44 protein-coding genes (2 of these 44 cut by a window edge) are annotated in these 57,671 nt (G+C 45.3%); 17 read left to right on the top strand and 27 right to left on the bottom strand.

Features of this window, described 5'->3' with window-relative positions:
* The 4 genes from I5M27_RS16490 to I5M27_RS16505 form a co-directional block, all read left to right on the top strand.
* Positions 1–528 carry the end of an IscS subfamily cysteine desulfurase gene (locus tag I5M27_RS16490; protein ID WP_317193612.1) on the top strand. Its footprint begins 687 nt before the window's first position, so 528 of the gene's 1,215 nt are visible here — the last part of the coding sequence; the start codon falls outside the window, past its left edge; its stop codon occupies positions 526–528.
* 122 nt (positions 529–650) lie between these two features.
* Positions 651–1,064: a Fe-S cluster assembly scaffold IscU gene (iscU, locus tag I5M27_RS16495; RefSeq protein ID WP_200507435.1), complete on the top strand. Its 414-nt coding sequence runs from the start codon at positions 651–653 to the stop codon at positions 1,062–1,064.
* Positions 1,065–1,218: 154 nt separating this feature from the next.
* Positions 1,219–1,626, top strand: coding sequence for a hypothetical protein (locus I5M27_RS16500; RefSeq protein ID WP_200507436.1), 408 nt, complete (start codon positions 1,219–1,221; stop codon positions 1,624–1,626).
* A 160-nt stretch (positions 1,627–1,786) separates the two neighbouring features.
* Positions 1,787–2,113: a HesB/IscA family protein gene (locus I5M27_RS16505; protein ID WP_200507437.1), complete on the top strand. Its 327-nt coding sequence runs from the start codon at positions 1,787–1,789 to the stop codon at positions 2,111–2,113.
* Between the two features lie 571 nt (positions 2,114–2,684).
* Here I5M27_RS16505 and I5M27_RS16510 read toward each other — a convergent pair.
* From I5M27_RS16510 to murI, 13 genes are all read right to left on the bottom strand, one after another.
* Positions 2,685–5,585, bottom strand: coding sequence for a T9SS type A sorting domain-containing protein (locus I5M27_RS16510; protein WP_200507438.1), 2,901 nt, complete (start codon positions 5,583–5,585; stop codon positions 2,685–2,687).
* Positions 5,586–5,742: 157 nt separating this feature from the next.
* Entirely contained in the window at positions 5,743–10,104 is a 4,362-nt protein-coding gene (locus I5M27_RS18840; protein WP_200507439.1) for a T9SS type A sorting domain-containing protein, read from the bottom strand.
* 966 nt (positions 10,105–11,070) lie between these two features.
* A complete protein-coding gene (locus I5M27_RS16520; protein ID WP_200507440.1) occupies positions 11,071–13,500 on the bottom strand; it encodes a T9SS type A sorting domain-containing protein in 2,430 nt (809 codons plus the stop codon).
* A gap of 408 nt (positions 13,501–13,908) precedes the next feature.
* The gene (locus tag I5M27_RS16525; RefSeq protein ID WP_200507441.1) at positions 13,909–15,804 is read right to left on the bottom strand and encodes an amidophosphoribosyltransferase; all 1,896 of its coding nucleotides are present in this window, start codon (positions 15,802–15,804) and stop codon (positions 13,909–13,911) included.
* 239 nt (positions 15,805–16,043) lie between these two features.
* Positions 16,044–17,558, bottom strand: coding sequence for an NADH-quinone oxidoreductase subunit N (locus I5M27_RS16530; RefSeq protein WP_200507442.1), 1,515 nt, complete (start codon positions 17,556–17,558; stop codon positions 16,044–16,046).
* Entirely contained in the window at positions 17,559–19,265 is a 1,707-nt protein-coding gene (locus I5M27_RS16535) for a complex I subunit 4 family protein (RefSeq protein ID WP_200507443.1), read from the bottom strand.
* 33 nt (positions 19,266–19,298) lie between these two features.
* Positions 19,299–21,344, bottom strand: a complete 2,046-nt coding sequence (gene nuoL / locus I5M27_RS16540; RefSeq protein ID WP_317193613.1) for an NADH-quinone oxidoreductase subunit L — start codon at positions 21,342–21,344, stop codon at positions 19,299–19,301.
* A gap of 284 nt (positions 21,345–21,628) precedes the next feature.
* Entirely contained in the window at positions 21,629–21,940 is a 312-nt protein-coding gene (nuoK, locus tag I5M27_RS16545; protein ID WP_234462567.1) for an NADH-quinone oxidoreductase subunit NuoK, read from the bottom strand.
* Positions 21,937–22,461: an NADH-quinone oxidoreductase subunit J family protein gene (locus I5M27_RS16550; protein WP_200507444.1), complete on the bottom strand. Its 525-nt coding sequence runs from the start codon at positions 22,459–22,461 to the stop codon at positions 21,937–21,939. The genes nuoK and I5M27_RS16550 overlap by 4 nt, the downstream gene beginning before the upstream one ends.
* A complete protein-coding gene (locus I5M27_RS16555; RefSeq protein ID WP_234462568.1) occupies positions 22,458–23,066 on the bottom strand; it encodes a NuoI/complex I 23 kDa subunit family protein in 609 nt (202 codons plus the stop codon). Before I5M27_RS16555 ends, I5M27_RS16550 begins: the two co-directional genes overlap by 4 nt.
* 254 nt (positions 23,067–23,320) lie before the next feature.
* Positions 23,321–24,415: a complex I subunit 1/NuoH family protein gene (locus I5M27_RS16560; protein ID WP_200507445.1), complete on the bottom strand. Its 1,095-nt coding sequence runs from the start codon at positions 24,413–24,415 to the stop codon at positions 23,321–23,323.
* A 154-nt stretch (positions 24,416–24,569) separates the two neighbouring features.
* Entirely contained in the window at positions 24,570–26,681 is a 2,112-nt protein-coding gene (locus I5M27_RS16565) for a zinc-dependent metalloprotease (protein WP_200507446.1), read from the bottom strand.
* A gap of 425 nt (positions 26,682–27,106) precedes the next feature.
* On the bottom strand, positions 27,107–27,925 hold the full coding sequence (gene murI, locus I5M27_RS16570; protein ID WP_200507447.1) for a glutamate racemase: 819 nt from the start codon (positions 27,923–27,925) through the stop codon (positions 27,107–27,109).
* A 509-nt stretch (positions 27,926–28,434) separates the two neighbouring features.
* Between murI and I5M27_RS16575 the strand changes: the two genes are divergently transcribed.
* The 4 genes from I5M27_RS16575 to I5M27_RS16590 all read left to right on the top strand — a co-directional run bounded on the left by I5M27_RS16575 (position 28,435) and on the right by I5M27_RS16590 (position 32,785).
* On the top strand, positions 28,435–28,950 hold the full coding sequence (locus I5M27_RS16575) for an RDD family protein (protein WP_200507448.1): 516 nt from the start codon (positions 28,435–28,437) through the stop codon (positions 28,948–28,950).
* Between the two features lie 125 nt (positions 28,951–29,075).
* Positions 29,076–30,959: an ABC-F family ATP-binding cassette domain-containing protein gene (locus I5M27_RS16580; protein WP_200507449.1), complete on the top strand. Its 1,884-nt coding sequence runs from the start codon at positions 29,076–29,078 to the stop codon at positions 30,957–30,959.
* A 17-nt stretch (positions 30,960–30,976) separates the two neighbouring features.
* The gene (locus I5M27_RS16585) at positions 30,977–31,804 is read left to right on the top strand and encodes an energy transducer TonB (protein WP_200507450.1); all 828 of its coding nucleotides are present in this window, start codon (positions 30,977–30,979) and stop codon (positions 31,802–31,804) included.
* 129 nt (positions 31,805–31,933) lie between these two features.
* Positions 31,934–32,785, top strand: coding sequence for an energy transducer TonB (locus I5M27_RS16590; protein ID WP_200507451.1), 852 nt, complete (start codon positions 31,934–31,936; stop codon positions 32,783–32,785).
* 32 nt (positions 32,786–32,817) lie between these two features.
* On the opposite strand, the gene I5M27_RS16595 is transcribed toward I5M27_RS16590, so the two are convergent.
* Positions 32,818–35,067 carry a heavy metal translocating P-type ATPase gene (locus tag I5M27_RS16595; RefSeq protein WP_200507452.1) on the bottom strand — a complete coding sequence of 750 codons (2,250 nt, stop codon included), beginning with the start codon at positions 35,065–35,067 and terminating at the stop codon, positions 32,818–32,820.
* Between the two features lie 224 nt (positions 35,068–35,291).
* Between I5M27_RS16595 and I5M27_RS16600 the strand changes: the two genes are divergently transcribed.
* On the top strand, positions 35,292–35,657 hold the full coding sequence (locus I5M27_RS16600) for a four helix bundle protein (RefSeq protein ID WP_200507453.1): 366 nt from the start codon (positions 35,292–35,294) through the stop codon (positions 35,655–35,657).
* 49 nt (positions 35,658–35,706) lie between these two features.
* On the opposite strand, the gene I5M27_RS16605 is transcribed toward I5M27_RS16600, so the two are convergent.
* From I5M27_RS16605 to I5M27_RS16630, 6 genes are all read right to left on the bottom strand, one after another.
* Positions 35,707–36,279, bottom strand: a complete 573-nt coding sequence (locus I5M27_RS16605; protein ID WP_200507454.1) for an AraC family transcriptional regulator — start codon at positions 36,277–36,279, stop codon at positions 35,707–35,709.
* Between the two features lie 29 nt (positions 36,280–36,308).
* On the bottom strand, positions 36,309–36,989 hold the full coding sequence (locus I5M27_RS16610) for a hypothetical protein (protein WP_200507455.1): 681 nt from the start codon (positions 36,987–36,989) through the stop codon (positions 36,309–36,311).
* Positions 36,990–37,089: 100 nt separating this feature from the next.
* The gene (locus I5M27_RS16615; protein WP_200507456.1) at positions 37,090–38,292 is read right to left on the bottom strand and encodes a CaiB/BaiF CoA transferase family protein; all 1,203 of its coding nucleotides are present in this window, start codon (positions 38,290–38,292) and stop codon (positions 37,090–37,092) included.
* Between the two features lie 94 nt (positions 38,293–38,386).
* Entirely contained in the window at positions 38,387–39,478 is a 1,092-nt protein-coding gene (locus I5M27_RS16620) for a M48 family metallopeptidase (protein WP_200507457.1), read from the bottom strand.
* Positions 39,479–39,487: 9 nt separating this feature from the next.
* On the bottom strand, positions 39,488–40,465 hold the full coding sequence (locus I5M27_RS16625) for a YjgN family protein (RefSeq protein WP_200507458.1): 978 nt from the start codon (positions 40,463–40,465) through the stop codon (positions 39,488–39,490).
* 286 nt (positions 40,466–40,751) lie between these two features.
* Positions 40,752–42,323, bottom strand: coding sequence for a T9SS type A sorting domain-containing protein (locus I5M27_RS16630; RefSeq protein WP_200507459.1), 1,572 nt, complete (start codon positions 42,321–42,323; stop codon positions 40,752–40,754).
* A gap of 464 nt (positions 42,324–42,787) precedes the next feature.
* Here I5M27_RS16630 and I5M27_RS16635 point away from each other — a divergent pair, with 464 nt between their 5' ends.
* The gene (locus I5M27_RS16635; protein ID WP_317193614.1) at positions 42,788–44,290 is read left to right on the top strand and encodes a DEAD/DEAH box helicase; all 1,503 of its coding nucleotides are present in this window, start codon (positions 42,788–42,790) and stop codon (positions 44,288–44,290) included.
* A gap of 153 nt (positions 44,291–44,443) precedes the next feature.
* On the opposite strand, the gene I5M27_RS16640 is transcribed toward I5M27_RS16635, so the two are convergent.
* From I5M27_RS16640 to I5M27_RS16665, 6 genes are all read right to left on the bottom strand, one after another.
* On the bottom strand, positions 44,444–45,382 hold the full coding sequence (locus tag I5M27_RS16640) for a 1,4-dihydroxy-2-naphthoate polyprenyltransferase (protein ID WP_200507460.1): 939 nt from the start codon (positions 45,380–45,382) through the stop codon (positions 44,444–44,446).
* 34 nt (positions 45,383–45,416) lie between these two features.
* Positions 45,417–46,016, bottom strand: coding sequence for a glutathione peroxidase (locus I5M27_RS16645; RefSeq protein ID WP_200507461.1), 600 nt, complete (start codon positions 46,014–46,016; stop codon positions 45,417–45,419).
* A gap of 65 nt (positions 46,017–46,081) precedes the next feature.
* Positions 46,082–46,594, bottom strand: a complete 513-nt coding sequence (locus I5M27_RS16650) for a hypothetical protein (protein ID WP_200507463.1) — start codon at positions 46,592–46,594, stop codon at positions 46,082–46,084.
* Between the two features lie 119 nt (positions 46,595–46,713).
* Positions 46,714–48,504: an arginine--tRNA ligase gene (gene argS, locus I5M27_RS16655; protein ID WP_200507465.1), complete on the bottom strand. Its 1,791-nt coding sequence runs from the start codon at positions 48,502–48,504 to the stop codon at positions 46,714–46,716.
* A gap of 326 nt (positions 48,505–48,830) precedes the next feature.
* Positions 48,831–49,793, bottom strand: coding sequence for an arginase (locus tag I5M27_RS16660; protein WP_200507466.1), 963 nt, complete (start codon positions 49,791–49,793; stop codon positions 48,831–48,833).
* A 225-nt stretch (positions 49,794–50,018) separates the two neighbouring features.
* The gene (locus I5M27_RS16665) at positions 50,019–50,471 is read right to left on the bottom strand and encodes a YsnF/AvaK domain-containing protein (protein ID WP_200507468.1); all 453 of its coding nucleotides are present in this window, start codon (positions 50,469–50,471) and stop codon (positions 50,019–50,021) included.
* A 172-nt stretch (positions 50,472–50,643) separates the two neighbouring features.
* Here I5M27_RS16665 and I5M27_RS16670 point away from each other — a divergent pair, with 172 nt between their 5' ends.
* The 6 genes from I5M27_RS16670 to I5M27_RS16695 all read left to right on the top strand — a co-directional run bounded on the left by I5M27_RS16670 (position 50,644) and on the right by I5M27_RS16695 (position 56,573).
* On the top strand, positions 50,644–50,868 hold the full coding sequence (locus I5M27_RS16670) for a BatA domain-containing protein (RefSeq protein WP_200507469.1): 225 nt from the start codon (positions 50,644–50,646) through the stop codon (positions 50,866–50,868).
* A gap of 138 nt (positions 50,869–51,006) precedes the next feature.
* Positions 51,007–51,957 (top strand): DUF2382 domain-containing protein, encoded by a 951-nt coding sequence (locus tag I5M27_RS16675; protein WP_234462569.1) that lies wholly within the window; start codon positions 51,007–51,009, stop codon positions 51,955–51,957.
* Between the two features lie 370 nt (positions 51,958–52,327).
* Positions 52,328–53,722 carry a type III PLP-dependent enzyme domain-containing protein gene (locus tag I5M27_RS16680; RefSeq protein WP_200507470.1) on the top strand — a complete coding sequence of 465 codons (1,395 nt, stop codon included), beginning with the start codon at positions 52,328–52,330 and terminating at the stop codon, positions 53,720–53,722.
* A gap of 320 nt (positions 53,723–54,042) precedes the next feature.
* Positions 54,043–54,753 (top strand): aquaporin Z, encoded by a 711-nt coding sequence (gene aqpZ / locus I5M27_RS16685; RefSeq protein ID WP_200507472.1) that lies wholly within the window; start codon positions 54,043–54,045, stop codon positions 54,751–54,753.
* A gap of 171 nt (positions 54,754–54,924) precedes the next feature.
* On the top strand, positions 54,925–55,692 hold the full coding sequence (locus tag I5M27_RS16690) for a hypothetical protein (protein WP_200507474.1): 768 nt from the start codon (positions 54,925–54,927) through the stop codon (positions 55,690–55,692).
* A 440-nt stretch (positions 55,693–56,132) separates the two neighbouring features.
* On the top strand, positions 56,133–56,573 hold the full coding sequence (locus I5M27_RS16695; RefSeq protein ID WP_200507475.1) for an SRPBCC domain-containing protein: 441 nt from the start codon (positions 56,133–56,135) through the stop codon (positions 56,571–56,573).
* Positions 56,574–56,655: 82 nt separating this feature from the next.
* On the opposite strand, the gene I5M27_RS16700 is transcribed toward I5M27_RS16695, so the two are convergent.
* On the bottom strand, positions 56,656–57,030 hold the full coding sequence (locus I5M27_RS16700) for a Fur family transcriptional regulator (protein WP_200507476.1): 375 nt from the start codon (positions 57,028–57,030) through the stop codon (positions 56,656–56,658).
* Positions 57,031–57,191: 161 nt separating this feature from the next.
* On the opposite strand from I5M27_RS16700, the gene I5M27_RS16705 reads away from it, so the two are divergent.
* Positions 57,192–57,671, top strand: the 5' portion of a protein-coding gene (locus I5M27_RS16705; RefSeq protein ID WP_200507478.1) for an NAD(P)/FAD-dependent oxidoreductase. The gene runs 429 nt beyond the window's last position; 480 of the gene's 909 nt are visible here — the first part of the coding sequence; its start codon is at positions 57,192–57,194; its stop codon lies off the right edge, out of view.

Here is a 57,671-nt window from a genome sequence, read left to right on the forward strand (position 1 = left end):
ATGGACGGCGGTGGCCACGAGCGCGGCATGCGTTCCGGTACCCTGAACGTTCCTGGCATTGTAGGTTTAGGCAAAGCTTGCGAGCTGTGCAAAAACGAAATGGAATCCGATACAGCCCGCATCTTAAAGCTGCGCGAGAAACTGGAAACCGAACTCCTGAAAATGGAAGAATCGTACCTGAATGGTTCGAAAGAAAGCCGTTTGCCGCACGTAAGCAATATTTCCTTTAAATACGTTGAAGGCGAAGGCCTGATGATGGGTATTAAAGACTTAGCCGTTTCTTCCGGATCTGCCTGTACTTCAGCTTCTTTGGAACCAAGCTACGTATTAAAAGCAATGGGTATGAGCGACGATTTGGCGCATTCTTCCCTGCGTTTCGGCCTGAGCCGTTTCACGACCGAAGAAGAAGTTGATTTCGCAATTGCGCACGTTAAAGAAGCAGTAACCAAGCTCCGCGAAATGTCGCCGCTTTGGGAGATGTTCAAAGAAGGCATTGACCTGGAAAGCATCGAGTGGGCAGAACACTAAGAGATTAATTAAAAATTAAGAATTAATAATTAGAAATGTCCTTAAAACGCATTCGTTATTGATTCGGAATTATTGAAAGATTATTAATTGTTAATTATTCATTATTAATTAAAAAAAGCAAAATGGCTTATTCAGATAAAGTTATTGACCATTACAGCAACCCGCGTAACGTAGGTACGCTGGATAAAAGCAAAAAAAGTGTTGGTACCGGTTTAGTTGGGGCTCCTGAGTGCGGCGACGTAATGCGCCTGCAGATCGAAGTGGACGAAAACCAGATCATTACCGACGCGAAATTCAAAACCTTTGGTTGCGGTTCGGCAATCGCTTCTTCTTCTTTGGCTACCGAGTGGCTGAAAGGCAAAAGCGTTGACGAAGCGTTAACTATTGACAACATGGAAATTGTGGAAGAACTGGCTTTGCCGCCGGTTAAAATTCACTGCTCTGTATTGGCTGAAGATGCAATTAAGTCTGCGATCAACGATTACCGCGTGAAGAACGGCCTGGAGCCGATCGAGATGCCGAAATCGCACCACTAATAACTATTTGTCATCCTGAGCCGTGGCGAAGGACCTTGTTTGATTTAGTAGTAAACTTTCTACTGGACACTGATAAGCTCCTTCACTATCGTTCAGGATGACGTTTTTTTTGAATTCTTTTCTGAATTTAATTATCACCTAAAACTTACCTGAAATGGAAGTTACTTCTGACGTTCGGGCGGAAATCGTTCGCCTGCAAGACCAGATCATGAATTACCTGGGCATGAACAGCTCAACCTTGCTGTTCGAGTACCGGGAACTTGAAGGTCGCACGCGGCTGGACCTGATCACTGTAAACCCGCGACACAGCCAGTCGTTCCTGTTTCATTCTGAAATCGGTTTGAATAAACTGGAAGCGTTGCGCAAAATGTGGGATTACGTGCAGAACTACCGCGACAAGGAAAGCAGTTTTACGATCCAGTGGATTGCGCGCGGCGAAAAAGAACTGAACACTTCGTATTTCCGGGCGGCTAACGTTTACAGCGCTTTAGATAAATTATATTACGGCCGGGATATAGCCACCATTACTGTTTTTAGTGTGGTGCTGAACCCGACCTCTTAGCTTTAAGTTTTATTTTTAATGTTTCAGTCAGATTCATTCAGACTTCGCGTGGTAGTGCTGGCATCGGTTTTTAGTACCATACTGCCAAACGTAAGGAATTAATAAAGGGCGCTTTTTGTTTATTTATCGAACAACGAGCAATGAATAACGAACAACGACTATGATAACCGTTTCCGATAAAGCCAAAGAAAAAGTAGAAAAGCTGAAGAAAGACACCAATCTGGACGACACCTTTCGTCTTCGGGCTTCCGTAGCTGGTGGTGGCTGTTCCGGCCTCTCCTACCAGCTCGATTTCGACGATGAAGTCCGGCCGATGGATCAGGAGTTTGAAGATAAAGGCGTAAAGGTAGTGGTAGACATGAAAAGCTTCCTGTACCTGGCCGGCACCGAACTCGATTTCTCCGATGGCCTGAATGGCAAAGGCTTCTACTTCAATAACCCGAACGCCTCCCGTACCTGCGGTTGCGGCGACAGTTTTTCTGTGTAAAAGCATACCGCTTTAAAGTAAAAAGCCCTTTCCTGCGTTCAGGAAAGGGCTTTTTACTTTAACTGTTATCTGTATTTATTCAGCCGAGTGTGGTTTTGTTTCTCTAAACAGTTTTGTTTTTTGATTTAAGAAATTAATATACGGTTATTCAGTAGCAAACAAGATACTTTTCCCGGTAAAAACCATACCATTTTAAAAGCAATAACGCTTGTAATCAGTTGACTACAAGCGTTATTGCTTTATTATTGAGCGGCTAATGCAAATTAGCCATACTTAAGATTTAGACATCCCGTTCGTGTGTAGGCATTTCACATACAAACATCAGGGCGGCGGTAAGGGCGAAAATACAAGTAGCGACTATCATAGCTCAGTTAGGTTAATGGATTGTGGTTCAATAAGTTTGTTTAGGTCTTATTACGGGCATCGCTAAATTCGGCTAAACCTGAATGCCGGTTTTTGATAGGATATAAGAATTGTAATATAAAGAACTTATTTTGTTAACAAATACGCTGCCCCTCAAACTTAACCGGTCAATCAACTTAACATAAACTTCAAACCATACACCAAGCTATTAATTTATCTTGATGAAACGAATAGCAGGGATATTCAGATCAGTTTTCAGGAAGTATGTACCCGCTGGCAAATCAGCAATATCAACCTGCATTTCAGCTTCCCGATCATTTATGCGTAAAGTTTTTACAGTTTGTCCGAGGGGATTTAATATTTGTAGCTGACCGGCATTTACAAGACAACCAACTGAAACCCGAATGATATGTTGGGCAGGGTTCGGATAAATACCAAGATGATTTTCTGCCTTACGCATTACCGTTACAATTTTGGAGTAGGTAAAACTGCCATCAAAATCGATCTGTTTTAGCCGGTAATAGAGCAGTTGGGTGTAGGGGTTTTTATCGGTGAAAGCATAGCGTTTGGCGGCGCTGCTGGTACCCTGCCCGCTTACTTCCCCAATTTTTTCAAATTCCTTCCCGTTTAGGCTGCGCTCGATCTCAAAACGGTCGTTATTAACTTCAGAAGCGGTTTGCCAGGTTAAATTCACGGTTTCGGATGCTGCCTGCCCCACAAAACTCACCAACGATACTGGTAACGGGCTATTCCCGGAAATTGTGCCGAAAGTAAACGGGCTGAAGGAGGTCTGATTTGTTCGGGTAGAATATAAGGAGTAACCTGGAGTGGTGCCTGCAACGGCTAGCCCTTCATTTACCCAAACGCTGTTGTTTTTAAAATGCGCGATGCGCAGATCCTGGGGATTGGGCACGTAAGTGCTGCGGGCGGCATCGTAGCTCAGCGTTACTTTTACTTCAGAATTACCCCAAACGCGTTCCAGATCCCAATATTCCGAATCTGAAACCTGTACCAGCGAATCGCCAATAGATGTGCCAAACTGCTCTTTCGGATTTGTTAAAAAATATTCGGCTGCGTACTGATCGGTGCTATTTAAAGACGCCGAAATGGCAAGGGGAGCATAAAAGCCACTTTTGCCGACCGGAAAAGTGAAGGCATCGTTGCCGGTCTTATAGACCTTTCCATTTACATAGCTCAGATTCGAAGCGCCGGAAGTTGTGGCATTATCGGCAAATATCATCGTAGCGGCCGGGTTTAAGTTGATGTTGCCTTGCGTAAAATGCAGATTACCATTTATAGTGAGCGGCGTCGTTAATTCTAAGCCAGCCGGGTTATTTATCTCAAGATTCGCAAAAGTGCCCAGGTTTATATTTCCTGAAATTTGCTGCTTCCTGTTTCCGTTAAAGGTAAGCAAAGAAGCATTGGCCGTTGCCGCTGGGGTATAGTTAAAGGCAGCGCCTGAAGCGACGACTATGTTTCCCCTGATCTGCATTGGTAAAGCTGTGTTTCCGCTGGCCAAGGTAATGTTCATGTTGCCGCTGCTGATCGTGAAATTATCGATACGGGTAGTAGTGGCGGCGCTGGTACCAAAATTTATTGCCACGTTTCCCACTACGTTCAGCTCAAAATCAGCATAGATCCGGCCATCTAATTTGGGGATCGTGCCGGTTTGTTCATGCTTGTATAAACTACCGGTTTCAAAAACAACTTTGGAATTTGGGGATGCCAGACCGAAGGGACTCGCGCCATCTTTCGAAATATAAGTGGAAGTTGCCTTAAAGATTACACCATTAGAGGTACCGCTATTTCCGAATGGTTCGCCAGTCAGGTTTTTAGCGAGGAACAGGCTACCGTTTTCAAAAATGATAGCATTTGCATCAGCCGCCAGCAAGCGGTGAGCCCGGCCCAGGTTGGCAGCGGTATTCTGGAATATCACGGCCCCGGAAATAGAGGCAGTTGCACCGGTTCTTAAACAAAGCTCTAACGGATCGTTGCTATCAATAATGAGGCTGCTGCCGGTTCCAACCACCAGATCAGTAGAATTTCCGCCCGCTAAAGTTAATGTTTGCGTTGCTCCGGTTGCGGCCTTCAGGGTTAAATTGGTATTATTAGAAACCTGTATCTGTCCAACTTCCTGCGTAGTTACATTACTGAGCAATACATTCCCTCCTGCGTTAAAATTCAATATATCAATTGCCCGAACACAATTGCGGATCGGGTTCCAGTTGGCCGGATCTAAAAAATCGGTAGAAACGGAACCATTCCAGTTGTAAATGATAACTGACAGCGCAGGCGCAGCAGGAACGTAAAAATTATCGAAATAAGCCGTTACGTTGGCTGTTCCATGGTTATAAGCGGCGCCTGTAAAATTCAGGTTTAAGCTGGTATAGGTTTGATCCGTAACGGTAAGCGCAGGCGTTGAAATGGAAATCGGATCAGCAAAAACCCCGTTATCGTTTCGCACTTGCAGGCTCCATGTTTTAGAGCAGGGCTCGAAGCTAACTTTCACGCTGTAATATGCTGTTTCCAGGATCTCAGCAGAAGCTAAAATAGTGGTGATATTGGAATTAGCCGCGAGGCCGTTTTTGAACCGTACCAGTTTTACCGGGTCAGGCGAATTGGCATTTCCGATGATGATCGCATAGCCACTGGCATCGGGATCATTAAAATTTGCTTTGGTTGCGCCTAAAATATATGCTATGCCGTAGGTAGTTGCCCCGAATCCGGATGTTCCGCTGCGGCTCTGCCGGAAGTTAAATGCCCAGGTCAGTTCCGAAGAGGCCTGGTTAAAAACAGTCGCGTACCTGTTGGAGGCGTCGAAAGAAACCTGCTCCAGGCCCGAAGAACCAACAGCGGCATTGTTGAAGCTGCCCAGAACAAGCATGTTGTTTTCGATCCGGGCGCGGTAATCGTTTGCGCCGGCGGTTTCAGTTTCCTGCCAAGGGGTAGTGCCGCCGCTGGAGGGAGTTGCTAAAACAAGCGAATTTACCCGGTTAAAATCATCTAACTTTGTGGTAATATTCTGCGCTGATACACTGAAATTCAGCACAAATGCAAGGAAAACTAATGCCGGATGCTTTACTATGAATTTTACCTGGAACTTCTTCATACCTTAGATGTTAAATTTAAATTCAAAGCATCAAATGAAGACAAGCCTAAATAAGTTCCTTCTATGTTATTATAATGTGAATAATTAATCCCAAACAAAAAGCCCGGTACTATAACGTACCGGGCTTTCGACTTTTTTAAGCAATTATCCTACCGTTTTATCTGGCAGTTTTTATCACCTTCTTCAGGAATTGCGTTTTATCTGTTACGATCATAACCTGGTAAGTACCCGCTGGTAAATGCGTAAGGTCCAGTTCAACTGTTTTGGTATTGACGATCTTTTTTAATCCAACAACCTGCCCCAATACGTTCATTACTTTAACTTCAGTTTCGCCAGTTTCGGGCAAACTGATCGTCAGGTTACCAGCCGTCGGGTTCGGATATAGGTGGATATCGAGGGCTTTGGTATTTCGGTTCACCTGTTCGATCTTCGAATAAACAATGGTTCCATCCAGGTCAACTTGTTTCAGGCGGTAATAAGCTACTCCTGACATCGGGTTTTGATCGGTGAAAGCATAGCGTTTTAAGGTCTGGCTGTTGCCTATAGCTTTTTCAGTACCAATGGTTTCGAAGTTACGGGCATCGTGGCTGCGCTCAATTTCGAAGTGGCTGCTGTTCTTCTCCGAAGCAGTTTCCCAGGTTAAAGCAGTAGCGTTTTCTTTCGCTTTAGCCGTGAAGCTTAGTAATTCTACGGGTAGCGGGTTAACACCACGTTTTAAACTACCAAGCATGAAATCGGAGAAAGTAGAGAACGTATCTGAAACGATCGTTCCACCGTTAGCTGTAGGGTTTGCAATGGCATTCAGGTTTATGGGGTTAGCGCCGTTGCTGTATTTCACAATGGTAAGTTTAGCGGGATCGGTTACTACATCGTCCGTAGCGTAAGTAAGCTGTACTTTTGCCGTCACTCTTGCTGTACCGGTTTTTGTAATATTGAAATAGCGGATCTTTGAGATATTTTTCACTCCGGTAGCCATGGTGGTATCATTCGGTACAAAGGCTTGCTCGATCTGTTCGGCAGTGTAAATATTTTCACCCGTTCCCTGCGATTGGATGTTGAGTTCAATTGGTCGGCCATTAGCACCCTTTCCAATCGGGAAGTTCAGAAGCTTTGGTGCGGTAACTTTATAAGCCAATGGACCATGCACGAAACTGGTAGCAGACTCAGGCGATAAAACAGAACCAGTAGCTGGAATGGTAAGCAAATTAGTAGTAGTAATTAATTTACCCTGGTTTAAGGTTAGCGTAGAAACTTCAACGTTTTTATTCAAGGTTACGCCATTCGGGTTATTTATCGTTAAGCTGGCGAAAGCATTTGGTAATCCGTTACCGGAATTCTGAGCCGTTGTGCCGTTGTAAATATAATTTGCGTTGGTGTTATAGTTCCGGGCTGTAGTAACCAAAATGTTTCCACTTGGAGTTCCCAGAGGAGTAATACCATTGGCCGAGCCAATTCCCAAGGTTGCTCCATTAGCTAAAGTAAAAGTTCCGGCGCCAGCTACTGTAAAATTATCGGTATTTAAGTGTCCGTTAACTATTAAGCTACGACCTGTTGCTACTAAAAAGTCGGAAGCTAAGTTTAGCTGCGCATTTGATGCAATAGTCCAGTTAATCAAACTATTCGTATTTACTGAACTGATATTGATCGATTTATTTGTCCCTGTAAAAGTAAAAGCTACAGGATTTCCACCATTGTCTTGTTTAAATGTACCCAGCACTTGCAAATTACCACCCAAACTTACAACATATGACCCTGACCCACCATTACTTGCATTTAAAGTTGTGTTGCTGGAGACGGTTAAATCTCCATCGATGGTCAAGGAATAACTTGCATTGCCTGACAATCTCAGTTCTCTACCATTTGTGTTTTGAACTTCAAAATTCCCTTTAATTCTGGTAGGTAAAAAGCCCGTTAAATTCATGGTGGTTCCCTGAGTAGAACAGTTCCAGATAAAATTACCAAAGCTTTGGGTTAATCCTAAACCTGCCGAACCAGAACCAATATTATTTATCGTTAGAATTTCTACCGTTGAACCGGCATTCCAGTTTGCAGTTGGGATAACTCCAAAACCAGATGAAGGCTCATGTTTATAATAAGAACCTGCATTAAAAAAGATCGGATTAGAGGTTGAATTTAGTGTTCCGGATTTGCGCATAGTACCGTTTACAATCACTTCTGAGGCCGCTGTTAAAGTTAATGAACCAGTAACTTTAACTGTTCCGCTAATCAGCAAATCGGTACCATTACCATCTGCAAGCGTTAAATCTACCCCGGAATTAATGGTTAATATACCGCCTGACTGCACCGTAAGCTCATCTGCCGCTACATTAGCAGTTACAATAACTTCATGCGGATTCATTACGGTAATGGCACCTGCTGCATCTGAAGGTAAATCTGAGGCATTGGTTACAGGAAGCCAGCTAATACCATCTAAAGATCTTTCCCAGGTTTCGCTGCCAGTAGCAATGTTGTTCCAGTTACCTGAGTTTCTGGAACGGTATACAAATTGATCTGGCCCAAGAGTTACATCAAATGGGTTACTAGTTGCGCTCAGGCTCGGGTTTGAGATCAAGGCAGATAGCGTTACACCGGTGCCTGTGGTACTGAATTTTATAGTACCGAAAGAAAATAAACCAGAAGCATTGGCGGTTGCAGTTAAAGGACTTCCAGTAAGCGTGGCGCCGGTAGCCGTTATGGAAACGGTGCCATCCAGATCGCGGTTATTATTACCATCAACTATTTCTAGCGTAACCGCCGGCGATATATTGGTATTGGAAGCCACAGACAAAGGTGGCTGTTGTACAAATCTTAACGTGGTGCCTGCAACAATAATTTTATTTTCGCCGCCTGCCACAGGAGAAGAGAGGCTGAAGGTTTTGAAAGCGGAAGAAGTATTTCCCGAAACAGTTGTAGCATTCCCATTGGTAATGGTAAACTGTAACTGAGCGTTATCAGTAACAGAATTTTTGAACGTTAAAACCAAGGTTACATCTTCAGTACTGCCATCTGCTGCCGAAATGGCGTTGGCTCCGGTGGTTGGCAAACCGGTAAATACAATGGTATTTCCGCTTGCCGCACCTGCGTTACTTACTAAGATATTTCCTTTAAATAGAGCTGCAGCCTGAATATTGGTCGTTCCTGAAACGGAGCTAAAAGTAAGTGCCGAAACTGTAGTAGCAACATCATCAGCGTCCGTCGCACCGCCACCATCGCGAACGGTAAAACCATAAACGGCTAAGCCATCGGATAAGGAATTGATCGATGCCGCCTGGTAAAGCCGGTAATCGATATTGGTTGGATAAGTAAAACCGGTAGTTGCCACGATATCAGAGGCTGAATTCGGCGTTCCGGTTCCCGTTAAGTTAATCACATAAGGGCTTTGCGAAGGATCGCTGCTGGTTATAGTTAGGGAACCGGTACGTACTCCTGCTGCAGTTGGCTTAAAACGAACGCTAACAGTGGTAGTAGTACTTCCAACTGGAACTGAACTTGCCGGACTTGCTGTAATTTCAAAATCGCCGGTTATGGAAGCAGCTATAGTTGTTAGATTGGCATTCCCGGTATTGCCAATGGTAAAACTAATTGGAGTTCCAGTGGTTGAACCAACCACCAAGGCAGTTCCGAATGTATAGCCCCCCCCGTTAGTAATGGTATTACTTCCCTGCTTAAAAGTCATTACCGGTGCCGGCGTAGTTACATCAAAAGGACTGCTATTTATTGTCCAATCGTTACTTATGCTGCGGCTTGCGGCAAGCGTAACTCCAGTTCCTGCCGTGGTAAAAGTAAGGCCAGAAAAAGTGGCAAGCCCACTGGCCGGTGTTGCTGAAACCAGCGAACCCGTTAAAGCCGCGCCTGAAGCGGCAACTTCCACCGCAGTAACGAAATCCAGATCGCGGTTCCCGTTGGCATCGGTTGCCTCTATGGTTACGGCCGGCGTAATTGTGGTATTGGTTGAGACCGTAGCCGGTGGTTGCTGCACAAATTTAAGCTGGGAAGCGGTAACTTCTATTCGATTGTTATCACCTGTTATTGAACTGGTGGCTGCTCCGGCATTTGCAGCGACAAAATTAGATCCTGCTGCATTGGTAGTAGTTCCGGATATGGTAAAAGAGAATTGGGTATTATCAATTACAGTAGTTTTATAAGTAGCTCTTAAACTTAAAGATTTAGCGCTCTCATCTGCTGCAGCAATATTTAAGTTTGAAAAAGTAATGGTTGCGCCGGCGGGAACCTCCGCAAGTTCAGAAGTGCCATCATAAAGGGCTATTCTTTCAAAAACGCTGGCATTTGAAACTGCAAAAGTCAGGGAATTTACGATTGTTCCCACCTGATCCGGATCCATTAAATCATTACCCCCATCCTGAATATCAAATTTAAAAATCTCCGGATGCGAAGCTAAAACATCATTGCCTGTATTTGAGGCATAATTGATGTCGGTTGGGTAGGTGAAGGTGGAATTTGCAATAATATTCGACTCTGAGGAATTTGCGTTTATAGGCGCTAAAGTTGGAGTTAACACCAAATTATCTAAGCCTAAAGCCTGACCATTTGAACTACCGCCATTTCCTACGTGAGACCACCTTAAATAATAAAATGCATCATTAACAATGTTTACACTAGTTAAAGTAACATTTTTTGAAACTGAAACTGGAGGATTATATACAGTGGTAATGTTGGCATCTGCTGGAAAATTTTGGTCCCCACCAGATTGAGCTATCCAATTTATACCATCTGTACTAACGTAGAAATTCCAGTCAAAAGCTCGGGTACCGGAACGGTATTTTTCAATATCAAAGTTTATGTTTAAGTCTTGGATAGTAGATCCGGTTGTATTTTTTACCTGAACTAAAATATGCCGTGGAGATGAAACTGATCCACTTGTAAGAAAACCTATTGCTCGATCTGTAGATGAAGAATTAACACCATTAGCAAAATTATAATCCCCAGAGGCAGTATTAATTATACCAGTCCCGCTAGTACCAGCAGAGACTGTTGTATTTGATGTAGTTGTACCGGTGAAAGAGGTATTTGAAGTATTAGAAAATTTAAAGCCTGCTGGTAAAGCAGCAGTAGCAGTATTTCCAAGCCCATTAAAATTCTGGTTAACTGGAGAAGAACTACTTATAAGCAACTGCGTCCATCCCACTTGCGGCATTAAGCAAAAAACCAACCCCATTATCCAAACGCTATGTTTTAAACGGGCAAAACTCTTGTGTAAAAGGTACTCCATATAATTCAAATTAATTTTTGCATGCAAACAAATAGTAACATTAAATAAGATACAGAAAATTATGCTTATTTTACCATTTTACAAATTTAATTGTAAAAATATTTACAATTGTTATGACTGTGTTAAATTATAGGAAATATTGGTGAAAATAACAATTATGCATGTGAACAGGCTATGGCGAGCCTGTCACTGCTTTCAGCGCAAAAAAAAAAGCGCCCTAAATAGAGCGCTTTTAAGAATGTTATTTAAAGGCTATTAAAACCCTGCTTTCAAAAATTTAAGATTGATGGTCTTGTTATTTGAATCGATGATTACCTGATAAACACCATTTGGCAAGTGCGCGATATCAAAACCTGTACGAATATTTTCTTTAGCACTGTAAACCTCCTGGCCCAATACGTTCAGCATTCGAACATTAGAGATTTCAGCTGAAGTCTGAAGATAAAGTCTGCCAGCCGTTGGGTTCGGATATAGTTGGATATCCTGGGCTTTGGCATTTCGGTTCACCTGTTCAATCTTCGAATAAGCAATAGTACCGTCCAGGTCAACTTGTTTCAGGCGGTAATAAGCTACTCCTGACATCGGGTTTTGATCGGCAAAAGCATAGCGTTTAAAGGTCTGGCTGTTGCCCATAGCTTTTTCAGTACCAATGGTTTCAAAGGTGCGGGCATCGTGACTGCGCTCAATTTCGAAGTGGCTGCTGTTTTTCTCCGAAGCAGTTTCCCAGGTTAAAGCAGTAGCGTTTTCTTTGGCAGCAACTTTAAAGCTCAACAGTTCTACCGGAAGCGGGTTAGTACCACCTTTTTTGTTGGCCAATACGAAATCAGAGAAATTATCGAAAAAGTCGGAAGTAATGGTTCCGTCTGAAGAAGCAGTAGCCAGAATATCAGCCCATTTATTTACACTGTTGTATTTGGCAATCGTGAGCTTCTGATAGTCGGTAACCATATCGTCGGAAGCATACATGAGCTTAATCTGCGCGGTAACGTCTGCATTGGTACTCTTATCGATCTTGAAATAACGAATCTTAGAGATATTGGCGATCGAAGATGGCAAGGAATCATTAGCAGGATAAGTATAAGCCTGCTCAAACTGCTCGGCTGTGTAGGTGGTTGAAATCGGGTCGAGTTGAAAAACGGATAATTCGATCGGGCGGTATTTGCCGTTTTTGCCAATCGGGAAATTCAGCACGATCAGATCATCAAAATTATTGATATCTACCGTGTGGGCCATCGGACCACTCACGTAACTTACCTTATCTAACGACGGCATTACTACCGTTGCATTGCTGGCCATGGTAAGTTTATTAGCAGTAGTGGCTGTAATAATTCCCTCGGCCATTTCAAGAGTACCCGTTACTAAAACCGGTGCTGACAATCTTAAGCCTGCTACATTATTTACTTTTAGTTTGCTGATAGAAGCCGGTAAAGCATTGCCGGTAAACTGGGCAACTGTTCCGTTATAAATATAGTTGGCTGATGGTGAAAAAGTGCGCGTACCACCAACTTTCACGGTGCCCGTAGAACCCGTGGTAATGCCCGAAGCATGCCCAATAGATAGCGTGGCACTGCTATTTAATGAAAAATCGCCGTTACCCAGGAACGAATAAGCATTCGCGTTCAGAGCACCATTCACATCGAACGTAGAAGTAACTCCACCCGATTGCGCTTCAGGCACAGTAATGTCGGAGCCCAGGGAAATATTAGCATTTGCACCAATTATGTATTTGGCACTATACAAATGGTTAGTAGAGGTATTTTGCAGCAGGCCGGTTCCGGTAAAGTGCAGATTTAATGGCGTGGCAATTTTATTATTCCGGAATGCACCTCCGTTTTTAACCTGCATGCCTTCTCCGATTGTCAGGTTAAACACACCACCGCTGGGCGTACCGGATGAAGCAAAAACCAGATCGGCATTTCCACCGGAAACGATCAGATTCTTGCCAATACTTAAGTTATAAGTGGCGTTTGAGCTTAAAATAAGCGCAGAACCCGAAGAGCCGGCCGTACCGGTACCCGTTGAAAGTACTTCAAAGTTACCCTGCACATTGGTAATTACACCTCTCAGATCAACATTACTGGTGTTGCCGGTGGTATTCCATTTTACATTACCGAAATTCTGGGCAAATCCCCGGGTTTGATAATCGGCTAATGTCAGGCCTGAAAATACGCCGGTCATTTTGAACTCAATCTCAGAATTTGCATCCCAGGTAGCCAGTGGTACTGTTCCTAGCGTTGCATTATAAACGTGTTCGTATTTTCCGTAGGCGTTTACTTCAAAGTTTGAAGAAACCGTAACATTGCTAGGATTTTTATAGGTGATCGTGCCACCATAATTCCTGAAAATCCCTTGTTTGCCATCAACGCCCTGTACCACTATTCTGTCGGTGGAAGGAGCAACATAGACATTCATGTTTTGTCCGGAAGGTAACTCCAATACGCCACCTGGCTTAATAATGATCTGGTCCACATTGTTAGTATAGTCATACGTTACCGTGTGCCCATCGCTGATTTCAATGTTCTCAGCATTTCTATTCGGAATAGTTCCGCCCGGTGCAAGAGCCGTAAATACAGTAGGCGTATTTTTGTGTGCTCTTGCCCAAGTATTGGTATTGTTCCAAGCGCCCGAATTTATAGACCTATAAATGTAATCGGTTTGTGCTTCCGCCATGTTCATGGTAAGCATAGGAATTATTCCGGCAAGACTTAATTTAAAGAGTTTCTTTAAATTTTTAAAAGGTAGCTTTTGCATCATAGTAGATTGAACGTTAATTGCACTTTGGGTTAATAAATCAGATTGCTAAGTAATTGAATTAAAGAGTAAAAGATTCAATTTTACAACAAACAATTAATTGCATTATTTGCACATAAAATTTTATGTAAATTTTGCAAATTATTTAACAAAGCAAAGCTACTTAATAAAAAACATCATTCAGCAACATATTAGAACAATATAATACTTTCCTGATATATTGCTTTTTACATTTTATATTATATCATTTTATATTTTATTGATATTTTACGAATAGGCTGAAACAAAAAAAAGCAGGACTTTTTAAAGTCCTGCTTTAGATTAGATTTTTACTATATACAATTAATAAGCTCTGCCTTGGTTGTTTTCCATAAAGTTAATGAAGGCCCTGTTTACCACGCGGTTACCGCCCGGAGTGGGATAGTTTCCGGTAAAGTACCAGTCGCCGCTATGGTTCGGGCAAGCCTGGTGCAGGTTTTCGATGGTCTGGTAAATTACCTCCACTTCCGCTTTCACTTCCGGCGCTTTAACAATTTTAGCGATCTGAGTTGAAATTTCTTCGGCCGTGAAAGGTTCAAAAAGCGCCTGCACAAAATTCTGCCGGGTAATGGCTTCAGTACCATCGGCGGCTTTGCACTTTTCATACACTTCCTGCAAAAGAGCTTTCCGGCCGGTTTTTTCCAGCAAATCCAGCATGGCCCGGAACGCCACGAATTCCTTTAAACGCGACATGTCGATGCCGTAGCAATCGGGATAACGGATCTGCGGCGCACAGGAAACGATGATTATTTTTTTCGGTTCGAGGCGGTCCAGCATCCGGATGATACTTTTCTCGAGCGTGGTGCCGCGCACAATTGAATCGTCTATTACCACCACCGTATCGATGCCTTTTTTCACCACCTCGTAGGTCGTGTCATAAACGTGAGCAACCAGGTCGTCGCGGCTGCTGTCGTCGGTAATAAAGGTGCGCAGTTTTACGTCTTTAATTACCAGTTTTTCAACGCGCGGCCGGAAAGTGAGAATTTCATCGAGCTGATCCGAAGTGATGGCTTTGTCGTGACTGGAAGCAATGCGGTGTTCGCGCAGGTATTGCTCCATGCCTTTGATCATGCCCAGGAAAGAAGTTTCGGCCGTGTTCGGGATATAAGAAAAAACGGTGTTCGGAAGATCGAAATTAATGGCTTCCAGGATCTGCTTACACAACAAACGGCCCATATTCTTACGTTCGGTATAGATTTCCGGGTCGTTGCCGCGCGAGAAATATATACGCTCGAAACTGCAGCTTCTTTTTTCGCGGGGCGGCGTAATTTCCAGTTCCTGTGCTTCGCCCTGCTTGTTTACAATTAAAGCGCAGCCCGGGGTAATTTCTTTTATCTGGTTGTATTCAATGCCGAAAGCCGTTTTAATAGCCGGTTTTTCCGAGGCTATTACCACGATTTCATCGTCCATGTAATAATACGCCGGACGGATGCCGGAAGGATCGCGCACTACAAATGAAGCGCCGTAACCCGTTAAACCAGCCATCGCATAACCCCCGTCGAAATCTTTGCAGGCTCTTTTTAAAACGCGCTGCAGGTCCAGGTTTTCTTCGATCAGTCCGGTAATTTCGGTATTGCTATCGGTTTGTTTTTTGTAATGGTCGAACAGCGTTTGGTTTTCTTCATCCAGAAAGTGGCCGATCTTTTCGAGCACCGTAATGGTATCTACTTTATGGGTTGGGTGCTGCCCGATCTCAACGAGTTTCTGGAAAAGTTCTTCCACGTTGGTCATGTTGAAATTACCGGCTACGGCCAGCGAGCGGCTGCGCCAGTTATTTTCCCTTACCATTGGGTGGCAGTTATCGATCTTGTTTTCGCCGTGGGTGCCATAACGCAAATGGCCCAGGTAAACATCGCCTAAAAAAGGCATGTTTTGCCGGAGCCATTCCAAATCGTTTATTTTATCGGGGTTTTTCTTTTTCAGCTTGCTGTACTTTTCCCCGATCTTGCCAAAAATATCGTTAATGGCCTGGGTTTTAACCGAACGGTCGCGGCTGATGTATTCGGTGCCCGGAGCAGCATCTATTTTTATGCTGGCAATTCCGGCCCCGTCTTGTCCGCGGTTATGCTGTTTTTCCATAAGAAGATACAGCTTATTGATCGCGTAAAGGGGCGTTCCGTACTTTTCGGCGTAATACGAAAGCGGTTTTCTTAACCGGATCAGCGCAATTCCGCATTCGTGTTTTATGGCGTCACTCATTTAATTTCGTTATTCGTTGTTCGTTTTTCGTTGCTCGGTAAACTTCTTTCAAATCCTTTTTTATTCAGAAAAAGGATCTTTCGAAAATACTTCTTTTTACTTTTGGGCGCTAATCTCAGCGTTCTCTATTCAACTAAATTGGTTTATTCAGACTTTTCAGCGCTTAAACCATAGCGTTTTCTTTAGTTGCTTTCTGACTTTTTAACTCTAAAACCCTAGCGTTATTCATGTTCGGCTATTTAGTTTCCGTTAGTAAAACCCTGAATAAAGCTTAAAAGTGCATCGGCCCGGAAGAAAAAATAAACTACCGGAAGGAGCAGCAAAGTTACCAAGAGTTTAGGCGCTAAACCAAACTTTCGGGCGGGCGCAACTTCTGTTTTCCGGAAGAACAGGAAAAACGGTAGCTTTATGTAGTAAAAAAGTGCCACGGCGGTAAAAACCAATCCCGCTAAAAGCAGCACCAAATACCAGATCTGCTTGGTGACGGCATAATTTTCCCAAAGGCCGGTAAATAAAAGCAGCTTGGCGGTAAAGCCGGCGGTGGGCGGCAATCCGGTTAAAGAAATTACCAGAATGGTAGTTGCAACGCCCAGAAAAGGAAAAATTCTACCCAAACCGCTTAACGCAGCAACAGCATTGGAACCGGTCATTTCTTCGGCAATCTGAATAATTAAAAACAACCCGCAGTTACTGAAAAGCAAAATGGTGACGTAGAAAAGAATGGTAGCGTTTCGGGTTTCAGCGGGAAGTAAAACGACAGCCAAAAGTAAACCTGCGTGCGCCACCGAAGAATAAGCCAAAAGCCTTTTCACATTGGTTTGCCAAAGCGCCGTAAAATTTCCGGCCAGCATGGTTAAGAAAGACAAAGCCGCAAGGATCAGAAACAGATTCTGAAAATGCGGCGCTAAAGTTTCATTATCCAGCACGCTTACAAACCGGATCAGCACGATCAAAATGGCAGCTTTGGGCGCCGTGGAGAAAAAAGCCACGACCGGCGTAGGCGCTCCCTGATATACATCGGGAGCCCAGAACTGGAACGGAAACGCCGCCAGCTTGAACAGAAACCCACCCAGGGTTAAGGCCAGCGCCATGGTTAAAATGGGTTTTGGCACCAAACTTAATTTTTGCCAGAAACTAAGTTCCGTGAATTGCAGCGATTGCGTAAAGCCGTACAGAAACGACATGCCGTAAAGCATAATTCCGGCCGCAACGGCCCCGAAAAGCAGGTATTTGAGCGTAGCTTCGGCAGCAGGTTTTTCTTCGCGGAGGCGGAGCGTTAAGAAATATGAAGCAATGGAAACGGTTTCGATGGCCAGGAAAAGAAAAAGCAAGTTGGTCGCTTTTGCCATAAAACTCAGGCCCAGTACCAGCAAAACGATGAAGGCATAATATTCACTGCGGCCGGAACGGACTTTTAAAGGCGGGTAAAGTTCGGAAAGCAAAACGGTTAAAATGCCCGCCGCGCTGAAAAGCAGGAACCCGTAATTTGCCAGGCCGTCGGCTACGAGCATTTTCCCAAAATATCCCGGCGAATTTTCAATCATAAAAAACTGAAAAATAATAATGCCCGACAACCCAGAAACCGTAAATCCGGGCAGCATTTTTAAGATGGAATTGCTTCGGAATAAGCCCAATAAAAGCAACAAAAGGAAAAGCGCCACCAGCAACCCTTCGGGCGCCAGCACGTCCAGCGAAGCCTGGATCTGCTCCAGTTTCGGCAAAAGCGAACGGGTGATTTCGGGAGGAAAACGCATTTAGGGCAGCAAATTTAACATTTCCGGCAAATTCGTTTTTCCTTCCGAAAGCATAGTGTTTACAAAACCTGCCGCGGCCGGACTTACTTTATCTAAAAGCAAATGCGGGAAAATTCCGAAGGCCAGGATCAGTATTGCCAGCGGCACAAGCATGAAATATTCGCGGGCGGTCAGATCCTGCGGTGTAGTTCCGGTTTGTAATTCGGGTTTAATCCAGAATTTACCGAAGAACATGCGTTGCAGCGCCCACAAATAATAAGCCGCGCCCAGCAAGATCCCAAAGGCGGCTAAAACGGCAAACCAACGGCTTAATAAACCATTGGCCGAAGCCGAGGTGAAAGCACCCAATAAAACCAGCAATTCGGCAATGAAACCCGATAAACCCGGTAAGCCTAAGGAAGCAAAAAAAGCTACTACCACGAAAAAAGTGAACGCCGGCAAAGCGGAAGCCAAACCCCGAAAACCGGAGATCTGGCGGTTATGATACCGGTCGTAAAGTACGCCTACTACCAGGAAAAGCATGGCTGAAATTAAACCGTGACTGAAAAGCTGGTAGATCGCGCCGCTCACGCCTTCGGTGGTGAAAGAAGCCAAACCGAGCAACACAAAACCCATGTGCGACACGGAAGAATAAGCGATCAGTTTTTTCAGATCGCTCATAGCCAGCGCGCAAAAGGCTCCGTACAAAATGGAAAGCACGCCCAATCCGGCGATGAACGAACTGAAATAAACGGCCGCTTCGGGGAAAACCGGAAAAGCGATCCTGAATAAGCCGTAAGCGCCAACTTTCAATAAAACTGCAGCCAGCATGACCGAAATGGGTGTGGGCGCTTCTACGTGCGCATCGGGCAGCCAGGTATGCACCGGCACTACCGGAATTTTAATGGCAAAACCCGCAAACAAAACCAGGAAAGCCAGCAACCGCGCCGGATACCCAAAAATTTCCCTGTCCGAAAGCAAATGCAACATGCTGCCGGGAATATAATTGGCTGCCTCGGTCATGGCCGGTATGCTGAAGGTGTGCACCAGGTTTTCGGAAGCCAGTTTGCCGGTTTGCAGCAGGAATTGGGTAGCGTTTTGGTTGGCTGAAAGTCCGGCGCGCGCGGCCGTGGCAATCGGATCGATAACCGAGGTATATAAACCGATCATGACGATCAGGATAAAAAGTGAGCCTACAAGCGTGTAAAGGAAGAATTTGATGGCTGCGTATTCCCGGCGTGGCCCGCCCCAGATGCCAATGAGGAAATACATCGGCAGGAGCATGAATTCGAAAAAGAGGTAGAACAGGAACATATCCAGCGCCAGGAAACAGCCCATTACGCTGGCCAGCAAAAGCAGATAAAGCGCAAAATAACCCTTCGGATTTTTGGTTTGCAGGTTCCAGGAAGAAAGTACGCCAATTACGCCTACAATGCCGGTAAGCAACACCATGGCAATGCTCAGGCCATCTACGCCCAGAAAATACTGCACCTGGAAATAGCCAAAACTGGAAAGTTGCAAGCCAAACCAATCTGCTTTTTCTACGAACTGGTAAGCTGGCTGGCTTGGATTAAAACTGAACCAGGTCATTAAACTCAGCACTAATACTGCCGCAGCCGCGCCAAGCGTAAGCAATTTTATGGCTTTAATGAAACGCGAAGGCACCGCCAGAATAATGGCTGCCACAAGTAAGGGAAGAAAAATTAAAAGACTTAAAAGATGATCCATGTATCTTTTTAAAGCAGCTTTGGCCCGGTCTGATTATAAAACTAAAATTGAAAGCACTACCAGCATTAAACCAAGCAGCGCGTAAAGGTAATAGCTTTGCAGTTCGCCGCCCTGTAAATTTCTACCCATTTTGCCTAAGCTGCCGGAAAACCAGGCCAGTAAGTTCACGAAGCCATCGATGAAAATCCGGTCGAACCAGCCGATGATCTTCGCGCCTACCACCGCAATCATACCGAAGAAATGCAGCAGCCCGTCAATGACTTTTTTATCAAAAAAGGCTACCGTTTTCCCGAGTTTCAGGGCGGGTTTTATAAATGCAAAACGGTATAGTTCGTTGAGGTAAAACTGCCGGAAGGTAAAGCGGGCAATCGGATTTAATGGTTCTGCTGAATAGGCGCTGGCTACGCGGCCAATTTTCAGTTCCAGGTTCCGGTATTTGAACCAGGCAAAAGCAATTCCGGCCAACGCTAAAGTAGTGGAAAGAAAGGCTGTATACACATGAATTTCGTGGTTTTCAGCAATTGCTCTTAGCAGCATGTTTGGCAATTGGGGCATGAGCTGGTTTCCCCCGTAAAGCCAGCCGGAAGCAGCATTAAACGGATTGACGGCGAAGAACGAAGCCAATGAAAGCAAAGCCAGCAAAACTACCGGGATCAACATCAAAACCGAAGCTTCGTTGCGGATGGAATGCCGGAGCGTTTTCGGGTCAAGATTCAGGCGGAATTTGCCGAAGAAAACGAAAAGCAGCTGGCGCGTCATGTAAAAAGCGGTGAGCAAAACGCTGATAAACCCGATGTCCGGAATGAGGAAATAAAGCCGGTTATTTTTGCTTTCGGCCCAGGCCCAGGCCCCGCTCAGAATGGCATCTTTAGAAAGAAACCCGGAGAAAAACGGTAAGCCTACAATTCCCCCGAAAGCCAGCAAATACGCGATAAACGTTATTGGTAAAATCCTGCGCAAACCACCCATGTTCCTGATATCCTGGCGGTCAACTTCTTCGTGATAAGGCAGCGCGTTTAAACCCTGGTGCATGGCATGAATTACAATGCCGGCGATCAAGAATAAAGCAGCTTTGAAAAATGCGTGGGTAATTAAATGAAACAACGAAGCTTCCGGATTACCGGTTCCCATGCCCATTACCATAAAACCCAGCTGCGAAATGGTGGAATACGCTAAAATGCGCTTGATATCGTGCTGAAAAAGCGCCGCCAAACCGCCGCTCAGCGCCGTAAGGGTTCCGATGATGGCAATTATCAACAAGGCATCGGGCGTAAAAAAAGCGTAGCAACGGGCCAGCAGATAAACCCCGGCGGCCACCATGGTGGCCGCGTGTATCAAAGCCGAAACGGGCGTGGGGCCCTGCATGGCATCGGGTAACCAAACCTGCAACGGAAACTGCGCCGATTTACCAATACAACCACAAAACAAACCCAAACCAATTAAAGTCAGGTAAGTGGAAATGGTAGGGTTTTGGGCTGAAAAACTGTTATTAAGTTCGGTAAGGTCGAAGGTTTGGAATAAAGCATAAAGGCCGAATAAACCCAGCAGCAGCCCTACATCGCCGAGACGATTGATCAGAAATGCTTTCAGACTAGCTTTGGCAGCAGCCTTTTTTTCGAACCAGAAACCGATGAGCAGATAAGATGCAAAACCTACCAGTTCCCAGCCCATAAAAAGCAACAGCAGGTTATCGGCCAGAATAATGCTGATCATGGCAGCGGTAAACAAACCGAGATAGGCAAAATAACGGGAATAATGCTTGTCGCCGTGCATGTAGGCGATGGAAAAAACTTGGATCAGCAGCGAAATGAACGTTACCAAAACCAGCATCACGGCGGCTAAATTATCGAGCAAAATGCCGGCGCTAAAATCTAACGTTTTGGTAGTTTCGCCTAAACTAAACCAGGTCCAGCGGAAATGTTGCGGAGTTCCGGTCCATATTTGAGTAAAAATGACAAAGGATAAAATAAAACTGATTCCGCCGGTTAAAGTAGCAAGCCAATCGCCCTGACTGGGCAGTTTCCGGCCGAAGAAAAACAGGATCAGAAACGAAACGAAGGGAACGAGCAACAAACCCACAGCCAGTTGCCCGGTTAAGCTTTCGGAAATCTGAGATATGATTGCGGTGTCGTTCAGGGTTTAATTCGTTGTTGGTTGTTGGTATTGAGTTGTTGGTGAAAACACTAACAACGGCGTAACGGTATTCATTTATCTATTGCCGTTTGCTTCAGCTGACGGACTTTTTCGGACTGAAACTATAGCGTTTTTGGTAAAACAATTTATAAAGCGGCTAACCTCTCCCTACCCATCCAAAGTGGGACTTTTTCAGATAATCTGCCTTCCACTAATCATTAATCACTACACTACCCTTTCAGCGTGTTCAGTTCATCTACATTACTGGTTTTAAAAAGCTGGTACACTCTTAAGACAATGGCCAGGGTAACAGCGGCTTCGGCGGCGGCTACTACCATTACGAACAAGGCAAAAAGCTGCCCTTCGGAAATTTCGGGGTCGTAACGGCTGAAGGCGATCAGGTTCAGGTTGGCAGCATTGAAGATCAATTCTATGCCCATTAAAACCACTACCGCGTGGGGTTTGCTGAAAACGGCCAGCAAACCAAGGCAGAATAAAACGGCGCCAAGGCCTAAGATATGTTCTAAAGGAATCTGGTTCATTTTATTTTGGAGCCTGCGCTGATGTAAGCGGCACCCACCAAAGCGGCCAGTAAAAGCAGCGAAGCTAATTCAAAAGGCAGCGCAAAAGTAGTTATAAACTCAATGCCGAGATGGTAAATGCTGGTTTTCTGGGTCAGAAATTGCGGCTGAATATTTCCTAAACCTGGCAGCGCCGTAATATTTGAGTTGAAGATCAAAAAAAGCAAACCAACTAAAACCGAAGCGGCCAGCAAAAAGCTTTTGATCGGATTTCGGGAAGGCGAAGTCTGGGCTGCATCGCTGCTTTTCAAACTCAGCATCAGCCCGAAAAGAATGAGTACCAACACGCCGCCCACGTAGATCATGATCTGGGCAATGGCGGCAAAATCGGCGAACAGACAAACGTAAATGGCCGCCAGCGAAAGCAGGCAGATCAGTAATGAAAAAGCAGCGTAAAGCACGTTTTTGGTAAGTACCATAAATAAACCTGAGCCTGCAACAAGCGTGGCAAAAACGTAGAAAATTACGGATACCGGGATCATGTTTGGCTCCCTCCTTTCGCGGCAAGCTTTGCTTTGGCCTCGGCTTTGGCTTTAGCGATTTCCGCTTGTTGTTTTTCTAAAAGTTCGCGTTTCTCCTGCGCTTGCTCCGGGGTAAGATCGGTGAAATGGTAGATCATATTTTTGATATCTACTTCCGGAAAATCGTACACGTTGGTCATGGTCAGGCAATCGGTGGGGCAAACGGTGGTGCAAAGGCCGCAGTAGCAGCATTTGGCCATGTCGATGTCAAAAACCGGGGCGTAAAGGCGCTTTTTGGTGCCGTCGGAAGTGATGCCGATCTCTTCCGTAGCTTTTACACTTTCGATGGTGATGCAGTTTACCGGGCAGACTTTGGCGCACAGATCGCAGACAATGCAATCGTCAATTTCGTTGTGCAGGCGGTAGCGGCCTTTGTCGGGCACAGGCAAACTTTCCTGCGGGTAATTAAGCGTTACGAGGCCTTCAGGCTGGAAAAAATAGTCTTTATGATTGATTCCTATGGGTTGGCGGTGATTGCGGGCTTTGGAAAAATGGCGCAACGTGAGGTTAAAGCCTTGTAAAAGGCCTTTTACGTTTTGCCACCATGTGCTTTTTTCTTCCATCATAACCCCACCTAAATCCTCCCCAAAAAACAGGGGAGTACTTTTTGGTTTGTGCTTTATTTTTGGCCTTTCGACTTTTCAGGGCTGAAAGGATAGCATTTTTTTTATTCCGACTGCTTTTTGCCATTCCGACTTTAGAAGGAATCTATCGCAGTTTGTAAACTGAGTTAGTTCCCTCGCAGGCTCGGGATGACCTAGATAAATTATCAATCAATCACTAATTCAATAATTCAGTAATTCTCTCATTCAAAACTCTCCTATCCTACCATCCACAAGCGCCAGAAAGCCGCAATAATTACCAGCCCCAGCGCAACCGGCGTGAGCACTTTCCAGCAAAGATACATTAATTGGTCTACGCGCAAACGCGGATAGGTCCAGCGAATGGCTACCTGTATAAATAAAAGGATTGCAGTTTTGCTAAGCAGCCAGAAAAGTCCCCAGAGGTGACCGGAAAGTGTGCCGGGCTGGCCGGTGGTCCAGTCGGCAAGTTTCATGGAACCAAGGTTGGGTAAAACGGTATTCCAGGAGCCTAAAAAAAGGACAACGGCAACCAGACAAACCAGTAACATCATGGCGTATTCGGCCAGGAACAGCGCGGCAAACCGGAAACCGGAATATTCGGTGTGGAAACCGGCTACGAGTTCCGATTCGGCTTCGGGAATATCGAAAGGTGCGCGGTTGGATTCGGCTAAACTGGCAATAAAATAAATCAGGAAAGCAATTAGTAAAAACGGTGCCCGAAAAATATTCCAGGTCGTAAACCCGCCAATTTCATTTGTATTGATTCCCAGCGCTTTGATGCCAAAAAGATAATTGGTGGTGCCGGTCTGATGCGCTAGAATACCCTGCTGAAAACTGATTTCCTGGAAGTCTAAACTTTGCGAGATCATTACTACACAAAGAACGGCCAGCCCGGCGGGAATTTCATACGAAACGATCTGCGCAACGGAGCGCATGGCACCTAAAACGGCAAATTTATTATTGGAACCCCAGCCCGCCATAAGCAAACCGATCACGTCTAAAGAAAGAATGGCCAGTAAATAAAAAACGCCCAGGGAAGTTCCGGAGGGAATGAAAGCGGGGGTTAAAGGAATAACGGCGAAACCGGCTAATACGGCGGCAAAAATGATAACCGGGGCGTATTTGAAAAGGAATTTATCGGCCGCGGCGGGTACAATGTCTTCTTTCTGGATCAGTTTTACTACATCCAGTACCGATTGCAGGCTACCGTAGGGTCCGGCTTCCATGGGGCCGAGGCGGTCCTGCATGAACGCGGCGATCTTGCGCTCGGCGTAGGCCAGCACCACGACCATGCTCAATACCAAAACCAGACAAAGCACCAATGCCAGCATTTCCGGGCGTTTTCGTTTTTAACCGGGCAAAGGTACAGGTTTATGCGTGATTTCAGTAATTCCTTAAAACTCCTAAGAAGGAATGAAGGAAGGGCGTTGAATTTCGGGCGTTATATACTTGCCTATTTTGAAAGACCGTCGCCTTGTGTTTTCTTTATTCTTTTACAAGTTTTACCCGGTTTACTTCTTTCCCGGATATCACTTCCAACAAATACATTCCGCTTGGGTGCTCTTCTATAGAAAATCGATGTTCGTTCTGAACCGATTGCTGCTGGTAAATCAGCCGGCCATTGGTATCGAAGACCCGCAAGTGAACCGGGGTTACAGATGCCTTTTCAGATTTTATGGTAAACTGCCCGCGGCCCGGGTTTGGATAAATGGTAAAACTACCCCTCTTGCTGGAATTGGCTACGGAACGGATAAAACTGTACTCCGAACGGCCATCGTAGTCAACCTGCTTCAGACGGTAATAATTCTGTCCCTGAATTGGATCGGCATCGGTAAATGTATACGCCTGCGGGACGGAAGAATTTCCGGAACCGTTTACTTTGCCGATCAGCTGCCAATCTTTAGAATTACCGGAACGTTCTATTTCGAAGTAATGGTTATTAGTTTCCTGAGCCGTTTTCCACCTGAGCAAAACCTGATCCTGTACCAGTTGGGCGGTAAATGTTTCTAAATGAACCGGCAGCGGGCTTAAGAAAGAAACGGTATATTCTTCAACCTGTCCGTATTGCGGCTGGTAACAGGGGCCCGTTATTGGGTTTCCAGCAAAGTCACTAATAACCCGCAGACGAAGGGCCGAATTGAAGGATCTTCCTGCCGGCGGGCTAAAGGTCCCGTTATGTTGGGTTCTCACATTGGCGGAATTAAAGACCAGTTCCCCTGCATCGGTAAAGGTTCCGTTACTATTATAATCCAGGTAAACCTGCACATTCTCGTTATTGGCTGGCCCGGTTGTTATGGAGATCGGGAAAGCGGCATTGCCTTCCAGCCCGAACTGCTGGTGGCAGCTACGGTCTACTATCATGGCATTATCGCCAACGGTGCCATCGGATTTAACGGTATAATTGCCGATGCTAACGCTATAGATGCCGATGCTAAAATTATTGCTAACTACTGTACCGGTCGGCGAACAGGTGGCAGCCAGCGGCACGCTTACACTACCGGTAGTCAGGCTTTGCGAATTCAGTAACCCTGGCCGGAAAAGGCTAATAGCCGCTCTCACGCGATCTTTCTGATCTTGCGTAAACTCGGTCCGGCAGGTCTCACTATTATAATCCATGTAGTTTTTATAGACATTCCCGATGGGTGCATTGGTACAGGTATTGATCGCTCCGGCAGGACAGGACCAGTTATATGCGCTATTGGAGCGTCTGTGCGGCTCGGTATCAGCAACGCAATCGCCCTGGCCGGAACCGCAACCATTCACCACAGGCGGGCAGCCAGTTCCGCCGTTATCACCTTCGAAGGTATGGTACAAATTGAAAGCATGCCCCAATTCGTGAGCCAGGGTAAGGCCCCGGTTCATGCCGCTGGAGGCAGTTCCCATAGTCCCAAAAGCCTGGTTTAACAGTACCGTACCGTCTAAATTGCCCGGTGCTCCCGGGAGATAAGCATAGCCTGCGGTACCGCCTCCGTTATCAATTTCGCTCACTACCCAAATATTATAATAATCGGTATTGGGCCAGCGGCTCAGGTTTTTAATAGTTACATCATCGGCCCCGGCAGACTGCAATTTTATTCCCTGGGTTGCATAATTGGGTACAACGCTGCCATTAATGCGCACAATACCGGTAGTAGGGTTGCAATTCGGGTCGCGGGTAGCAAGCTGAAATTCAATTTCCATATCTACTCCGCCTCCGGCGCCATAAGTGCCGGCTTTCTTGCGATAAATATCATTCAGGGCAACAATGGCGCTGTTTACCTGGGCATCGGAAATATTATTCCCGGTTCCAACGGCCTCGCCCAGGTGAACAATGTGTACAACCAGCGGAATAACCAGAACCTGGCCGGTATTTTGGTTGGTGCGGGCTTCAGGATCTGTTCTCAAAGCGGTCTGGATCAGGTTTTCGTTCAGCGCAATTCGCTGGCGAAAACCTTCATTTGTTCGGAGCAAATTATCGTGCAGTACGGAAGTACCACAGGCTTCAACTTCCGGCGTAAAATTTCCGGATGCATTCTGGTTTGTATTCTGGGCGTGAATTTGTGTTGCCAGGGCCTGAAAGACGATGAACAGGGCGAGGAAATGTTTCGCGTTTCTCATAACAATCGTGCTTAAGGAAGATGTGATGAAATTGCAACCAGGTACCAAAATTGAATTCACCCCAGATTACAAATAATTATCTATAAACTTCAAAAAGCACCAATATGTTTCACAAGAAAGCTATATAAAACATTGATTTAAAACAATTTAACTTTTATTTACTATATACTAAACCCTAGTATATTTTCAGTATATATTTGTTTTATTCTAATAAAGAATTGAAAGACGAAGGTAGTTAAATGCTGATATCGGAATATTAACTTTTTCGGCTAATGCAAAGTCCTAACCTTTTCACGTTGACGACTGAAAATATTTTTTTTATCCGACTGAAAACAATTTATAAAACCGCTTAGAAGATCTCTTAATTATACAACCAGGTTTTCGGGATAATGTTTTGACTTTTGAAGCGATAAACCCTAGCGTTTTTATTCCCACAAAGGGTAATGTTCCAGCTGTACTGCTTTTTCGAAAAAAATGCGGGTAGACTCTTCGAAAGATCTTGTAAAATCGGAAACGTAAAATTTATGTTCGGCAGTGCGTTTCTGGGCGGCCAGGTGGTTTTGGTGCAGGAAGCTTTTTACGTATTTGGCTACCAGCTCGGAAGTATCTAACACATCTACTTTGGCTTCGTAGAATTTCTCGATCTGCTTCTTAATAAGAGGATAGTGGGTGCAGCCCAATATAAGCGCTTCGATGTTTTGCAAATGCGGGTCAGACAAATAGGTGCTGATCACGCTTTCGGAAATGGTGTTGTTGAAAAAACCTTCCTCGATCATGGCCGCCAGTAAAGGAGTTGCTAGTGAATTAAGCGTTATATTTTTATCCAGCGCATCTACTTTCTTTTTATACACATTGGAATTTACGGTCTGTTTGGTGCCGATGAGGCCGATGGTTTTATCCGGATATTGTTCGCCGATGTATTGCACCGTGGGGTCTATTACGTTCAGTACCTTGGCTTTACTGCCTACGTATTCTTTTACGAGTTCGTAAGCCGCCGCCGAAGCAGAATTGCAGGCGATTAAAATTACCTTGCAGCGCTGGCGGATCAGCAGATCGCAGATCTTAACCGAATAAGCCTGAATAGCAGCCGTAGATTTATCGCCGTAAGGTAAGTGGGCCGTATCGCCGAAATAAATGAGCTGTTCGTGGGGCAGAATTTTAGTAATGGCGTGGGCAACCGTTAATCCGCCAATACCGCTATCGAAAATGCCGATAGGTAAATTTTTCAGTTCTGTTTCTGGCATAATGTATTATCTGAGGGCCGAAATTAAGCTGCTTTTTCGGGATTGAAAACGCCGGAACCGGATATTTTATTCTTTCGGCCAGCTTCCGGGTTTTTAACCTGAAAAGCCTACCGTTTTTATAAATTATCTGGCCGGGAGGCCAACTCTAAAGTTCTGCACAAGGTTAAACAAAATAAATAAGCATTTTGGAACTGGTGCTATTTCCTAACCACTGATATTGACTTGATTAAGTCCAATACTTTGCAGCGTTTTCACACCAGCAATGATCCCTGTTATGTAACTTCCTTAAACTCACCGATTTTATAGATATTTTTACAAAAAATTAATCAGGGTAATAATACTTTTTTCGGGCAGCAACGTTTAATATATCAGATACCTGTGTGAAAGCAGCTTAAAATAATCCAAAATATAGACATAGTTTATTATTCTGATTTCTTTTACCCTACTCCAAACTTATTGCACCCTAAACTGAATAATGATGAGCGGAAAACATCTTTACACCCAAGCCCATGGCAACCATTCCTTACAACAAACACGCAGTCATCCGGCGATCGGCCGCCTATGGAAGCCTTGAGGTGCGTTTTGCTGCCTATTTGATTGATACCTGCCTTTTTTTATTCGGGCAAAGCCTGATGTTATATTTCATTATTGGCTACCCTTATTCCCCAGATCTTTCTTCCGGCTTACTCCTGCCACAATTTCCTACCTTTATTTCCAACTTCGATTACCTGGGGAAATTCCTATACGCCAATATGTATTTTACAATTATTCACTGGCTGTATTACGCCATGATGGAGTCTTCGACGCGGCAGGGAACGGTGGGTAAGATCGTAATGCAAATAAAAGTAACGGACCTGAACGGCCAACGCATAAGTTTCGGGCAGGCAACGGTACGTTATCTGGGAAAATTCCTGTCCGTCGGATTATTTTTCGGCGGTTTTCTGGTTGCACTTTTTAATCACCGGCACCAAACCCTGCACGATATAATAGCCGGCTGCGTGGTGCGCATCAGTAAAATTGATTAAAAGTGTTATTCCATATAAGAAAAGGGATCAGCCTCCTGTTCCAGCTTTTTCGTTATGCACTTTTTTAGCCCGAAACCCTAGCGTTTTGTCCTGCTTTCCACGTCATAAATGCGTACCTTTGCGCCATGAATTACCTTTCGGCAGAAAATATATCGAAGAATTACAGCGAACGCTGGCTTTTTAAAGACCTTAATTTTGGCATAAACCGCGGTCAGCGCGTGGGTTTGGTGGGCGTGAACGGCACCGGCAAAACCACCTTGCTGCGCATTTTGGCCGGCGAAGTACAGCCTGATTCAGGCTCGGTGAGCACCAGAAACGGCATTTTAGTGGGCTATTTAAGCCAGAACCCGGTTTTTCAGGACGAAGAAGCGAGCGTGCAGGATGCCTTATTTTCCGGTACCAACGATACGCTGGATGCGATCCGCGAATATGAAGCCGTAATGGAAAACCCTGATGTGGACCACGACGTGATGCAACGCGCGATGGACCGCATGACCGACCTGAACGCCTGGGATTACGAACAGAAAGTAAAGCAGATCCTGGGGAAACTCGGCATCCATGACCTGCACAAGCAGATAAAATTCCTTTCAGGCGGGCAGCGCAAACGCGTGGCCATGGCCCGCATGCTGATCACTGAACCCGATCTTCTGATCCTGGATGAGCCTACCAACCACTTGGACCTGGACACCATTGAATGGCTCGAAAACCTGCTTTCAACCCAGCAGCAAACGCTTTTAATGGTTACCCACGACCGGTATTTCCTGGATAAAGTTGCCACCGAGATTGCGGAACTGGACGGCGGACAGGTATATTCTTACAAAGGCAATTACGCCTATTTCCTGGAGAAAAAAGCCGAACGCGAAGAAATGGCCGGTGCCGAAGTAGACAAAGCCCGCAACCTGATGCGCAAGGAACTGGAATGGATGCGCCGCCAGCCAAAAGCCCGGGGCACAAAATCGAAAAGCCGGATCGATGCATTTTATGAAACCAAGGAAAAAGCGGCCGGCAAAGCCAGCGGCCCGGGCCTGGAGCTTTCGGTGAAAACCACCCGCCAGGGCGGCAAGATTATGGAAGTAAGCCACATTTCAAAATCCTTCGGCGGCAAAAAACTGATCGACGATTTTTCTTACGTGTTCAAAAAGCAGGACCGCATTGGTATTATCGGGCCGAACGGTATGGGAAAATCTACCTTGCTGAACATGCTTACCGGTAAACTGGAACCCGATTCCGGCGAAATAGATCGCGGCCAGACCACAGTTTTCGGATATTATACCCAAACCGAGCTTACTTTCAAGGAAGATCAGCGGGTAATTGACATTGTAAAAGAAGTGGCAGAAGTTGTGGAAACGGCCAAAGGCGAAACGATCTCGGCTTCGCAGTTTTTACAGCATTTCCAGTTTCCGCCGGCCCAGCAATATACCATGGTAGGTAAACTGAGCGGTGGCGAAAAACGGCGTTTGCAATTGCTGCGCGTGCTGATCAAAAATCCGAACTTCCTGATCCTGGATGAGCCGACCAACGACCTGGACATTATCACGCTCAACATTCTGGAAGATTTCCTGCTGAACTTCGGCGGCTGTCTGCTGATTGTTTCGCACGACCGGTATTTCATGGATCAGCTCATAGACCACGCGTTCGTTTTTGAAGGCAACGGCAAGATCCGCAATTTCCCGGGCAACTACACCGATTACCGCGAATGGCTGAAAGAACAGGATAAAACGGTATCTGTTTCGGATGAAAAACCCAAAGCGGCCGTTGCCGCCGCACCCAAAGCCGACCTGCCAACCGAAACCAAACGCAAAGCTTCTTACAAAGAAAAACAGGAATACGAGCAGCTGGAAAAAGAAATTGACGAACTGGAAACCAAACGCGACCAACTGACCGGCGAATTGAACAGCGGCGGACTGGACCACGAACAATTAGCTTCCAAAGCGGCAGAAATTGAAAAAATCAGTAAGCAAATAGACCAGAAAAGTGAGCGCTGGCTGGAACTGGCGGACTTGATGTAAAACGAAAATTCAGGGAAATGCGGTTTTTAATATTTGCTCTTTTCGCTACGCTGGCATTAGAGGTTCAGGCGCAGGAAGTTAAAAAAATCGTTGATTATAATGCCCAACGCCGTATCCGAGAGGAGTTTTACGTGCTGAAAGCAAACGAAAAGATAAAACACGGCGAATTCAAGCAGATCAACACGCTTTATAAAACCGTGGCTGAAAAGGGGTTTTATAAAAATAACTTGAAAGACAGCACCTGGACTTATTACTTCCCAGGAACTGAACACATTATGGCCCAGGGAAATTATCTGAACGATCAGAAATCGGGCATTTGGCACGAATGTACGTTTGGCAATAATGTGATCTATTTAAGTGAAAAAGGATTGTATAAAAATGGCGAACGGGCAGGATCGTGGCAGTTTTTTAACGCTGAAGGCGAGGTTACCAAAGTTTATGATTACAGTCTGAATAAAATCTACTATGAAAAACCGCAGCCTGACTCCCTGGAATATGAAGTATTGCTGAATAATAATTGGGAAAAACGAAAACTGGAACGTGCCCCAAGCCTGATTCCGGATAAATTTGGGAATGAATTGATTAGCAAGCCATTTATAAACGAGATCCGTTATCCGATGGAAGCCGCAAGAGCCGGGGTTGAAGGTACCGTGGTAATTGCATTTTCGGTGAACGAGGAAGGAAACCCGGCTGATTTTTATGTTAAAACCAAATTACACCCCAGTTTAGATGCTGAAGCCATGAGGGTATCGAAGCTCATGTCCTGGAAATTTCAACCTGGCATGCTGGATGGCAAGCCGGTAACGACCAGAATGGTTCTCCCGATCAAATTTTCTATTCAATAAAACCAGTTCAACTGCGCTTTTAACAGAAAGACTGCGTTTTGTTTTTTTTTAATTGAAGCCGACATCCTGATTTAACTTTCCGGAAAACAGCTTTCACCCATTCTTTTATTTATTCGCAAGCAAAAAAATATGCGATCATTCTTATTGTTGCTCATGAGTACCCTGGCATTAGAGGTTCAGGCGCAGGAAGTTAAAATGGTGATCAAGGACCATGAAAGCCCTCCTTACCGCGAGATTTACCACGTACTGAAATCGAACAAAAAGATCCGGGAAGGGAAATATATTATGAAGGTTTCGAACATCACTTTTGAAACCGGCTATTATAAAAACAATCAGAAAGACAGTACCTGGATCGAGTTTTTCCCCGGCACCAAAGAGATCAATACCATTGGCAAATACAAAAACGATCGGCGAACCGGCTCCTGGAAAGAATATGCGGTTACGAACGAAAAAGCTTATTTAAGCGAGGTCGGGAATTACAGCGAGGGGAAAAGAACAGGTAAATGGCATACTTTAGCTCCCTGGGGAGATACGGTCCGAACGCTTGACTATAACGTAAACCAGGTAACTTATCGCAACCCACAAATTCGGGAGAACATGAATTTTGACGTGATCTTACCCGAAGGAACGGTCAGAAAATCTTTACAAACTGCTCCTCTTCTTATTGATAAGACCGATGGGCAGGCGATTAACCTGAAAAGAACGTTAAAAATAAAATATCCTGCAGAGGCAGGTCAATCTGCCATAACCGGCCAGGTGGTAATTTCTTACATCGTAGATGAAAACGGAAATGAAACCAATCATAAAGCAGAGTCGGAGATTGGGTTTGGTTGTGAGGAAGAAATAATCAGGGTCTTAAAATTATATCCCGGAAAATGGATACCCGGTACCTACCAGGGAAAGCCAATTTCCACAAAACATGAGTTTAAATTCACGTTCAATATTCGGGAAACAAATCGAAATAATTATGGCCGGTATTAACCGGCCATTTTTGTTTTAAGATTTCATGTATTTTACAATTTCACGCCTTTCAACCGCAAACTGTTGGTAACCACCGAAACCGAACTCAGCGCCATGGCAGCCCCCGCGATCATCGGATCGAGCAGGAATCCGTAGGCAGGATACAATACACCGGCAGCGAGCGGAATTCCGATCACGTTGTAGATAAAGGCCCAGAATAAGTTCTGGCGAATGGTGCGAACCGTGCTGCGCGAAAGTTTAATGGCTTTGGGTATGTGGTTCAGGTCGGAGTGCATGAGGGTTAGCTGGGCAACTTCCATGGCAATGTCGGTTCCTTTGCCCATCGCAATACTTACATCGGCTTTGGCTAAAGCTTCGGAATCGTTTATGCCGTCGCCAACCATGCCTACGATCTTGCCTTGCCGCTGAAGTTCCTCGACAAAATTCCCTTTTTCGGAAGGCATTACGCCGGCTTTATAGTGTTTTATTCCGGCTTGTTCGGCCACGGCTTTGGCGGTGGCTTCGTTATCGCCGGTGAGCATGTAAATTTCCAGCCCCAGGTTTTTGAGTTCGGAAATTGCGGCTACGGACGTCTCTTTAAGGGCATCGGCTACGGCAATTACGCACACCATTTGCACATTTTCGGCGAAAAACAATACCGTTTTAGCCTCCCTTTCCCATTGCAGGGCCAGTTTTTCCAGTTCCGGATCGGGCAGTACCAGGTTTTCGTTCAGCAGTTTTTTATTGCCGATCAGATACGTTTTTCCACCGAAGTTGCCTTTCACGCCGCGGCCGGTTATGCTTTCAAAATTCTCGATCTGCACTGAAGCTACGTTTTGCTGTTTCAGATGATTGACCACTGCCGTTGCCAAAGGATGTTCCGAAGCGGATTCCAATGCCAGTAAAACCGATTTTAAGGGCGCGGGATCTGTAATTTTAGCGTTCCAGCGCATATCAGTCAGTTCGGGTTTACCTTTGGTGATGGTGCCGGTTTTATCCAGGATCAGCGCATTCATTTTATAAGCATTTTCCAGGCTTTCGGCGTCTTTGATCAGGATCCCGTTTTCAGCGCCTTTTCCGATGCCCACCATAATAGCCGTTGGCGTGGCTAAACCTAGCGCGCACGGACAGGCAATAATAAGTACCGTTACAAAAGCCAGCAAGGCGTGACTTAATTCTGAACTGCTGCCGAAGAACATCCAGGCGGCAAAACTTATAAGCGCAATCGCAATGACTATGGGCACGAAAATACCGGCAATTTTATCGGTGAGCTGTTGCACGGGCGGTTTGGAATTCTGGGCGTGTTGCACCGATTTAATGATCTGCGCCAGCATGGTGGCGCCGCCTACTTTGCGGGCTTCGATCTGCAGACTGCCTTTCTGGTTGATGGTACCGGCGAAAACCGAAGCGCCAGATGCTTTAGAAACCGGCAACGGTTCGCCGGTCAGCATGCTTTCGTCTAAGAAAGATTCGCCCTGCACCACGGTGCCGTCTACCGGAATTTTCTCGCCCGGCCGGATCAAAAGCACATCGCCCATCAGCACTTCTTCGATCTTTACTTCGCTTTCGGTACCGTTTTTCAGGCGTTTTACGGTTTTAGGTTGCAGACCGATCAATTTTTTAAGGGCCGCCGAAGTCTTGGTTTTAGCCCGTTCCTCCAGCAATTTCCCAAGTAAAATAAACCCGACGATCACGGCTGCAGCTTCGAAATAAACCTGGGCCTGCAACCCCCGGCTTTCGAAATATTGCGGATAAATGGTATTGAAAGCACTGAAAATAAAAGCTACGCCGGTACTTAGTGCCACCAGAGTATCCATGTTGGCACGGCCGTGTTGGGCCTGCGCGAAAGCCCGTTTAAAGAAGGGCCAGCCAAAACCAAAAACTACCGGCAAGGTAAGCAGCAGTTCTACCCATTTCAGCGTGGGCGACGGGTGGTGATACATCATGCCAAGCACGGCGACCGGAACCGCTAAAAGCAAAGCACCGATGGTTCTTTTTTTCAGGGTATTGTAATCTTTTTCACGTTGCTTTTCCAGGGCTTCCACGTCGGCTTCGGAAGGCAGGATGAGCAGGTCGTACCCAATACTTTGCACGACTTTCTGCATTTTTTCCGGCGAAATTTCTTCCGGGTGGTATATTACCGTGGCCGTCATGCCGGCAAAATTCACCTGCGCGTTTTCTACACCGGGCTGGCTTTTGAGCATGCTTTCTACGCTGGCCGAACAGCCCGCGCAGGTCATGCCGCTCACCGGAAAAGTGGTTTCTATAATATCGGTATCAGTAGTTTTGTCGTACGTTTCCATAGCGTTTTATACGGTTGTGAACAGTACAAAAGTACAGGCAATTGCTGTGGAAAGCGTTACAGAATTGTGAGTTTGAATTATAGAATTATGGAATGATTGAATTAGAGAGTGACTGAGTGATTGAGTGATTGAATTAAGCAATAATTTTGTGGGAGAAGATTTCTCAGGTTGAAGTGGGAATTTTATTTTAGAAGATGGCGTTTGGAGTGAACAATTTTCACAACATGGTGCAAACAAAAGTTAATTTTGCAGATACTTTTAAAAAGCGGACAAAGAAATTTGCTTTAGATGTCATTCATTTCTCCAAGGCTCTACCTCGAACAGATGAAAGCCTGATAATTAAACGGCAGTTACTCCGTTCAGCGACTTCAGTGGCGGCAAATTACCGGGCAGTCTGCAGAGCCCGCTCAGCAGCTGAATTTCATTCAAAACTTTCAATTGTAGTGGAGGAAGCAGATGAATCTTTATTCTGGCTGGAAATAATTTCGGAAGCAGAAATAATTAATAATGCTAATACAATGGCACTTCAGAAGGAAATAACTGAAATTCTATCAGTAATGGCAACAGCCCGAAAAAACACTGCTAAATAATATTACCCTATTGCCCATTCTCTCATTCAATAATTCTCTCATTCAATCATTACCCCTTCCCCACTTTATCCAGCGGTTTCCTCTTATGCGCTTTCAGTTTCTTAAAGGCCGTGGGCGTAAAGCCGGTTACTTGTTTGAACTGACTGGAAAGGTGCGCTACGGAACTATAACCGAGTTTATACGCCATTTCGCTCAGCGTTAATTCGTCGTAAACCAGCCACTCTTTTACTCGTTCAATTTTCTGAAGAATGATGTATTTCTCGATCGTAACGTTTTCGGAGGAAGAAAAAAGCTGGCTTAAATAGTGGTAGTCTTTGCCTACGTGTTCGGCGATCAGGTCGGAATAATTCAGGTGGCGGGCTTCGGGTTCCTGGATCAGCTGGATAATGAAATTCTTGATCTGTTCTACCTGGCGAGCCTTTTTATCTTCCAGGAGTTCAAATCCAGCCTTAGCTAAAACCTGTTTTATCTGCTCTGAACCGGCATTTCCGGTTACGGTGGCTTCACCTAGTTCAATGACTTTTACTTCCAGGCCCAGGTTTTCGAGTTCTTCTTTAACTACCCGCACGCAACGCTGGCAAACCATATTTTTAATGGCTAAATGGTGTTCTTCCGGAGGCATAAACGGTAGGGTTTCGAGGTAAAAAAGTATTAATCGTGGTCGTGACTGGCTTCGTAGCTGAAGTTAAAGCCTACTTTCTGATTGCGGCTTATTTGCTGGTTATCAAGCTTTTGCTTTACCGTAATAACCCGCAGATCGTCTATATCGCGTGCCATGAGGTCGTTGTTAACGGCGGCAATAATGGCGCTTTCTACGAGCAGCAAAATAGATTCATCGTTTAAAACGTTTTGGGCCAGATCCTGGAAACGCAGGTTCAGCTGATCTACTCCTTCCAGGTAAAAATGATTTTCGATATTAATGAGCAAGCGGCCCAGCAAGTACCCGGGATCGTTCATGCGGCCATATTTTATAGAGTCGGCCATGAAATTATAGGCCATGATGTGCCCAAAGAAACGCCGCTTAAAATCTGCTTCCACGTATTCGGTTTTCATCAGGTCGTAATCTTCCGGAAAAGTAACCACGTTAGAATGCATGACAAAAACGAGCAGATCGCCGGAAATTTTAACGTGAAATTCAAATTCGCTGACATCGCGGTACTCGATCAGGACTGAAGAATCGAGGGAGGTAACGCGGTCGCTAAGCCTTTTTACCAGGTCAATGGAAACTTTTTTGAATTGATCGAAAGCGTTTTTTGTGTTCCGGTAAATGGCCTGTTTAGCCGACGTTTTCTGTTTAAGACCTGCAAAGATGGCGTCGAGTCTGTCATCCATAAGCTGTTTTTAGAATTTGAAAATTTAAAGTTAAGAAATGCTGCTTAAGACTTACCTCATTCCGGCAAAATTGGTTTTAAAATTCTAAAATCATGGAGTGTTATTGAATAATTCCTGCGGCCTGCAGGTTTTGCAGCCCTTCATGATCCATACCGGCAAACTCCAGCAGCACTTCGCGGGTATGCTCAGCGTAATGCGGCGGGGGCAACAAAACCTCATTTCCGACTTTTGAGAGCCTGAACGCTACCGTTTTTAAACCTGAAAGTGCTTTTTCTGCCTGTTCCGTTCTAAGCTGCAAGGCTTTTGCCGCTTCGCCGGAAAGGGCCTCGGAAACGGACCTGACCGCGCCGGCTGGTACAAAACGCTTTTCAAATTCGGTCAGCAAATATTCCAGGGTAAAGCCCGCGATGAGCATTTTTAATTTCTGGTTGAGCACCAGCCGGTTCTTTACGCGCGCGCTGTTTTTACTGAATAAAGCATCTTCGGCAATTTCCGGCGCACTCAAAATCAGGCATAAATTCCGGAACTGTCGATCATCGCCGATGGCTAAAATAAGTTGTTTCTGATCGGAAGTGGTAAAAATGGTACCGTATGGAACAATATTGGGGTGTTCGGAACCGGCGCGCTCCGGCTCAAAACCGGCTACGAGGTAATTAGTGCCCTGGTTGGCGAGCGAAGTTAAAGCCGCATCGAGCAAGGAAATTTGCACCAACTGGCCTTTCCCGGTTTTTTCGCGCAGGTACAAAGCCGTAAGCAAACCTTCTTTTAACTGGTGTGCAGCAAAAAGATCTACAAACGCTACCGGCATTTTGGTTGGTAGGCCGTCCGGCTCGCCGTTCAGATACATTATTCCGCTTTCTGCCTGAATTACGGCATCATAACCGGCTCTTGGGTTTTCAGGACCGTAACCGGTAATATGGCCGTAAAGCAGTTTTGGATTGATTTCCGATAGCGTTTTATAATCTACCTGCAGTTTTTCAGCGTCGCCGGGCTTGTAGCTGGCAACTACGATATCGGCTTGGGCAACGAGTTTGTGCAGGATCTGCAGCGCGGCCGGTTTTTTCAGGTCTAAAGCTACCGATCTTTTTCCCCAGTTGGCACAGGAAAAATAGGCTGAGATATCGGTTTCCGGATCTTCGGTGCGGGCTTTCCATTGGCGGGTTACGTCGCCGCGGGTGCCGGTATTTTCTATTTTTATAACAGTAGCGCCGAGTTCAGCAAAAAACTGCCCTACGCTGGGACCGGCCAGAACGCTGGCCAGCTCGAGCACTACAAGTCCGGAAAAAGGTTGTTCAGTTAGCATAAAAAAGAAAACCAACCGTTTCGGATTGGTTTTTATAAAAATTTAAAACTCGAAAACGGTAGGGCAAATTACGTAAAAACTCGCCATCCGGCATTTATTCAATTGATTTCTCTTTCAGTTTCTGCCAGTAATACTGCAGCGAATCGTTTTGCTGCACCCGGAATTTCCGGCTGGCTATTTTAGCTTTCAGATAATTGATGCGCGAATCGAGCACCGGGTGGGTGCTTAAAAATTCCGGCAGATCGATGTTTTCTTTCTCATCTTTTAAAGCGCTGAAAAGACCAACCATGCCGTTCGGATCAATGTGTTTTTGTTCCAGCAAGGCAAGACCTGTCATATCGGCTTCTTTTTCCAGTTCGCGGTTATATTCCAACGACTTCAGGCTGTTCGCGTTTTCGGCCACCACCACCATAATCCCGTTCAGATCGCCGAAAAGCAGAGAAACCAGGAAGTAACTCGACAGGTTGCGGAACAGGGCTTTGAGCGAATGGCGGTGTTGCAAGTGGGCGTTTTCGTGGGCAATCAGGCCGGCAAATTCTTCGTAGCTATCCGTAAGGTGAATGATCGGTTCGTAAACTACAATGTGACCGCCGGGAACTGCAAAAGCGTTGGCCTGACGATGTTTTACCACCGTAACGCTTACTTTTCCGCTTTGCGGACTGGCGTGTAGCAAATTAAAGAACCGTTGCGCATACATTGTTTTCACCGAATCTTTTTCCTCGGCTTCGAGCATGCCATCGATCAGGGCCTGGCCTAACTTCGCTTCCGCGCTTACCGGTAAATTTTCGGCTATAACTTCCGCGGTTTTAGGAATAAGCCAGAAATACGCTCCGGCCACCAGCAACACAAAAACGGCCAGCACACTTAAAAGCGGCAACGGATTTCCGGAAATTAAAGAACCGTAGCGCGAACCGGCAAAAGCAGCTTTGGGATAATGCATTTTTAAAGCGCCGAAAAAGGCCGGATCTTTTACTTCCAGGTATTCGGGCGGCGAAGCGGCGTATTGCAATTCTACCAGTTCGGCATCGTTAAAATCGTTGCGGCCGATCAGGTTCGTATCCCAGATCCGCAGGAAATCCGCATCGGTGCGGGTGGTGAGGCGAAATTCCGTGGGCAGCAATTCTACCGAAACCGGCAGGCCGGCACTGGTTTTTCCGTTAAAATACAAGCCTTCGAATACGGCCATAAGTTGCAATTATACCAGGTCAAGATTCAGGATATCGGAAACGTCTTCCATGGCAGCGCCAATGGTATCAGGCTCGGCTTGTTCCAGATTTTCCAGGTCTAAGTTACAGAACAATTCGGAATTGTTAATTACATACTTCATGGAACGGATAGTTGCCAACGGCGTACCTAAACCCAGCGTAAAAACAATGATAAGCACATTACCCACCAGCAATTTTAAGTAACCTTTACCAGTTACATTCGCTTCCAGCCGCGAATATTTCCCATCCTGTTCCAGCAAAATATTGTTTACATAGAACTGATGCAATTCGCTCTGATACCAGAAAAAGTAAATCCCGAGCGTCAGCATCGTTAACATCCGTCCTTTAAAATGAATGCCGAATAACTCTCCGCCTTCACCATCGAAACTGAAACGAATGTTTCCAAAACGAATATTGCCCATAATTTCTTTCCGGATGTCTACCATAAACCACGGCAGGTAAAGACCCAACGTAACGAGCGTTAGTAAAATCCCTTTCAAAAAAATGGTATACATCGTTTTCAGATCGCCGGTATATTTAAAATGAATACCCCGCCAGGAACTCCGTGATGTCCGGTAACGCATCTGGCCGAAAATTGCCATAGGAATAACCAATCCAATGGATAAATAAAGGAAAAGCGTACCCATGAATTTTGACTCTTCGGGCAGTTTTACAAACAAGGCGATTGTAACCCCTATTATTAAACCAATCAAAAAAACAGCTTTAATAAAGCCCCTGAACATTTCTTTACCGGTGCCATGAAACTTAAAGCGGCTGCCGGCAAATTCGGTTTTCTGGTACAGGTATTTCAGTTTTTCGGCTTTGGCCCAGGGATAATAAATACCGAGGGTAACTACGGTAAGCACCCAGTTGGGCAACTGAATACCGAATAACTCGGAGCCTTTGCCTTTAAATGCAAACGTTTGCGGCACTTCGGCAGCCGAAGAGGCCTGGTAAATTTCTTCCATAAAAAGTGAGGGGTGATGAAGGTTTAAGATTGCTTGATTTTCAAATATAAAAACTAATAATAACAAAGCAAATCCTGCAACTGGAATTCAGCACACTTTACTTTTTACCTCCAAAAGCCTACCGTTTTAAGGCAAAGCACTTTTTCTACCCAATCAGATAGCGTTTTTTATTCCACAATTCGCCGGCACTTTTTCTGCCTGAAACGATAGCGTTTTAATAAACACAAAAAAACCACCGGCCAATGGCCGGTGGTTTTCCCAGTATGATTACTACTTAACTACTTACTTATTTAATGATCAGTTTTTGAACGCTTACTTTATCGCCCGCTTTCAGGTTTACCAGGTATAAACCAGGTCTCATGCCTAAGCTGCGGCCATCTACGTTAATTTCGGTGGCGTTGGTGATCTGTCTGGTGTGCAGCACGCGGCCACTCATATCCAGGATCTGCAGCGTTGCCGTGGTTGGTTCAGTTGATCTTACATTGAACACGCCATCGGTAGAAGGGTTCGGGTAAACTGTGATTCCGGCATCTTTTCCACCTTTAGAACTTACTGCAATTACTTTGCTGAATTCAAACTTGCCGTCGAAATCTACCTGGCGTAATCTGTAGTAGTTCAGGCCGTTGGCAACGTTTTTATCGAGGAAGCTATATTTCAGTAAGTTGCTGCTGTTACCGTTACCTTTCACTGTACCTACGGTTTCGAAAGAACGGCCGTCCTGGCTGCGTTGTACTTCAAAACGATCGTTGTTTTTCTCGGTGGCAGTAGACCAGTTCAGCGAAATTCCTTCGGAAGTGGCAGCACCATTGAAACTGATTAGCTCTACCGGCAGCGGGTTAATGTTGCCGCAATCTTCGTTTACAAACACATACTCAGTATCAGTTGCAGTTCCGCAGTTATTCGTTACTGTTACGGTTACGTCACCTGGGTCGAAGCCGGCAAAAACGGTGATGCTGTTAGTACCTTGTCCTGAATCGAGGGTCCAATCGGCTGGAATACTCCAGGTATAAGTGGCGTTGTTTTGAGCTGGTGTGGTAAAGGTATATGGTTCGTCGTTATAAGCACAAACAGTATCTGGTCCGGCAATTTCAGCAATAATGTTGCAAACCGGCGGCGTACCGCAATTGTTGTTTACATCTACATCTATGCCGTCGGAAGCGATTGTGTTGCAGTAGCCTTTGTAGCCGCCTACTCCGTTACCGTTGTTGCCGTTGCCGCTGTTTCCGTTAGAAGCGAAAGTTGCTGTTACGCTTACTTTACCGTCGGTTGCACCTGGAGTTACGGTTAAGGTCTTGGTGCCTTGTCCGCTTACAATCGTCCAGCCGGCTGGTACAGTCCAGTTATAAGCAAAGTTACCTTTCACCTGGCCATTGCCGTTGCCGTTGCCGCGGCCTAAAGAGTCTGCTACTGTGGCTTCGTAGGTTTGATTTACATTCACACAAACTGAATCAGGACCGTCTACATCTACAATAAAGCCTTTGCTTGGTTTAACCGGGAGGGTTGCTACTTTGGTGCCGCAGATCGGGTCGTTTACTTTCACTTTCATGGTTCCCGATTTGGTACCTACTCTTACGGTTACGCAGTTGGTGCCTTGTCCGGAAACGATCTCCCAACCGGTTGGCGGGTTGCCAGCGTGGGCTCTTGGCACATCCCATTCAAAGGAAGTATAGCCGCGGCTGTTATCAATGCAATAGGTTTCTAATGTGCCGGGGCAGGGATGCTGGTTGCCGGTTATTGGTCTTGGCTGCGAAGTGTTGCAGGGACTGTTGGTTTTCGCTGACTTCTGCGCAATGGCGGAAGGATTAAGGAACAGCAGCGACATAAATAAAAATACGGAAGTAAGTAAGTTAGTTTTCATAGCTTGGAATAGTTAAATTTTCTTCATTTTTTCAGTTCAATTTTTGAATCGATTTTCGGTAATTTCTTATATGGGGGTTTAACGCCCCGAAGCACTTCCAGTTGCACTTAAAAGCGTTTACAGATTTATAATCCCGTACTATTATTGAAAAAGTACAACAAACAACTACTTTAACATGATTTATAAGCCTATTCACCTCATTTTTTACAACTATCTGCAACTACCTATATTTAATTTATCTAAGAAAGGGGTTTCCCATATAATTCACTAAGACTTGAAGTAAGCTGGCAAAAGGATACTATATTCGGAAATTCCCCTTTAGAATAAGTGCAATTTGAAGCCATCAGGCATCTCAAATTCAGACGATTAATATTATGCTGTTATTGACCAGGTTTTTTATGTACTTTTACTCAGCGCTTTTACAGCGTTTTTATTTTTTTACTGAACTGACTTTTTATACCGAAATGGATACCGTTTCCTTCGACTCCTTTGACCTGCACGACGACCTGCTTTCCGGCATCAATGCCATGGGTTTTAAAAATGCCACCCCGGTACAGCAGCAAGCCATTCCTGTTATTCTGGAAAAGAAAGACCTCATTGCCTGCGCCCAGACGGGAACCGGCAAAACCGGCGCTTACCTTATTCCTTTATTAGACCGCATTTCCCACGCCGGCCACGACCATACCAGCACTCTGATTTTAGTACCCACCCGCGAACTCGCTAAACAGATCGATGACCAGGTGGAAGGCCTCTCCTATTTTGTTTCCGCGCAGAGCATTGCTATTTATGGCGGCAGCAAAGGCGACAGCTGGGACCAGCAAAAGAAAGCCCTTACTTCGGGTGCCGATATAATAGTAGCCACGCCCGGCCGCCTGATCGCGCACATGAACATGGGCTATGTAAAGTTCGATCAACTGGAATACCTGGTATTGGATGAAGCCGACAAGATGCTGGACATGGGCTTTATGGATGATATCATGCGCATTGTAGCCGAACTTCCGAAGAAACGCCAGACCCTGCTTTTCTCGGCTACCATGCCGCCCAAGATCCGCGACTTGGCTAAAAAGATCCTGAATGAGCCGGCCGAGATCAGCTTAGCCGTTTCAAAACCTGCCGAAAACATTGACCAGCGCTTCTATTTTACTTACGACAGCCAGAAACTGCCTTTACTGGAAAGCCTGATCAACGGCCTGGAAGTTTCAAGCATGATCGTGTTCACTTCCCGGAAATCGAACGTGAATTCCATTGTGCGCTCGCTTCAGAAACTGGGCTTTACCGCCGAAGGTATTCAATCTGATATTGAGCAGGACGAAAGGGAGAAAGTATTGCTGGGCTTCCGGAATAAAAAATACCAGATCCTGGTGGCTACCGATATCATGTCACGCGGCATCGATATCGACAATATTTCGCACGTGGTGAATTTCGATATGCCGCAGGACGCCGAAGATTACATTCACCGCATTGGCCGTACGGCCCGCGCCGCTGCCACGGGAACGGCCCTCACGTTTGTGAACGAGAAGGATATGTACAAGATCCCGCGCATCGAACGCCTGATCGAAAAAGAAGTACCGAAATTTGACCTGCCCGATTTCTTAGGAAAAGGCCCGGAATACGACCCGAACGCTAAACCGGAAAAACGCGGAGGCAGCAGAGATAAGAAAGGCGGCAAACCAAGAAGCGGTGACCGCAAAGAAACCCGCGCTCCGCGCCCGCAAGGTGAACGTAAACCCGCTCCAAAAGCGGCAAGCCCAAACCCTGAAGCCGGAGAAAACGCTATGGTTTCCGGCACAGAAACCCGCGAAAATAAAACCCGCAACAAGAACAGGAACCGCGACCGGGACAAAAAGCCCAAAGCAGAAGTAGACAACAACCGGCCGATCGTTCCTTTTGTACCAAAGCGCGAATCGAAAACCAAACAGAATTCCGAAGGGAATGCTACCTCCGAAAACGCTGCTTCAGCCGAATAAAAACGGTATGGTTTTAAGCTAAAAAAGTAAAGCCCCGCATTGCTACGGGGCTTTTTTTTGTCTGAACACGATTTTCAGGATTGAAAGAAAGTTCAGGATTCTTCTTTTGAAAAATGCATTCCTGGCGCAAGCGTTAAGCGTCAGCAAAGGCAATTACAGCAAGCTCAACGCGAGCCCTATTCCGAAAAGAAACACGAAAAGCAACGTACTTAGTGAAAGCTGCTTTAAATAAGGATCGAGTTCAGCAGGTTGCTGTTTTTTAGAAACCTGTACGCCGTTGTATATAAAGAACGGAAAACTCAGCACAAACAGGAATTGCCACGGCCCAAAGAACCGCCAGAAAACGAAACCAACCGCGCAAGCCATGCCGGCAATGAGTAAAAACCAGTGGTAAATGCGGGCATTTTTAGTGCCCAACCGCACCGGAACCGAGTTTTTACCGGCCAGTTTATCGGAAACAATATCACGGATATTGTTTACGTTCAGCACACCGGTGGCAAAAAAACCGCACGCGGCTGCCGGTAAAATATGGCTCAGGCTAAACTCCTGACTTTGCAGATAAACGGTACCCAGAACGCCCACCAAACCAAAGAACAAAAAAACCGAAATATCGCCTAAGCCGGCGTAGCCGTAAGGTTTCGGACCGTTGGTGTAAGTAATAGCCGCCCAGATCGCCGCCAAACCCAAAGCAAGGAAAAGCAGGAATAAATAAATGCCTTCACTCCCGAAACTAAACCAAAGTAAACCTAACCCGGAAACCAGGGAAAGCAAACTAAAAACCACGATGCCGGTTTTCATTTCTTTGGCAGAAATAAGTCCGGCCTGCACCGCGCGTTTCGGACCTTTTCTTTCCGCGTGATCCGCGCCATGCACCGAATCGCCGTAATCGTTGGCCAGGTTCGAGAGGATCTGCAAAAACAGCGTGGTAAGAATACACAACCCCAATACTACCGGATCGAAGGCCAACTGGGTAGCCGCCAGGAATCCGCCCATAAAAATACTGCTCAAAGCCAGCGGCAGCGTGCGCAAGCGAAACGCCGAAACCCAGGCTTTCAGTTTTCCCGGTGCTTCGGCGTTCACGTTATGATTCATTTGAAAATCGGTAGGCAAAACAGTATAAAAAGTCTTATTTATGAATGGCCGTCAGCATTTCGTTGCTCATCGGGCTTACTTTAGAATTGAAAAAGGCCTGAACCTTGCCATTCTCATCGATCAGGTATTTGCAGAAATTCCAGTTCGGTTTTTCGTCGGTCACGCCGTTCAGTTCTTTGCTGGAAAGGAATTTATAGAACGGATGCATGTCGTCGCCGGCTACCGAAATCTTCTCGAAAACCGGGAACGTTACGCCGAAATTCTTTTCGCAGAACGCCGCAATTTCCTGATTCGATCCCGGTTCCTGTCCGCCGAAATTATTAGCCGGAAAACCAAGTACTACTACTTTATCGCCGTGTTTGTCATACAGTTCCTGCAGTTCTTTGTATTGCGGCGTATAACCGCATTCCGAAGCCGTATTCACGATCAGCATTTTGCGGCCTTTATAATTGCTGAGCACAATATCTTCGCCCTGCAAAGTCTTGAATTCGAAATCATAAATCGACTGAGCCGGCACGCGGGCCTGCTCAAAAGTACCTTCCATTTGTGACATAGTTGTAGATGCTTTAGGAGTTTCTTTCTGCTGACAACCGAATGCTGCCAACGCTAAAAAGATGTATACTGCTTTTTTCATTTTTTGGTAACTGGATTTTGACGGAAAGGTTTTGTTAAAAAAAATCAGTCTGTACTTCACAATGATCATAAAACCTCTCGTTTTCCGCTCGTGGCATCAAATAAGGGAATATTCAAATCTTTGCAAATTCCCTTTAATTCATATACGACTTCACTTTTTTTCAGACTTTGCGTTAAATGCACTTTCACACCATTCGAAAATTTCAAATATCCATTGTAAGTCTTTTTATTAAATTCATTTGAATTCCAAGGATTAGATCGAACAATATATTTGTATTGACTCTGCTGAATAAAACAGAACTCTATTTCCTGGAATGAATTTAAATTATGCTTGCGAAAACCTAAAATCCAAATATAATTATCATACGTCCGATCAATTAAATTTATCACCAATCCATAGTGGGTAGTTGTCACAAGAAGAAATAAACTACCAAAAATTAAGGTGCCTAAAAATAACCAAGGAAATCGAAAACCAAAGAATAGGCTAACTACTGCTGCTAATAGAGCAACATATGCAAAGCCAGCGGAATTATTAAAGAAATAAGATACTGTTCTATAATCAATAATTTTATTATTCATCTAAAACTATTTTAAAAACGCTATCCTTTTCCCTTAAAAAAGTGCGACAGGTTTCGATCTGTCCTTACAGCAAAATCCTGTCAATCCTTTAATCCAATAAATCCAAATTCAGACAAAACCTACATCCGGTCCGGCACCTGAATTCCCAACAAGCCCATCGCCTTCTTAATCGTTTTCGCCACCTGCTCCGAAAGCGCGATTCTAAAGCTACGCGCCTGCTGGTCGGTTTCCTGGAAGATCGAAACTTCGGTGTAGAAACGGTTGTAGGCTTTGGCTAACTCGTAAGCATACTGCGCTATGATGCTTGGGGCAAACAAATTAGCGGCTTCCTGCACCACTTTCTCGTAGTTGCTCAACTGTACAATTACTTCGGCTTCGGTTTCGTGTAAAGCTGGCAAGTTGGTAAAAGCAGCAGCATCGAAAGCAATATCCATTTCGGCGGCTTTGCGCAGAATGGCGGCAATACGCGCGTGGGTATACTGAATGAACGGACCGGTATTCCCCTGGAATTCGATGGATTCTTCCGGGTTAAACAGCATCCGTTTTTTCGGGTCTACTTTCAGCAGGAAATACTTGAGCGCGCCCATGGCCAGTTTGTGGTAGAGTTCGTTTGCTTCCATTTCCGAGAAGCCTTCAATCTTGCCCAGCTCTTCGGTTTTATTTTTGGCCGTTTCGATCATTTCCGCTACCAGCTCATCCGCATCTACCACGGTTCCTTCCCGGCTTTTCATTTTACCGCTTGGCAAGTCTACCATGCCGTAGCTTAAGTGAAAAATGCCGTCGGCGTATGGTTTGCCCAGTTTCTTCAGGATGGCTTTGAGCACCTGCATGTGGTAATTCTGCTCATCGGCGATCACGTAAACCGAAGTATCGTAGCCAAATTCCTGGTATTTCAGTTCGGCAGTTCCTAGGTCCTGGGTAATGTAAACCGAAGTACCGTCGGCGCGCAAAACCAGTTTTTCATCCAGGCCTTCTTCTTTCAGATCTACCCAAACCGAGCCATTCTCTTTTTTGAAGAATACGCCTTTTTCCAGGCCTTCATCTACACGCTCTTTGCCTAATAAATAGGTTTCTGATTCGTAGAAATATTTATGAAAATCGACGCCAATGTTCTGATAAGTTTCATCGAAGCCCTGGTACACCCAGGCGTTCATTTGCTTCCACAAAGCCATTACTTCGGCATCGCCCTGCTCCCATTTCTTCAGCATCTCCTGGGCTTCTTTCATGAGCGGCGCTTCTTTTTTAGCGGTTTCCACGTCCATGCCGTTTTTCACCAGTTCGTCAATTTCCTGCTTGTAGGCTTTGTCGAACATTACGTAATAACGGCCGGCCAGGTGGTCGCCTTTAATGCCTGCCTGCTCCGGCGTTTCTTCGTTGCCGAAAAGCTGGTAAGCCAGCATGCTTTTGCAGATGTGAATGCCGCGGTCGTTGATCAGGTTTACTTTGGTAACGTGATTGCCCGCCGCTTCCAGGATTTCCGAAACCGAATATCCCAGGAAATTATTGCGCAAATGGCCCAAGTGCAACGGCTTGTTGGTGTTCGGCGAAGAATATTCCACCACGATCTTTTTGCCGGTATCCGCGAGTTTTGTGTCGGTTTTCCCTACCATTTCGCGGAACAATTCCACCCACACGGTCTCCCCAATTTCCAGGTTCAGGAAGCCTTTCACCACGTTAAAGCCGGTAATTTCCCTGGCGTTATCCCTTAAATATTCGCCCAGCGCCTGGCCAATTTGCTCCGGACTTTTGCCGGCTTGTTTGGTAAACGGAAAGGTAACGAAGGTAAAGGTGCCGGCAAATTCCTTGCGGGTTTCCTGCAGCACGATGGTAGCCGGATCAACTTCGATGGAAAAGGTATGTTTTAAAGCTTCGGCCAAAGCCGTGCGGATATTCTGTTCTAATTGTTTCATATCAGAAACGGTAGGGTTTTGAGCGTTAAAAGTGCAAAGGTAAGGTTTTGGCGTTATCTTTTGCTTTAAAAAACCGGAGGCCAAAAGAACCTGTTAAACCTTTATAAAAAACGGCTTAATAAGTTCCCTTGGCTGCTACGCAGGGTCCTTTCGACTTACGTTTCATGAATGCACGGGATAACTTCTTTTGTCATTTCGACCAAAGGGAGAAATCTCTTGAGGAAGTAAGAAAGGCAGAATAAAAGCTGCTATTAACTTGATGAGATCTCTCCTAGCGTCTTGATAACAATAAATGAGTGGAAAGAATACTACTTATCAGTGAAAATCTAAACTGTGCCGCCCAGACGTTCTACCAACGAATTCGTGGTGGCTTCCAGGATCTCGAAGGCATTTTCGGCCATGGTGTTTTCGGTGTCCAGCGTCGGGTTAATTTCTACCATTTCGAAACAACACACGCGGGCATCTTTTACCAGTGCAGAGCAAAGAACTTTGGCCTGCTCAACGGTTAAACCAATTTCCACCGGCGTTCCGGTACCTTTGCTGAACTTGGAATCCAGGCTGTCTACGTCAAACGAAACATAGATCAGGTCGCATTCTTTCAGATATTCCAGCGCTTCGTTGGCGATCTGCGGAATGCCCTTCTGGTTTACTTCGTCGAACTGGAAATTCTTGATATTGTATTTTTTCATCTGGTGCTCTTCCGGCACTTCGTACGAACGCACCATGATGTACACCAGGTCTTCCGGCAATAATTTCGGACCCGGAATCCCTACTTTTTTGATCGCGTTCCAGAAGAAAACGGTTTCCGGTTCAGGCTCATTTACCCGGCAATCCAGGTTATCGTCGTTCAGGGCCATGGCCAGGCTCATGCCGTGCATGTTGCCCGAAGGCGTGGTGTAAGGCGAATGGATATCGGAATGGGCATCGATCCAGATCACGCCCAGGCGACTATTCGGATAAGCCGCTTTTATGCCGGCAATGGTTCCGGCCGCATTGGAATGGTCGCCGGCAAGTACCAGCGGAAACATGCCGAAATGAAAGGTCTGCGCTACGGTGGCGCTGATGCTTTTAAGTGTAACTAAGATCGAATCGATGTATTTGGCGCTCGGAAAAAGGTTTTTATCGAACAATACATAGTTATCGTTAGGAACCTCGATGGAATTGAACCGGGTGAAATAGTTGGAGCCCGCATCCATACAGGCAATTTTTAACGCGTCTATTCCTAAGCTGGCACCCCGCGTTCCGGCACCTAATTCTGATTTAACTTCAATTAATTTTACATTCTTCATAAAACGGTTAATAGTCCGGTTACAAATATGAGAAAATACGGGCAATAAAACGAACCCTGTTCAAGCTGAAGCAACCTTATTCGAATAAAATTCGCGGCAAAAACAGGTAAAACAAAAAGCCTCCGGCAGCATAGCACCGAAGGCCTGTAGAGAAGATCATACGAACTGAAATTTAAAGCTGAAAATCCGAAAGTTCACCAGTTATCAGCCTAAAAACCCAAAGCATTAAGCCTGGTTGGGAGAATCAGGATCCGGCTTGTTAACCGGCTCTATCCGGATCTCGTTCTGCCGGTCTACCTGTATTTCTTCTTTGCGCAGAGTAATCTTTTGCGGGTTAGCCGGCGTTTCGGTGCGGTGGCGCGTTACCCGCACTTCTTCTACCAGCCGGAGACGTTTTACCAGTACTTCTTCCAGCACCGGGTAAATGGTTGTATCGCCCTCCTGCCGTACCTCCGGAATAACTTCTACAAACTGATCAATGGGTACGTGTTCTACAGTAACGGTTTCGTGGATCAGGGGCGCATGAATTTCGTGTTCTTCTTCGTGCACTTTTTTTAAAAGGCGCAAGTTACCCGTCTCAACAATGCGTTTATCTATTTTTAATTGCTCTTCTATTATTGGTAGCTTTTCCGTTCTTTCGGAACCTTCCTGATTAAATTCTTCCGGGTGCTTTTCCATATGCTTTACGTTTAGCCTGCCCTATCCTTACGACCAGCAGCTGTGCGGGTTTAACATACCAGAACCACGAGCAACTATTTAATTTTATCAAGATAAAATATAAAAACTTAATGCTGAAGCTGCCGTAAATTGGCGGGTATAAACCTTGATTTTTCACTAAACCCTAAAACAGATGGCTGAATTACATGTACAACCAAAACGCAGCAACCCCTGGTGGTTGTGGTTGATCCTTGCCCTGGTAGTTATCGGCTTGCTTTATTATTTCCTGCGCGACCGTGGCACCACGGATATGAATGACCGGGATGAAATAGAGCGTGACACCACTGGCAACACTACGGCGCTGGTTACCCCGCTGGAAACGCAGCCATTTTATTCAGAATTTAAAAGAATTGCCTGACCTGCCGTTGCCGGGCATTATAATGAAAGGAATTAGTTTTCCCATCTGTTCAATTCCCGGTCCTTCCCTGCTTATCAATTGTGTAAAAGAGCCCGGCTCATGTGCTCTTTCGTGTAACTATATTAAAAGGAATAACCAATGGATCAGAATACCCATAACCGCTTGCTTAGCTTAAGCGAAAGCAATTTTGAAATTGCCGATAACGAACCCAAAATAGTTGGCTGGACCATAAAAGACCAGCAGGGCCGCACAATTGGCGAAGTAGAGGATCTGCTTTTTGATGCCGAATCCCGGCAGGTGCGTTACATCGTAATGGATCTGGAAGGCAATGCGCTGGATCTGGAACCCCGCGACGTTTTAGTACCGATCGGGCTTGCCGAATTACACCCTTCTGACGATGATGTGATCTTGCCGGGCGTTACTGCAGAACACCTTCGGGCCTTGCCTTTATACGAAAAAGGCAAATTTACCCGCGAAATGGAAACTGCCGTGGTAAACACGTACCGGGGCGCGACAGGAGCCGGAACCGATCCGGACTTTTACAAACAGGAACATTTCGATGAAGATAAAGCTTTCAGAAACCGTTCCGGCAGCAGAACAGACGCAGTTCCGGTAATTGAAGAGCAAATGAAGGTTGGTAAAAAAGAAGTAGAAACCGGCGCAACCCGGCTTCGGACCCGCATTGTAGAAAAACCGGTTCAGGAAAATGTTACCCTGCACGAAGAACACGTAAAAGTGGAACGCAACCCGGTAAACCGTCCGGTAACGGATGCTGACATCAAGACCTTTAAAGAAGGCGAGATCGAGATCAAGGAACACGCCGAGGTACCGGTGGTAGGCAAAGAAGCGCGCGTTGTGGAAGAGGTTAACCTGAAAAAAGAAGTAACCCAACGGGATGCTACGGTGGAAGGCACCGTTCGGAGCACGGAAGTAAAAGTGGAGAGCACCAACCCGAACATGCCGCCTAACCAGCAGCCCCCTAATTCCCCGCCTAATATGAATCCGAATCCGAACCGGAATCCGAATGACCCGAATAACCCAAATGACCCGAATCATCCGGATAACCTCAATAATCCGAACCGTACCTGATCAGGTTTACCGGAAAAAGATAAGGCAGCTCTTTAGAGTTGCCTTTTTTATTGCCGTTGTTTTTAAGGAATTTCTATTTTGATTTTATCTTCCGTTTCTTTCAAAACGGCATCTGGAATGGCCAAATAATGAATTGGGTTTTTTCTTAAGTTGATGGCCTTGGGGGTGGTTTTACGCAAGCAGAATAACGCTACACTTTTTCCCTTCAAAACCCTACCGTTTCCGCGTGTAAAAAATCCTGTCCATCTTAAAAATCCTGAAAACCGGGTGCAAAAAAAACCTGCCGGATAACGATAATAATTTTAACTCGTTTTAGGTTAGTTGTTCATACCTTTGTACCGCAAATTTTTGCCTTAACCACAACCAGTAAATGGATAAATACATCGATCTGATCAATCAGACGTTCGATTTCCCGACCGAAGAATTCCGGGTGGAAAACAACGAGCTTTTTTTCAATGAGATCCCCATGATGGAGATCGTGAAGGAATACGGCACGCCGCTACGCCTCACGTATCTGCCCAAGATCAGTTCCCAGATCCAGAAAGCCAAGCTGCTCTTTAAAGAAAGCATGGAAAAACTGAATTACCAGGGAAGTTATACCTATTGCTATTGCACCAAATCGTCGCATTTTAGTTTTGTGCTGGAAGAGGCGCTGAAAAATAATATTCACATCGAAACGTCTTCATCCTTCGATATTCCGATCATCCGGTCGTTGTACGAAAAAGGCAAAGTAGACAAAGATATTTTTGTGGTTTGTAACGGTTACAAGCGTGAGCTGTACCGCAACTACATCACCGAAATGATCAACGACGGTTTCCACCACGTAACGCCGGTTATCGATAACCTGGAGGAAATTGACCATTACATCGAGCACGTTACGCAGCCTTGCCAGCTGGGCATTCGCGTAGCTTCCGACGAGGAACCGAAATTCCAGTTCTATACCTCGCGCCTCGGCATTAATTACAACGATGTACTGAAGCTGTATAAAAAGAAGATCAAGGATAACCCGAATTTCCAGCTGAAAATGCTGCATTATTTCATTAATACGGGCATTAAAGATACGTCGTATTACTGGAGTGAATTAAGCCGCTTTGTGCACAAATACTGCGAGCTGAAAAAGATCTGTCCGGAATTAGATACGATCGATATCGGCGGCGGTTTCCCGATCAAAACTTCCATCCAGTTCGATTACAATTACCGTTACATGATCGAGGAAATTCTGCGCACCATCCAGCGGATCTGCAAGGAAGAAGAGGTGCCGGAACCGAACATTTTCACCGAATTCGGGATCTATACCGTGGGTGAAAGCGGCGCGCACGTGTACTCCATCCTGGATACCAAACTGCAGAACGACAAGGAGCTTTGGTATATGATCGACGGGTCGTTTATTACCAATCTGCCGGACACCTGGGCTTTGAACCAGCGTTATATTCTCATGGCCATAAACCAGTGGGATAAACCGTACCAGCGCCTCAACCTCGGCGGCCTCACCTGCGACAGCCAGGATTACTACAACTCCGAAATGCACTCGTTCCAGGTGTTTTTGCCGAAGTTCAAAAAGCAGGAAACCGAACCGCTTTACATCGGCTTCTTTCATACGGGCGCCTACCAGGAAAGCCTCAGCGGCTACGGCGGCATCAAGCACTGCCTCATCCCGTCGCCAAAACACGTGATCATCGACCGCGAAGAAGACGGGACTTTGAAAACGTGGTTGTTTGCGGAAGAACAAACGCAGGAATCGATGCTGAAAATTCTGGGATACTAATTTGGTCGCTGGTATCAGGTAACTGGTATCCGGATTTTTTTTAAAAACGCTATACTTTTCTGATGAAAAAGTATAGCGTTTTTTTATGCCCCGAACTTAAACATTCTGGCAGCCAAACAATTATAGTTACGTTACCTGCAATTCCCAAACCAAAGGCTATCGTTAAAAACTAACTTCCTGCCTTTGCAGGAAACATGTAACAGTTTAATCGGCTTCAGGAATTGCTTTTGGTTTAAATACAGGCAGGTTCATGAATTCAACAACGCGTTCCTATACTTTTAAGCCCGATCAAAATTCATGAATACTATAAAATCAGAAAAATGAAAAAAGCAGCAGCAGAATTTATTGGAACCATGTGGTTAGTTTTAGGTGGCTGCGGCAGCGCAGTTTTAGCGGCGGCCTTTCCCGAATTGGGAATTGGGTTCGTGGGCGTTTCCCTGGCTTTTGGTTTAACGGTACTTTCCATGGCCTACGCCATCGGTCACATATCGGGTTGCCATTTAAACCCGGCCGTTTCCATTGGTTTATGGGTGGGCGGACGCTTCGATAAAAAAGACCTTTTGCCTTATATTGTAGCCCAGGTTTTAGGCGGCATTGCCGGAGCCGGCATTCTTTACCTGATTGCCAGCGGCAAACCGGGTTTTGAGCTCGGTGGTTTTGCGGCCAACGGCTACGGCGAACATTCGCCCGGCGGTTACTCGTTAACGGCCGCGCTGGTAACCGAACTGGTGATGACGTTTATGTTTATTTTCATCATCCTGGGTTCTACCTACCCGAAAGCGCCGGCCGGCTTAGCGGGCATTGCCATCGGTCTTTGTTTAACGCTGGTGCACCTGATCAGTATTCCGGTTACCAATACCTCGGTTAACCCGGCGCGGAGCACCAGCCAGGCCATATTTGTAGGCGGCTGGGCCATAGAGCAGTTGTGGTTGTTCTGGGTAGCTCCTATTGCCGGGGCCATTTTAGCCGGCTTGGTTTATCAATTCATCAGCCCAAATGAGAGAACCGAAACGGTTGTGGTGAAGGCTTGATAAAACTGACACTCTTAACTTAGTACTAGGTTTAGATTAAGTTTCTTAATTGAAACGCTATACTTTTCTGCTGGGAAGGTATAGCGTTTTTTTATTTAGCAACGGCTTTGTTATACATTTAGATTTTATGTTATTTGAATGTAAATCTGTTTCTTAATTAAAAGAAAAAATATGAAAGTATTTAAAACTATTGAAAACACTATTACCATCGCAGGAGAAAAAAGAGCCATCATAAAAAAAGACAATTATGAAAGCTTTTCAGAAAGTATTTTAGGCTTAGGCAATATTGAAAATAAATCCAATCTAATAAACGGTTTAAGTATAATGTTCGACTTAGAGGGGTTTACTAATTTTTGTAAACAAATAGACCCTCAACTTGCTGTACCAGAATATTTGAGCGAATTTTTAAAATGGATTTTCAAACAAATCAGGGAAGAGTTGATTGTACAAGAACATCCCGAAGGTTATGAACTTTATTCAGCTTTTCCATTTTTATCAAAATTCCTCGGTGATGGGTTATTATTTCTTTGGGATACTGAGAAAATGGCGGAGAATGAAATAACCAACATAGTCATTTCTATGCAGATTATTTGTAAAAAATATACAAATGAGTTTTATCCTGAAATTTCAAAAAAAATTGTAGACGCTCCAAAGAAACTAAGATGCGGGATTGCTCGGGGTGCAATTTATTCTGTTGGAAATGGTGAGGATTTTGTGGGGCCATGTATAAATATGTCAGCGAGGTTACAAAAATTATCTACTTTAGGATTTTGTTTTTCTCGTAGAGGAATTAATCCTGATTCAATGTCAAAAAAATGGAGTGAAAAATTTATTACAAAAAAGGTTAATATTAGAGGCATTGGAGAAAATGAAATTGTCGGAATTTTAAAAGAGGAATTTGATAATTTGACGGCAGAAGAAAAAAAGATTTTTAAATAATAAAGCTTATAAAATATTCACCATTATTTTATTTAACTCACCCTGACAATTATAGTCTATCTCCAAAACACTATACTTTCTCACCCAAAAACCATAGCGTTTTTTTATTCCCGAAAATTCCGCAACTCTAAACTACCACCATTTAACCTGCTCTTTGGAGTCTTCCGCAGGAGGACTTCAAAGTTAAAATGAAACAAGCCGTCTCTGACGGCGCTACTACACGCAAATAAACTTCCCGGGAAATCGTGGTGGCGTACGGAAGTCGGAGACTTCCAATTCCATGTATAAGTTTTCAGTCCTCCTCCGGAAGACTAAAAACAGCTACCTGATACTAAACACAGAAGCTAAAACGCTATACTTTCCCACCTTAAAAGTATAGCGTTTTTTTATTCCCGGAAAATTCAGAACTTTAAACTCTAACCACCTCTAAACCAAGTTCTATGAAAAGATTAAACTACACCGTAAGCATCAACGCCCCGAAAGCCAAAGTCTGGGAAACGCTTTTCAACGATGCCACCTACCGCGAATGGACCAGCGTTTTCGGCGAAGGTTCCCGGGCCGTTACTGATTGGAAAGAAGGCAGCAAAGTACAGTTCTTAGGCGGCGATGGCAGTGGCGGCATGTACAGCCAGATCCAGAAAGTTATTCCGAACGAACTGATGGAGATCAAACACCTCGGCGAAATAAAAGACGGCCAGGAACAACCCTCCGACCCCACCACCCACAGCTGGTACGGCGCCATGGAAAACTACCATCTCTCCGAAACTAACGGCGTAACGGACCTGAAAGTTGAAATGGATACTGAAGAAAGCCACGAAGATTACTTCCGGAAAACCTACCCGGAAGCGCTGCAAAAAGTAAAAGAAATTGCCGAAAGGTAATGGATAATCTAAAAACCAATTCTGAAACGCTATCCTTTTTTACCTAAAAAGGATAGCGTTTTTTTATGCCCGAAATTTACCTTTAAGCGCAGGCTTTGCAATAACCCGTGAGCAGGCAATTCATGCTTTCAACCCGGTAACCCGCCGGAATTTTAACCTTCACTTCTTCCTGCAAACATTCAACCTTCTGGCAATTCAGGCAGCGGAAATGAAAATGGTCGTGATGGTGATGCGTTTCCTGGCAACCTTGGCAAAGCGCAAAGTAACTCTTCCCGTCGTCCGAAACGATCTTATGCACCAGGCCATCTTCGCAAAAACTGTTCAGTACCCGGTAAACCGTAACCCGGTCCATGGTTCCTTTCAGGGTTTGCTCGATCAGTTCCTGGCTCAGGGCCGCCTGGGAAGTATTCAGTAAATTCAGGACGGCTTGCTTGGCGGGGGTGTTCCGGCGTTTCATAAATTATTAATGCAATTGAGTTGCAATAATAAAAACAATATTTAACTTTACCAAACCCAAAGGCAGCTATAGCTATTTTCAGCAGAAAAATGCCGAAATAAAGCAAACCTGGTTTACCGGTTTTAGTTCGCCTTCTCCTGTTTAATACCAAATCCAAACCGATGAAAGAAACACTCCTTTACGACGTGATCATTACAGGCGGCAGCTATGCCGGGTTGGCTGCCGCCATGAGTTTAGGCCGCGCTTTGCGCCGGGTCCTGGTTATCGATTCCGGGCAACCATGCAACCGGTTCACGCCGCACTCCCATAATTTTTTAACCCAGGATGGCAAAGTGCCCGCCGAAATAGCTGCACTGGCCAGAGAACAGGTAGCCAATTATAAAACCGTAGAATTCCACGCTGGGCTGGCCGTTTCCGGAACTAAAAACGCTACCGGATTCGAGGTAAAAACCCAAACCGGCGAAACGTTTAACGCCAGAAAACTGATCTTCGCCACCGGTTTAAAAGATCTGCTGCCGGAAATAGACGGGTTTGCAGAATGCTGGGGGAAATCCGTAATTCACTGCCCTTACTGCCACGGTTATGAAGTCCGGAATGAAAAAACTGCCATGCTGGCCAACGGAGATCAGGCTATGCATTAC

It is taken from the genome of Adhaeribacter terrigena (assembly GCF_016623615.1).
GTDB classification, from domain to species: Bacteria; Bacteroidota; Bacteroidia; order Cytophagales; family Hymenobacteraceae; genus Adhaeribacter_A; species Adhaeribacter_A terrigena.

Excerpts from the sequence above, each read along its gene's own strand:
- iscU (WP_200507435.1), top strand. The coding sequence starts at position 651 with ATGGCTTATTCAGATAAAGTTATTGACCATTACAGCAACCCGCGTAAC.
- I5M27_RS16500 (WP_200507436.1), top strand. The coding sequence starts at position 1,219 with ATGGAAGTTACTTCTGACGTTCGGGCGGAAATCGTTCGCCTGCAAGAC.
- I5M27_RS16505 (WP_200507437.1), top strand. The coding sequence starts at position 1,787 with ATGATAACCGTTTCCGATAAAGCCAAAGAAAAAGTAGAAAAGCTGAAG.
- I5M27_RS16510 (WP_200507438.1), bottom strand. The coding sequence starts at position 5,585 with ATGAAGAAGTTCCAGGTAAAATTCATAGTAAAGCATCCGGCATTAGTT.
- I5M27_RS16520 (WP_200507440.1), bottom strand. The coding sequence starts at position 13,500 with ATGCTTACCATGAACATGGCGGAAGCACAAACCGATTACATTTATAGG.
- I5M27_RS16525 (WP_200507441.1), bottom strand. The coding sequence starts at position 15,804 with ATGAGTGACGCCATAAAACACGAATGCGGAATTGCGCTGATCCGGTTA.
- I5M27_RS16530 (WP_200507442.1), bottom strand. The coding sequence starts at position 17,558 with ATGCGTTTTCCTCCCGAAATCACCCGTTCGCTTTTGCCGAAACTGGAG.
- I5M27_RS16535 (WP_200507443.1), bottom strand. The coding sequence starts at position 19,265 with ATGGATCATCTTTTAAGTCTTTTAATTTTTCTTCCCTTACTTGTGGCA.
- nuoK (WP_234462567.1), bottom strand. The coding sequence starts at position 21,940 with ATGAACCAGATTCCTTTAGAACATATCTTAGGCCTTGGCGCCGTTTTA.
- I5M27_RS16550 (WP_200507444.1), bottom strand. The coding sequence starts at position 22,461 with ATGATCCCGGTATCCGTAATTTTCTACGTTTTTGCCACGCTTGTTGCA.
- I5M27_RS16555 (WP_234462568.1), bottom strand. The coding sequence starts at position 23,066 with ATGATGGAAGAAAAAAGCACATGGTGGCAAAACGTAAAAGGCCTTTTA.
- I5M27_RS16560 (WP_200507445.1), bottom strand. The coding sequence starts at position 24,415 with ATGCTGGCATTGGTGCTTTGTCTGGTTTTGGTATTGAGCATGGTCGTG.
- I5M27_RS16565 (WP_200507446.1), bottom strand. The coding sequence starts at position 26,681 with ATGAGAAACGCGAAACATTTCCTCGCCCTGTTCATCGTCTTTCAGGCC.
- murI (WP_200507447.1), bottom strand. The coding sequence starts at position 27,925 with ATGCCAGAAACAGAACTGAAAAATTTACCTATCGGCATTTTCGATAGC.
- I5M27_RS16575 (WP_200507448.1), top strand. The coding sequence starts at position 28,435 with ATGGCAACCATTCCTTACAACAAACACGCAGTCATCCGGCGATCGGCC.
- I5M27_RS16580 (WP_200507449.1), top strand. The coding sequence starts at position 29,076 with ATGAATTACCTTTCGGCAGAAAATATATCGAAGAATTACAGCGAACGC.
- I5M27_RS16585 (WP_200507450.1), top strand. The coding sequence starts at position 30,977 with ATGCGGTTTTTAATATTTGCTCTTTTCGCTACGCTGGCATTAGAGGTT.
- I5M27_RS16590 (WP_200507451.1), top strand. The coding sequence starts at position 31,934 with ATGCGATCATTCTTATTGTTGCTCATGAGTACCCTGGCATTAGAGGTT.
- I5M27_RS16595 (WP_200507452.1), bottom strand. The coding sequence starts at position 35,067 with ATGGAAACGTACGACAAAACTACTGATACCGATATTATAGAAACCACT.
- I5M27_RS16600 (WP_200507453.1), top strand. The coding sequence starts at position 35,292 with ATGGTGCAAACAAAAGTTAATTTTGCAGATACTTTTAAAAAGCGGACA.
- I5M27_RS16605 (WP_200507454.1), bottom strand. The coding sequence starts at position 36,279 with ATGCCTCCGGAAGAACACCATTTAGCCATTAAAAATATGGTTTGCCAG.
- I5M27_RS16610 (WP_200507455.1), bottom strand. The coding sequence starts at position 36,989 with ATGGATGACAGACTCGACGCCATCTTTGCAGGTCTTAAACAGAAAACG.
- I5M27_RS16615 (WP_200507456.1), bottom strand. The coding sequence starts at position 38,292 with ATGCTAACTGAACAACCTTTTTCCGGACTTGTAGTGCTCGAGCTGGCC.
- I5M27_RS16620 (WP_200507457.1), bottom strand. The coding sequence starts at position 39,478 with ATGGCCGTATTCGAAGGCTTGTATTTTAACGGAAAAACCAGTGCCGGC.
- I5M27_RS16625 (WP_200507458.1), bottom strand. The coding sequence starts at position 40,465 with ATGGAAGAAATTTACCAGGCCTCTTCGGCTGCCGAAGTGCCGCAAACG.
- I5M27_RS16630 (WP_200507459.1), bottom strand. The coding sequence starts at position 42,323 with ATGAAAACTAACTTACTTACTTCCGTATTTTTATTTATGTCGCTGCTG.
- I5M27_RS16635 (WP_317193614.1), top strand. The coding sequence starts at position 42,788 with ATGGATACCGTTTCCTTCGACTCCTTTGACCTGCACGACGACCTGCTT.
- I5M27_RS16640 (WP_200507460.1), bottom strand. The coding sequence starts at position 45,382 with ATGAATCATAACGTGAACGCCGAAGCACCGGGAAAACTGAAAGCCTGG.
- I5M27_RS16645 (WP_200507461.1), bottom strand. The coding sequence starts at position 46,016 with ATGAAAAAAGCAGTATACATCTTTTTAGCGTTGGCAGCATTCGGTTGT.
- I5M27_RS16650 (WP_200507463.1), bottom strand. The coding sequence starts at position 46,594 with ATGAATAATAAAATTATTGATTATAGAACAGTATCTTATTTCTTTAAT.
- argS (WP_200507465.1), bottom strand. The coding sequence starts at position 48,504 with ATGAAACAATTAGAACAGAATATCCGCACGGCTTTGGCCGAAGCTTTA.
- I5M27_RS16660 (WP_200507466.1), bottom strand. The coding sequence starts at position 49,793 with ATGAAGAATGTAAAATTAATTGAAGTTAAATCAGAATTAGGTGCCGGA.
- I5M27_RS16665 (WP_200507468.1), bottom strand. The coding sequence starts at position 50,471 with ATGGAAAAGCACCCGGAAGAATTTAATCAGGAAGGTTCCGAAAGAACG.
- I5M27_RS16670 (WP_200507469.1), top strand. The coding sequence starts at position 50,644 with ATGGCTGAATTACATGTACAACCAAAACGCAGCAACCCCTGGTGGTTG.
- I5M27_RS16675 (WP_234462569.1), top strand. The coding sequence starts at position 51,007 with ATGGATCAGAATACCCATAACCGCTTGCTTAGCTTAAGCGAAAGCAAT.
- I5M27_RS16680 (WP_200507470.1), top strand. The coding sequence starts at position 52,328 with ATGGATAAATACATCGATCTGATCAATCAGACGTTCGATTTCCCGACC.
- aqpZ (WP_200507472.1), top strand. The coding sequence starts at position 54,043 with ATGAAAAAAGCAGCAGCAGAATTTATTGGAACCATGTGGTTAGTTTTA.
- I5M27_RS16690 (WP_200507474.1), top strand. The coding sequence starts at position 54,925 with ATGAAAGTATTTAAAACTATTGAAAACACTATTACCATCGCAGGAGAA.
- I5M27_RS16695 (WP_200507475.1), top strand. The coding sequence starts at position 56,133 with ATGAAAAGATTAAACTACACCGTAAGCATCAACGCCCCGAAAGCCAAA.
- I5M27_RS16700 (WP_200507476.1), bottom strand. The coding sequence starts at position 57,030 with ATGAAACGCCGGAACACCCCCGCCAAGCAAGCCGTCCTGAATTTACTG.